53 protein-coding genes and 4 tRNA genes (1 of these 57 running past the window's edge) are annotated in these 56,550 nt (G+C 57.8%); 24 read left to right on the top strand and 33 right to left on the bottom strand.

Features of this window, described 5'->3' with window-relative positions; genetic code table 11:
• A protein-coding gene (gyrA, locus tag ACR0IM_RS01690) for a DNA gyrase subunit A (RefSeq protein WP_480680634.1) crosses the window boundary here: on the bottom strand, positions 1–832 show its 5' end (the start). 1,892 nt of this gene lie to the left of the window's left edge; only the first 832 of its 2,724 coding nucleotides appear in the window; the start codon lies at positions 830–832; its stop codon lies beyond the left edge, outside the window.
• A gap of 194 nt (positions 833–1,026) precedes the next feature.
• Between gyrA and ACR0IM_RS01695 the strand changes: the two genes are divergently transcribed.
• Entirely contained in the window at positions 1,027–1,296 is a 270-nt protein-coding gene (locus ACR0IM_RS01695; protein ID WP_424833538.1) for an usg protein, read from the top strand.
• A gap of 104 nt (positions 1,297–1,400) precedes the next feature.
• Entirely contained in the window at positions 1,401–2,096 is a 696-nt protein-coding gene (locus tag ACR0IM_RS01700; RefSeq protein WP_480640291.1) for a lipid-binding SYLF domain-containing protein, read from the top strand.
• Here ACR0IM_RS01700 and ACR0IM_RS01705 read toward each other — a convergent pair whose 3' ends face one another.
• Complete coding sequence (locus tag ACR0IM_RS01705; protein WP_480680635.1) at positions 2,097–3,050, bottom strand: radical SAM protein; 954 nt, start codon at positions 3,048–3,050, stop codon at positions 2,097–2,099.
• 163 nt (positions 3,051–3,213) lie between these two features.
• On the opposite strand from ACR0IM_RS01705, the gene zwf reads away from it, so the two are divergent.
• The 4 genes from zwf (at position 3,214) to ACR0IM_RS01725 (ending at position 8,747) form a co-directional block, all read left to right on the top strand.
• Positions 3,214–4,662: a glucose-6-phosphate dehydrogenase gene (gene zwf / locus ACR0IM_RS01710; RefSeq protein WP_480680636.1), complete on the top strand. Its 1,449-nt coding sequence runs from the start codon at positions 3,214–3,216 to the stop codon at positions 4,660–4,662.
• On the top strand, positions 4,659–5,330 hold the full coding sequence (gene pgl / locus ACR0IM_RS01715; protein ID WP_480589255.1) for a 6-phosphogluconolactonase: 672 nt from the start codon (positions 4,659–4,661) through the stop codon (positions 5,328–5,330). Before zwf ends, pgl begins: the two co-directional genes overlap by 4 nt.
• A gap of 5 nt (positions 5,331–5,335) precedes the next feature.
• Positions 5,336–6,946: a glucose-6-phosphate isomerase gene (gene pgi / locus ACR0IM_RS01720; protein WP_480680637.1), complete on the top strand. Its 1,611-nt coding sequence runs from the start codon at positions 5,336–5,338 to the stop codon at positions 6,944–6,946.
• A 181-nt stretch (positions 6,947–7,127) separates the two neighbouring features.
• Positions 7,128–8,747: a long-chain-fatty-acid--CoA ligase gene (locus tag ACR0IM_RS01725; RefSeq protein ID WP_480680638.1), complete on the top strand. Its 1,620-nt coding sequence runs from the start codon at positions 7,128–7,130 to the stop codon at positions 8,745–8,747.
• Between the two features lie 19 nt (positions 8,748–8,766).
• Here ACR0IM_RS01725 and ACR0IM_RS01730 read toward each other — a convergent pair.
• Positions 8,767–8,841: transfer RNA gene (locus ACR0IM_RS01730), tRNA-Asn, on the bottom strand.
• A gap of 351 nt (positions 8,842–9,192) precedes the next feature.
• Between ACR0IM_RS01730 and ACR0IM_RS01735 the strand changes: the two genes are divergently transcribed.
• Entirely contained in the window at positions 9,193–9,792 is a 600-nt protein-coding gene (locus tag ACR0IM_RS01735) for a hypothetical protein (protein WP_480640295.1), read from the top strand.
• Positions 9,793–10,006: 214 nt separating this feature from the next.
• Here the strand turns inward: ACR0IM_RS01735 and ACR0IM_RS01740 are convergent.
• Positions 10,007–10,081, bottom strand: a tRNA-Asn gene (locus ACR0IM_RS01740).
• Positions 10,082–10,158: 77 nt separating this feature from the next.
• A complete protein-coding gene (locus ACR0IM_RS01745; RefSeq protein WP_480680639.1) occupies positions 10,159–11,073 on the bottom strand; it encodes an MBL fold metallo-hydrolase in 915 nt (304 codons plus the stop codon).
• Between the two features lie 44 nt (positions 11,074–11,117).
• Here ACR0IM_RS01745 and ACR0IM_RS01750 point away from each other — a divergent pair, with 44 nt between their 5' ends.
• The gene (locus ACR0IM_RS01750; protein ID WP_480640297.1) at positions 11,118–12,437 is read left to right on the top strand and encodes an ATP-binding protein; all 1,320 of its coding nucleotides are present in this window, start codon (positions 11,118–11,120) and stop codon (positions 12,435–12,437) included.
• 11 nt (positions 12,438–12,448) lie between these two features.
• Here the strand turns inward: ACR0IM_RS01750 and ACR0IM_RS01755 are convergent, their stop codons facing one another.
• From ACR0IM_RS01755 to ACR0IM_RS01785, 7 genes are all read right to left on the bottom strand, one after another.
• Positions 12,449–13,375 (bottom strand): 3-hydroxyacyl-CoA dehydrogenase NAD-binding domain-containing protein, encoded by a 927-nt coding sequence (locus ACR0IM_RS01755; RefSeq protein WP_480640298.1) that lies wholly within the window; start codon positions 13,373–13,375, stop codon positions 12,449–12,451.
• Positions 13,375–14,088 carry an SDR family NAD(P)-dependent oxidoreductase gene (locus ACR0IM_RS01760; protein WP_480680640.1) on the bottom strand — a complete coding sequence of 238 codons (714 nt, stop codon included), beginning with the start codon at positions 14,086–14,088 and terminating at the stop codon, positions 13,375–13,377. Before ACR0IM_RS01760 ends, ACR0IM_RS01755 begins: the two co-directional genes overlap by 1 nt.
• Positions 14,089–14,114: 26 nt before the next feature.
• The gene (locus ACR0IM_RS01765) at positions 14,115–15,533 is read right to left on the bottom strand and encodes a gamma-aminobutyraldehyde dehydrogenase (protein WP_480680641.1); all 1,419 of its coding nucleotides are present in this window, start codon (positions 15,531–15,533) and stop codon (positions 14,115–14,117) included.
• A gap of 25 nt (positions 15,534–15,558) precedes the next feature.
• A complete protein-coding gene (locus ACR0IM_RS01770; protein ID WP_480680642.1) occupies positions 15,559–16,350 on the bottom strand; it encodes an SDR family NAD(P)-dependent oxidoreductase in 792 nt (263 codons plus the stop codon).
• The gene (gene betC, locus ACR0IM_RS01775; RefSeq protein WP_480680643.1) at positions 16,347–17,882 is read right to left on the bottom strand and encodes a choline-sulfatase; all 1,536 of its coding nucleotides are present in this window, start codon (positions 17,880–17,882) and stop codon (positions 16,347–16,349) included. Before betC ends, ACR0IM_RS01770 begins: the two co-directional genes overlap by 4 nt.
• Positions 17,879–19,018 carry an aromatic ring-hydroxylating oxygenase subunit alpha gene (locus tag ACR0IM_RS01780; protein WP_480680644.1) on the bottom strand — a complete coding sequence of 380 codons (1,140 nt, stop codon included), beginning with the start codon at positions 19,016–19,018 and terminating at the stop codon, positions 17,879–17,881. Before ACR0IM_RS01780 ends, betC begins: the two co-directional genes overlap by 4 nt.
• A 131-nt stretch (positions 19,019–19,149) precedes the next feature.
• Positions 19,150–20,166 carry a GlxA family transcriptional regulator gene (locus tag ACR0IM_RS01785; RefSeq protein ID WP_480680645.1) on the bottom strand — a complete coding sequence of 339 codons (1,017 nt, stop codon included), beginning with the start codon at positions 20,164–20,166 and terminating at the stop codon, positions 19,150–19,152.
• 330 nt (positions 20,167–20,496) lie between these two features.
• Between ACR0IM_RS01785 and ACR0IM_RS01790 the strand changes: the two genes are divergently transcribed.
• Complete coding sequence (locus ACR0IM_RS01790) at positions 20,497–20,682, top strand: hypothetical protein (protein ID WP_480640303.1); 186 nt, start codon at positions 20,497–20,499, stop codon at positions 20,680–20,682.
• A 1,041-nt stretch (positions 20,683–21,723) separates the two neighbouring features.
• Here the strand turns inward: ACR0IM_RS01790 and ACR0IM_RS01795 are convergent.
• Together ACR0IM_RS01795 and ACR0IM_RS01800 are read right to left on the bottom strand one after the other, a co-directional pair.
• Positions 21,724–22,188 (bottom strand): hypothetical protein, encoded by a 465-nt coding sequence (locus tag ACR0IM_RS01795; RefSeq protein WP_480680646.1) that lies wholly within the window; start codon positions 22,186–22,188, stop codon positions 21,724–21,726.
• A gap of 364 nt (positions 22,189–22,552) precedes the next feature.
• Complete coding sequence (locus ACR0IM_RS01800; RefSeq protein WP_480589222.1) at positions 22,553–24,232, bottom strand: BCCT family transporter; 1,680 nt, start codon at positions 24,230–24,232, stop codon at positions 22,553–22,555.
• A gap of 335 nt (positions 24,233–24,567) precedes the next feature.
• On the opposite strand from ACR0IM_RS01800, the gene ACR0IM_RS01805 reads away from it, so the two are divergent.
• Positions 24,568–25,500, top strand: coding sequence for a LysR family transcriptional regulator (locus tag ACR0IM_RS01805; protein ID WP_480589220.1), 933 nt, complete (start codon positions 24,568–24,570; stop codon positions 25,498–25,500).
• Positions 25,501–25,788: 288 nt separating this feature from the next.
• On the opposite strand, the gene ACR0IM_RS01810 is transcribed toward ACR0IM_RS01805, so the two are convergent.
• On the bottom strand, positions 25,789–26,400 hold the full coding sequence (locus ACR0IM_RS01810; protein ID WP_480680647.1) for a DUF1194 domain-containing protein: 612 nt from the start codon (positions 26,398–26,400) through the stop codon (positions 25,789–25,791).
• Between the two features lie 463 nt (positions 26,401–26,863).
• Here ACR0IM_RS01810 and ACR0IM_RS01815 point away from each other — a divergent pair, with 463 nt between their 5' ends.
• The 3 genes from ACR0IM_RS01815 to ACR0IM_RS01825 all read left to right on the top strand — a co-directional run bounded on the left by ACR0IM_RS01815 (position 26,864) and on the right by ACR0IM_RS01825 (position 28,941).
• The gene (locus ACR0IM_RS01815) at positions 26,864–27,313 is read left to right on the top strand and encodes a hypothetical protein (RefSeq protein ID WP_480680648.1); all 450 of its coding nucleotides are present in this window, start codon (positions 26,864–26,866) and stop codon (positions 27,311–27,313) included.
• A gap of 665 nt (positions 27,314–27,978) precedes the next feature.
• Entirely contained in the window at positions 27,979–28,344 is a 366-nt protein-coding gene (locus ACR0IM_RS01820) for a hypothetical protein (RefSeq protein ID WP_480680649.1), read from the top strand.
• Between the two features lie 183 nt (positions 28,345–28,527).
• Positions 28,528–28,941, top strand: coding sequence for a hypothetical protein (locus tag ACR0IM_RS01825; RefSeq protein ID WP_480680650.1), 414 nt, complete (start codon positions 28,528–28,530; stop codon positions 28,939–28,941).
• Positions 28,942–29,253: 312 nt separating this feature from the next.
• On the opposite strand, the gene ACR0IM_RS01830 is transcribed toward ACR0IM_RS01825, so the two are convergent.
• Positions 29,254–29,330, bottom strand: a tRNA-Ile gene (locus ACR0IM_RS01830).
• A 107-nt stretch (positions 29,331–29,437) separates the two neighbouring features.
• On the opposite strand from ACR0IM_RS01830, the gene purM reads away from it, so the two are divergent.
• From purM to rnd, 3 genes are all read left to right on the top strand, one after another.
• Positions 29,438–30,484: a phosphoribosylformylglycinamidine cyclo-ligase gene (gene purM, locus ACR0IM_RS01835; protein ID WP_480680651.1), complete on the top strand. Its 1,047-nt coding sequence runs from the start codon at positions 29,438–29,440 to the stop codon at positions 30,482–30,484.
• Positions 30,481–31,077, top strand: coding sequence for a phosphoribosylglycinamide formyltransferase (purN, locus tag ACR0IM_RS01840; protein ID WP_480680652.1), 597 nt, complete (start codon positions 30,481–30,483; stop codon positions 31,075–31,077). Before purM ends, purN begins: the two co-directional genes overlap by 4 nt.
• 111 nt (positions 31,078–31,188) lie before the next feature.
• The gene (rnd, locus tag ACR0IM_RS01845) at positions 31,189–32,346 is read left to right on the top strand and encodes a ribonuclease D (RefSeq protein ID WP_480640311.1); all 1,158 of its coding nucleotides are present in this window, start codon (positions 31,189–31,191) and stop codon (positions 32,344–32,346) included.
• Between the two features lie 6 nt (positions 32,347–32,352).
• Here the strand turns inward: rnd and ACR0IM_RS01850 are convergent, their stop codons facing one another.
• A complete protein-coding gene (locus ACR0IM_RS01850) occupies positions 32,353–32,871 on the bottom strand; it encodes a hypothetical protein (RefSeq protein ID WP_480680653.1) in 519 nt (172 codons plus the stop codon).
• A 139-nt stretch (positions 32,872–33,010) separates the two neighbouring features.
• Between ACR0IM_RS01850 and ACR0IM_RS01855 the strand changes: the two genes are divergently transcribed.
• Positions 33,011–33,421 (top strand): SufE family protein, encoded by a 411-nt coding sequence (locus ACR0IM_RS01855; protein WP_480589202.1) that lies wholly within the window; start codon positions 33,011–33,013, stop codon positions 33,419–33,421.
• 6 nt (positions 33,422–33,427) lie between these two features.
• On the opposite strand, the gene ACR0IM_RS01860 is transcribed toward ACR0IM_RS01855, so the two are convergent.
• Together ACR0IM_RS01860 and ACR0IM_RS01865 are read right to left on the bottom strand one after the other, a co-directional pair.
• On the bottom strand, positions 33,428–34,093 hold the full coding sequence (locus ACR0IM_RS01860) for a DUF1638 domain-containing protein (RefSeq protein ID WP_480680654.1): 666 nt from the start codon (positions 34,091–34,093) through the stop codon (positions 33,428–33,430).
• 101 nt (positions 34,094–34,194) lie between these two features.
• On the bottom strand, positions 34,195–34,893 hold the full coding sequence (locus tag ACR0IM_RS01865; RefSeq protein ID WP_480680655.1) for a corrinoid protein: 699 nt from the start codon (positions 34,891–34,893) through the stop codon (positions 34,195–34,197).
• Positions 34,894–35,193: 300 nt separating this feature from the next.
• On the opposite strand from ACR0IM_RS01865, the gene ACR0IM_RS01870 reads away from it, so the two are divergent.
• Positions 35,194–36,258 (top strand): PA0069 family radical SAM protein, encoded by a 1,065-nt coding sequence (locus ACR0IM_RS01870; RefSeq protein ID WP_480680656.1) that lies wholly within the window; start codon positions 35,194–35,196, stop codon positions 36,256–36,258.
• 49 nt (positions 36,259–36,307) lie between these two features.
• Here the strand turns inward: ACR0IM_RS01870 and gltA are convergent, their stop codons facing one another.
• A complete protein-coding gene (gltA, locus tag ACR0IM_RS01875) occupies positions 36,308–37,600 on the bottom strand; it encodes a citrate synthase (protein WP_480680657.1) in 1,293 nt (430 codons plus the stop codon).
• 121 nt (positions 37,601–37,721) lie between these two features.
• Positions 37,722–39,122, bottom strand: a complete 1,401-nt coding sequence (gene gltX, locus ACR0IM_RS01880) for a glutamate--tRNA ligase (RefSeq protein WP_480680658.1) — start codon at positions 39,120–39,122, stop codon at positions 37,722–37,724.
• Positions 39,123–39,200: 78 nt separating this feature from the next.
• On the opposite strand from gltX, the gene ACR0IM_RS01885 reads away from it, so the two are divergent.
• A complete protein-coding gene (locus ACR0IM_RS01885; RefSeq protein ID WP_480680659.1) occupies positions 39,201–41,252 on the top strand; it encodes a ComEC/Rec2 family competence protein in 2,052 nt (683 codons plus the stop codon).
• Here ACR0IM_RS01885 and lexA read toward each other — a convergent pair.
• The 6 genes from lexA to ACR0IM_RS01915 form a co-directional block, all read right to left on the bottom strand.
• The gene (gene lexA, locus ACR0IM_RS01890) at positions 41,246–41,944 is read right to left on the bottom strand and encodes a transcriptional repressor LexA (RefSeq protein ID WP_480589188.1); all 699 of its coding nucleotides are present in this window, start codon (positions 41,942–41,944) and stop codon (positions 41,246–41,248) included. The two genes, ACR0IM_RS01885 and lexA, sit on opposite strands and share 7 nt — an antisense overlap.
• Before the next feature lie 78 nt (positions 41,945–42,022).
• Entirely contained in the window at positions 42,023–43,195 is a 1,173-nt protein-coding gene (locus tag ACR0IM_RS01895; RefSeq protein ID WP_480680660.1) for a molybdopterin molybdotransferase MoeA, read from the bottom strand.
• Positions 43,192–43,665, bottom strand: a complete 474-nt coding sequence (gene moaC, locus ACR0IM_RS01900) for a cyclic pyranopterin monophosphate synthase MoaC (RefSeq protein ID WP_480589184.1) — start codon at positions 43,663–43,665, stop codon at positions 43,192–43,194. The genes ACR0IM_RS01895 and moaC overlap by 4 nt, the downstream gene beginning before the upstream one ends.
• Positions 43,665–44,477, bottom strand: coding sequence for an indole-3-glycerol phosphate synthase TrpC (trpC, locus tag ACR0IM_RS01905; RefSeq protein WP_480680661.1), 813 nt, complete (start codon positions 44,475–44,477; stop codon positions 43,665–43,667). Before trpC ends, moaC begins: the two co-directional genes overlap by 1 nt.
• Positions 44,474–45,493 (bottom strand): anthranilate phosphoribosyltransferase, encoded by a 1,020-nt coding sequence (gene trpD, locus ACR0IM_RS01910; RefSeq protein ID WP_480589180.1) that lies wholly within the window; start codon positions 45,491–45,493, stop codon positions 44,474–44,476. The genes trpC and trpD overlap by 4 nt, the downstream gene beginning before the upstream one ends.
• Complete coding sequence (locus ACR0IM_RS01915) at positions 45,490–46,071, bottom strand: anthranilate synthase component II (protein WP_480589178.1); 582 nt, start codon at positions 46,069–46,071, stop codon at positions 45,490–45,492. The genes trpD and ACR0IM_RS01915 overlap by 4 nt, the downstream gene beginning before the upstream one ends.
• A 195-nt stretch (positions 46,072–46,266) precedes the next feature.
• Here ACR0IM_RS01915 and ACR0IM_RS01920 point away from each other — a divergent pair, with 195 nt between their 5' ends.
• Positions 46,267–47,760, top strand: a complete 1,494-nt coding sequence (locus tag ACR0IM_RS01920; protein ID WP_480680662.1) for a divergent polysaccharide deacetylase family protein — start codon at positions 46,267–46,269, stop codon at positions 47,758–47,760.
• Positions 47,761–47,804: 44 nt separating this feature from the next.
• Here the strand turns inward: ACR0IM_RS01920 and trpE are convergent, their stop codons facing one another.
• The 5 genes from trpE to fabI form a co-directional block, all read right to left on the bottom strand.
• Positions 47,805–49,316 (bottom strand): anthranilate synthase component I, encoded by a 1,512-nt coding sequence (trpE, locus tag ACR0IM_RS01925; protein WP_480589174.1) that lies wholly within the window; start codon positions 49,314–49,316, stop codon positions 47,805–47,807.
• 12 nt (positions 49,317–49,328) lie between these two features.
• The gene (locus tag ACR0IM_RS01930) at positions 49,329–51,170 is read right to left on the bottom strand and encodes a SurA N-terminal domain-containing protein (protein WP_480680663.1); all 1,842 of its coding nucleotides are present in this window, start codon (positions 51,168–51,170) and stop codon (positions 49,329–49,331) included.
• 79 nt (positions 51,171–51,249) lie between these two features.
• Positions 51,250–52,425: an aminotransferase gene (locus ACR0IM_RS01935; RefSeq protein ID WP_480640322.1), complete on the bottom strand. Its 1,176-nt coding sequence runs from the start codon at positions 52,423–52,425 to the stop codon at positions 51,250–51,252.
• Between the two features lie 27 nt (positions 52,426–52,452).
• The gene (gene gpt / locus ACR0IM_RS01940) at positions 52,453–52,962 is read right to left on the bottom strand and encodes a xanthine phosphoribosyltransferase (RefSeq protein WP_480589168.1); all 510 of its coding nucleotides are present in this window, start codon (positions 52,960–52,962) and stop codon (positions 52,453–52,455) included.
• 5 nt (positions 52,963–52,967) lie between these two features.
• Positions 52,968–53,774 carry an enoyl-ACP reductase FabI gene (gene fabI, locus ACR0IM_RS01945; RefSeq protein ID WP_170325040.1) on the bottom strand — a complete coding sequence of 269 codons (807 nt, stop codon included), beginning with the start codon at positions 53,772–53,774 and terminating at the stop codon, positions 52,968–52,970.
• A 135-nt stretch (positions 53,775–53,909) separates the two neighbouring features.
• Here fabI and pdxH point away from each other — a divergent pair, with 135 nt between their 5' ends.
• From pdxH to ACR0IM_RS01965, 4 genes are all read left to right on the top strand, one after another.
• A complete protein-coding gene (pdxH, locus tag ACR0IM_RS01950) occupies positions 53,910–54,515 on the top strand; it encodes a pyridoxamine 5'-phosphate oxidase (RefSeq protein ID WP_480640323.1) in 606 nt (201 codons plus the stop codon).
• Positions 54,516–54,657: 142 nt separating this feature from the next.
• Positions 54,658–55,164, top strand: a complete 507-nt coding sequence (locus ACR0IM_RS01955) for a cold-shock protein (protein ID WP_174822655.1) — start codon at positions 54,658–54,660, stop codon at positions 55,162–55,164.
• Positions 55,165–55,170: 6 nt separating this feature from the next.
• Positions 55,171–55,638 carry a DUF192 domain-containing protein gene (locus ACR0IM_RS01960; RefSeq protein ID WP_480680664.1) on the top strand — a complete coding sequence of 156 codons (468 nt, stop codon included), beginning with the start codon at positions 55,171–55,173 and terminating at the stop codon, positions 55,636–55,638.
• Between the two features lie 43 nt (positions 55,639–55,681).
• Positions 55,682–55,758, top strand: a tRNA-Pro gene (locus tag ACR0IM_RS01965).
• 10 nt (positions 55,759–55,768) lie between these two features.
• On the opposite strand, the gene ACR0IM_RS01970 is transcribed toward ACR0IM_RS01965, so the two are convergent.
• The gene (locus ACR0IM_RS01970; protein ID WP_480640325.1) at positions 55,769–56,203 is read right to left on the bottom strand and encodes a hypothetical protein; all 435 of its coding nucleotides are present in this window, start codon (positions 56,201–56,203) and stop codon (positions 55,769–55,771) included.
• Between the last annotated feature and the right edge of the window lie 347 nt (positions 56,204–56,550).

Consider the following 56,550-nt stretch of genomic DNA (forward strand, 5'->3'; position numbering starts at 1 on the left):
TCTCATCCACGACAATTGCGTAACGGTCCCTGCGGATTTCTTCCACGCGGGTCTTGGCGCGGATGATAACGCTGCCACGACCTTCAAGATATGCCTTGCGCGCACCGGATCGGCCCAGCATCACACCGCCGGTCGGAAAGTCCGGGCCGGGGACATATTCGATCAGCTGTTCCGAGGTCAGGTCCGGATCGTCGATCAGCGCCAAAGTGGCGTCGACCACTTCGCCCAAGTTATGCGGCGGGATATTCGTCGCCATCCCCACGGCGATACCACCGGCACCATTGACCAGCATGTTTGGGAAACGGGCAGGGAGGACGGTCGGTTCCCGATCCTTGCCGTCATAGTTGTCCTGAAAATCGACCGTCTCTTTTTCGATATCGGCCAACAGAGACGCGGCAGGTTTGTCCATCCGCACTTCGGTATAGCGCATGGCCGCCGGGTTATCGCCGTCCATCGAACCAAAGTTGCCCTGACCATCCAGCAACGGAAGCGACATGGAGAAATCCTGCGCCATCCGCACCAGCGCGTCGTAAATCGCGCTGTCACCATGCGGGTGGTACTTACCCATGACGTCGCCGACAGGGCGGGCCGACTTGCGGTACGCTTTATCATGGGTGTTCCCGGTCTCGTGCATCGCATAGAGGATGCGCCGGTGCACCGGTTTCAAGCCATCGCGCAGATCGGGGATCGCGCGCGAGACAATGACCGACATCGCATAGTCCAGATAAGACGTGCGCATCTCGGATTCGATGGACACCGTCGGGCCGTCGTAAACGGGGCGCTCGGGCGGGGTTTCATCCATGTTTTCAGGAATATCTGGCGTATCGCTCACGTAAACTGCCCGTGTATTGTTCTGGGTCTATATCTTGTGGATGTACCTTATCAGACCCGGCACATAAGGTGCAAGCAAGCAACCCTTTTAAGCACGAAAAACACCGGTAACACCAAAGTAACATATTGTTAACTAAGGATTAGGAGGTTTTTGTGCTACTATGAAGAGACCTTGCAACAAAATTGGAGGTCTGCATGGAGCAAAGCGAAACCGAATTGATGCTCAAGGGGTACGGGCTGACGACCGCAGAATTCTTCTACCACATGCCTGACTATATCCACGTTCTGAACACGTTCATCTGGCAGGATTACGATCTGGCACCGGACCATCCGAAGCTCTTCGAATTTGTCGAGTTCTGGCAGCGCGAGATTGAAGGCCCGCTGCACTCGGTCCGGTTCACGCACCGCAAGATGATCGCGCCCGGAGAATGGCGCAATATGGTGGGTGAATTCAGGGTAAATTGAGTATCAGGCCATGTTTTTTGGCCAGTAACGATTGAGACGCGTTTTTTTTTAAGTGCTTGGGTTATGGTGTCGACCAAATTGTTGGTCACATACGGATTCGCTTTATGTCCCGAGTATTGTTTTTTGCTGCCGCTTTGTTGATCGGTGGACCTGCCGCCTCCGAGGGCGTTCTGGACAAAATCAAAAAAGGTGCGGAAAACGCGGCCGATGCCATCGGGCACGGGGCCGAAGCGGTGGGTGACACCGTGGAAAAAGGCGCTGAAGTCGTCAGCGAGACTGTCAACTCGACCGCCGATCTGGTGACGAACGAGGCCACGCCGGAAGAGACCCGCGCCAAGTTGGACCTGATGGCCAGCGAGGTTCTGACCCAGCTACTGGCGGAAAACCCCGAGGCGGACGAGTTGTTCGGCATCAGCGCAGGCTATGCGGTGTTCGACTCGCGCAAGGTTACAGTGTTCCCGGTCTCGGCCGGGTATGGACGTGGGGTGGCGGTATCAAAAGACACAGGCCAACACACCTATATGAACATGGGGACGGGCGGCGTTGGCGCGGCTGTGGGCATCGGCGGGTTCGAGACCAAATTCGTGATCCTGTTCGAAACCCCGGCTGATCTGGAAAAATTCATTGAACACGGCTACGACGCGACCGCGGAAACCGGGGCTATGTACGGCGAAGACCGCAGCGGAGAGACCGTGCGGTTCACCGATGGCCGCTCGTTCTTTGTGTTGGGCAAGAAAGGCTGGCGGGTCTCGGCCGGAGCGTCCGGCACGAAATTCTGGAAATCCCCCGAACTGAATTGATCAACCCGAGCAGCTGGCTCCGCCCAGAACGCAGAATTTGGCGCAATGCGGGTGGTTCAGGTGCACGTCTGCTTCGGCCTCGGCCAGAGTATGACCCATCTCGAACTCAGGCGCGTAAGGCAGCAGGGTGCAAGCCAGAACCGCCGGACGGTTTGCGCCTCTGCGTTTCACGACCATTCGGGCGCTGGCGCACATCACGGCATCGGGTGACTTGTTCAAAATTCCCCAGCAGGCGGTGGTGATTTCAGGAACCTCGACGGCCTCATCCATCTCGGGGAACAGAACGGTTTGACCGGGGTTTTGCGCGTCGATGTCCAAGCTGTGTTCCTTGAAGAACGCCTCATACCCGGCACGGCTTTCGGCATCGGTGTCGCCCCAGACGGTGCGCCCGGCGACGGTCATGTTGAAGCCATTGTCACGCAGCCATTCCATTCCAACCAGGGTTTTGGCGAAGCTGCCTTTGCCGCGTTCTTCGTCATGCAATTCGGGACGGTAATGATCGACCGAAATCCGCAGCGTCAGCTTGTCGCCAAAGTCACGTTTCAGGTTGAGCAGACCCTCGCGCATCTTGCGGCGCATCATCGGCTGCATTGCGTTTGTCAGGATCAACACTTCGTAGCCCCGATCCAGCGCGGCTTGGGTCATGACAATCATTTCGGGATTCATGAAAGGCTCACCCCCGGTGAACCCGATCTCGCGAACCGGCCAGTTGCGGGCTTCGATCTGGTCCAGGTAATCCCGCACCTCATCGGCGGTGATGTAGACCAGCGCATCATTGGTAGGGCTGCTTTCGATATAGCAGTTGAGGCATTCGATGTTGCACAGGGTACCGGTGTTGAACCAAAGCGTTTCCGGATTGCTGAGCGCAACGGAGGCCCGCGTTTGCCCGTCAGCTGTCACCAATTTGTCCTGAAACTTGCCGCTATTGGCGCTCTGAGGGGCGTTGTCTTTCATTCCGGTATCCGGTTCTGTGCTGTCTAAGAAGTGACTTAGCCTTTCAGTACCGGTTAGTTAAGGGCATCGCGCCGCACCTGACAGAGTTTTGATGAGCAAAAAAATACCAAAAATGATTGCGCTAACATTAGACATGTCCGCAGGGGTAAGGTAGGGAAAACACATGGTTTCTCGTGTCATACCCGTTGACCCGTTCGATCTGGTCATTTTCGGCAGTACCGGCGATCTTGCACAGCGCAAGATCCTTCCGGCTCTGTTCCGGAGGTTTTGTGCGGGGCAATGGCCGGATAACGTGCAGATCATCGGTGCCGCTCGTGCCGTCTATGACCGGGATGCGTTCAGGGACATCGTCGCCGAATCGTTGCGCAGTCATGCGCCCCGGCAATGTCAGGATGTCGATGCGCTGAATTCTTTTCTGCAACGTGTCGACTATGTGCCGCTGGATGCACTGTCGGATGAGGGGTGGGACCTGCTGGCGGCAAAACTGACCGTCGAACGGGTGCGAGCCTTTTATTTCTCGGTCGGGCCGCGCTTATTTGGTCCTTTGGCGGAAAGCATCAAATCACACAAGCTGGCGACGGAGCAGACGCGGATTGTTGTGGAAAAACCGTTCGGTCACGATCTGGAGAGTGCCCGAACCTTGAATGCGACGTTGGCCAGACACTTTTCCGAAGGACAGATTTACCGGATCGATCACTATCTGGGCAAGGAAACTGTTCAGAACCTGATGGCCGTGCGGTTTGGCAATATGCTGTTTGAGCCGCTTTGGAACAGCCAGTATGTCGATCACATCCAGATCACGGTGGCCGAATCCGTTGGCATCGACGGGCGCGAGGAATACTATGATCGCGCGGGTGCCATGCGCGACATGATGCAGAACCACCTGATGCAGCTGCTCTGTCTGATCGCGATGGAGCCTCCGGCTAAGTTTGACCCGAATGCGGTGCGGGACGAAAAGCTGAAAGTGATTCGCGCGCTGGACCCGGTAGAGCCGCATCACATCGTGCGCGGCCAGTTCGAAGGCGACGGCCCGAGCTATCGTGAGGTTGTGGGCAATCCGCGCTCGACTACGGAAAGCTATGTAGCGCTGAAGGCGCATGTCAGCAATTGGCGGTGGGCGGGGACTCCGTTCTACTTGCGGACGGGCAAGCGACTGGTGGCGCGGTCCTCGGTTATCAATGTGATGTTCAAGGACGCGCCGCATTCGATCTTTGGTGCGGATGCCGGGCGGCACGCTAACGTGTTGTCGATCCGGCTGCAGCCGAACGAAGGCATCACGCTGAAGGTGACCATCAAAGAGCCGGGTCCGGGGGGGATGCGTCTGGTCGACGTGCCGCTGGACATGAGTTTTGCCGAGGCGCTGGGACCGGAAAACCAGGACCCGCCGGATGCTTATGAGCGGCTGGTGATGGACGTGATCCGCGGCAACCAGACCCTGTTCATGCGCGGCGACGAGGTCGAGGCTGCCTGGGCTTGGACCGACCCGATCATCGCGGGCTGGCAGGCGCGTGGAGATGTCCCCAAACCCTATGAAAGTGGCAGCACTGGCCCGGGCGACGCCGAGCTGCTGATGAAACGAGACGGTCGCCGCTGGCAAGGGATAAACCCATGAAACTACAGGAATACGCCGACAGGGATATGCTGGCCATCGACGTTGCAAATGTGTTGGCGGGCGAACTGGAATCTGCCTTGCTGCATCATGACGTGGTCTCGATGGCGGTTCCGGGGGGCACCACGCCCGGCCCGGTTTTCGACGTTTTGTGCGCTGCAGACTTAGAGTGGGACCGGGTGCGAGTTCTGCCCACTGATGAACGCTGTGTACCCGGCGACCATGAGCGTTCGAACGAACGCCTGATCCGCGAGCGGCTGCTGACCAACCGCGCCTCGTCGGCGCAATACATCCCCCTTTACGTGCCCGGCGAAGAGCCCGAGGACGTGCTGCCGGAACTCGAAAGCCTGATAGCGCCGATCCGTCCCTTGTCAGTGTTGGTTCTGGGCATGGGACAGGACATGCATACTGCGTCTCTGTTCCCAGGCATGGATGGGCTTGAGGCTGCGCTTGACAGCCACGCGCCCCCGCTGGCGGTTGCGCGAACCGATGTGCAGCCTGAGCCCCGGATCACGCTGACTGCTCCGGTTCTGGACGGCGCCTTGTCCAAACACTTGATTATCTTTGGCGCGGCCAAGCGAGACGCGCTGGAACAGGCCATGTCCCTGCCGCCGGAAGAGGCGCCCATTGCGGCGGTCCTGGGCGGCATGACAGTTCATTGGGCGGAGTAAACGCGATGCAACTGGATAGACTCACCGCCTTGGCCAACGAACGGAAAGACCAGACCATCCTCGATCAGTTCGGCAAGGATGCAAACCGGGCCGGGGTGTTTTCGGCCTCGACCGGTGATCTGTTGTTCGACTACTCGAAAACCCAAATCGATGCAGAGATCCGGGATGCGCTGATCCAGTTATGCGACGCGGCCGGGCTGGCCGAGCGGCGCGAGGCGATGTTCTCGGGGGCAAAGATCAACGAAACCGAAGGGCGCGCGGTGTTGCACACGGCATTGCGTAACCTGGACGGTGGTCCGGTCGAGGTTGACGGTCTGGATGTGATGCCAGACGTGCTGGACACGCTACAGCGGATGCGGGTCTTTGCCGAACAGGTGCGCGGTGGTGCAATCACCGGGGCAGGGGGCAGTTTCACCGATGTGGTGAATATCGGCATTGGCGGTTCCGATCTGGGTCCGGTGATGGCGACACATGCGCTGTCACCGTATCACGACGGTCCAAGGTTGCACTATGTGTCCAATGTGGATGGTGCCCACATCGCCGATACGCTGCGACAGCTTGATCCGACGCGGACGCTGGTGATCGTGGCGTCCAAAACCTTTACCACTATCGAGACCATGACCAACGCCCGCACCGCGCGGGCTTGGATGGTGGACGGTGGGGGCGATCCGTCCAAGCAGTTTGCCGCTGTGTCCAGCGCCGTGGATAAGACCGAAGCCTTCGGCATCCCCGTAGATCGCGTGTTCGGCTTTGCCGATTGGGTCGGCGGGCGTTACTCGGTCTGGGGTCCGGTGGGCCTGCCAGTGATGATCGCTGTTGGCTCTAACGCCTTTGACGCTTTCCTGCGCGGAGGGCAAGCGATGGACGCGCATTTCCGGGCCGCGAACTGGGTGGAGAACATGCCGGTGATGCTGGCGCTTGTCGGCATCTGGCACCGGCAGGTTCTGGGCCACACCAGTCGAGCGGTTTTGCCTTATGATCAGCGCTTGCTGCGCCTGCCGGCCTACTTCCAGCAGCTCGAGATGGAATCAAACGGCAAGTCCGTTGCCATGGATGGCAGCTCGCTTACCTTGCCCTCTGGCCCGGTAGTCTGGGGCGAGCCCGGCACCAACGGCCAGCACGCGTTTTATCAACTGATCCATCAGGGAACCGACGTAATCCCCTGCGAGTTCATGGTCGCCGCCGAGGGGCATGAGCCCGAACTGGCCCACCACCACCGGTTGCTTTTGGCCAATTGCCTGGCCCAGTCCGAAGCGCTGATGCGCGGCCGGTCGCTGGATGAGGCGCGGCAGCGCATGGCCGACAAGGGATTGCAAGGCGACGAGTTGGAGCGTCAGGCCCGTCACCGCGTGTTCCCGGGCAATCGGCCGTCCACGACCCTGATCTATCCGAAGCTGACGCCTTTTGTGCTGGGCCAGATCATTGCACTTTACGAACACCGCGTCTTTGTCGAAGGGGTGCTGCTGGGGATCAACTCGTTTGACCAGTGGGGGGTGGAGTTGGGTAAGGAGCTGGCGACCTCGCTTGGGCCGATTGTGGATGGTGAGGCAAGCGCGGACGGCAAGGACGGTTCGACCGCCGCGCTGGTCGCCTATGCGATGCGCCACAGGGATTAAGTAAGCGTAACCTCGCAGGCTGTTGCTGCGGCGGGCTGCATTCTTTTGTTGTCAGAAAAATAAATAGTCGGCAGGATTCCCTCCCAAGCAAGAGCCATAACGCCCGGGCATTCGTAAGCTCCGGCGCAGGCAATAAATGGTTCCGCCACACAGAAGCGGGGCCACCAAAGGGAGGACGCCCATGCTGGGACAGATGATGACGCAGCCTTTGCTGATCTCGTCGCTGATCAATCACGCCGACAAATATCACGGGCAGACCGAGATCATCTCGGTCGAAACCGACGGTACGGTGACCGAGACAAACTGGACAGAAGTTGCGAACAACGCGCGAAAACTGGCATCGGCGCTGACCGCATTGGGGTTAGAGCCACAGGCCCGGATCGGAACCCTGGCCTGGAACAACCGACGGCACCTGGAGATCTATTTTGCCACATCGGGCGCAGGTTTCGTTTGCCATACGGTCAATCCGCGCCTGTTTCCCGAGCAACTGACCTATATCATCAACCACGCGCAGGATCGGGTGCTGTTTTTTGACGCGACCTTCATTCCGCTTGTTGCTGCATTGCACGAGCATCTGACCGAAGTTCAACACTACGTCCTGATGGGGCCGCGGAATGACGAAGCGGTCGCCCAGATCCCCGGCGTCCAATTCTATGACGACCTGATCGAAACTGGCGATGCGGGCTTTGAATGGCCCAGCTTCGATGAAAACACCGCGTCCAGCCTGTGTTACACATCCGGCACGACAGGGAACCCCAAGGGAGTGCTGTATTCGCATCGTTCGACCGTGCTGCACAGCTTTGGGTCGAACACCCGCGACGTGATCGGGTTCTCGGCGATGGACGTGGTGATGCCCGTGGTCCCAATGTTCCATGTGAATGCCTGGGGGTCGCCCTATGCCTGCGCGATGTCGGGTTCGCGCATGGTGCTGCCGGGGCCGGATTTGCATGGTGAGGCTTTGGTGAAGCTGATCGACAAATATGGTGTCACCCTGGCCTTGGGAGTGCCGACAATCTGGCAGGGATTGCTGGCCTACGCCGCGCAATCCGGTACTACGCTTGCCAGTCTTGAGCGCACGGTTATCGGCGGGGCCGCATGCCCGCCGTCGATGATTGAAACCTTCCGCGAAACCTATGGCGTAGACACCGTCCACGCTTGGGGCATGAGCGAGATGAGCCCGCTGGGTACCGCAAACCACCCCTTGGCCAAACATCGAAACCTGCCGCTGGATGAGCAACACAGGCTCAGAGAAAGCCAGGGGCGGCCATGTTACGGCGTCGAGTTGAAGATCGTGGATGACGGTGGCAATGACCTGCCGCATGACGGCGAAACTCAGGGCGATCTTCTGGTGCGCGGGTATTGGGTGCTGGACAGCTATTTCCAGATGCAGGATCAGGAGCTGTTGCAGGACGGTTGGTTCGCCACCGGAGATGTGGCCACGCTGGACCCCGACGGGTACATGACCATCCGCGACCGCTCGAAAGACATCATCAAATCCGGGGGTGAGTGGATCAGTTCGGTTGAGTTGGAAAACATCGCCGTCGCACATCCCAAACTGGCGACGGCCGCCGTGGTAGGTGTACCGCATCCGAAATGGGACGAACGCCCCCTGTTGGTCGCGGTCAAAGCAGAAGGGGAAGAGCCGACCGAAGAAGAGATTCTGGCGTTCTACGACGGCAAGATCGCCAATTGGCAGGTGCCGGACAAGGTGGTGTTTGTCGATGCGTTGCCCTTGAACGCCACGGGGAAAGTCCTGAAACGAAATCTACGTGCGGATTTCGAGGGCGCCTTGACGGGCTGATCTTAAAAACATGGGGATTTGGCTCCGGCGGTAGGGATCGAACCTACGACCAATTGATTAACAGTCAACTGCTCTACCGCTGAGCTACGCCGGAACGGTTCGCGCCGTATAGCAACCTGTTTATGCGGCGTCCAGAGAGGTCCTCAAGATTTTTTTGGAAAAATCACCTAGTCGAAAATCTGCGACCTTGCAGCCACGTTCGAGATCATATTCGAAGAAAACGTTGATTAGAGTATTGGAATAACTCAACACCCCAGGAGGCTTTGACCGCTTCCTGTCAGGCCAGCAACCGCCTTGGCGCCAAGACACTCTGCATAGGCCTGAAAAACACTCCAGTTGCGTTCATTGTGGTGGGAGGACTTGCAATATAAATACACTAAAGGCTTGCCATTCGCTTAGCATTCCGGCGTCAGGTGTGAATTGCCAAGAAATACTGGAGAACGACTTGAAAACAGCCGAACTTGAAAAACCTGTTTTGACCATGCCTGAAGAGGCCCAACAAGCCCTTCGCGAACATTACGAGGGGGCTTCTGTCATCCTCGAATACGGGTCGGGCGGCTCAACCGTGGTGGCCGGAGAGATGGAGGCAAAAACTGTTTTTAGTGTCGAAAGCGACCGGAGATGGGCCCGCAAAATGCGACGTTGGTTCCAGGAAAACCCACCTAACTCAGGAACTGAGGTCAGTATTTCGTGGGTAAATATCGGCCAAACCAAAAAATGGGGTTTTCCCGCAAACCGTGATAGGGCGGATCTGTATCCAAGGTACCCTTTGTCAATTTGGCAAAGCGAAGGGTTCAAGCACCCTGATGTAGTTCTGGTCGATGGTCGTTTCCGAGTCGGTTGCGCCTTGGCTACAGCATTCAATATTAAACGCCCCGTAACGCTTTTGTTTGACGACTACGGAGATCGTCCGCGAATGCAAGTTGCTGAGGAATTCCTGAATAAACCCGAACTTGTAGGTCGTATGGCGATATTCACAGTAGAACCTCTTCAGGTTCCGGCTGAAAAGTTGATCCATATTATTCGCTTATTATCAATGCCTTAGGTTTTTCAACTCAGGCTTTTTTTCTGAATTTGAATAGGTATTTCCAGTAAACAGGCTATCGTGAAACGCACATGAGTGTCGCCAGTTGATTAGAGTGAACTCATACTCAAAATGCGTAAATCAGAGAAGGTCGGTTTACGGGTTGTTTCTCCAACAAACCCTGCGCAACACATTAGTGTTCTGAGCAAAAAACCGAGTCACCAATTGAGGATATTGGCTCCGGCGGTAGGGATCGAACCTACGACCAATTGATTAACAGTCAACTGCTCTACCGCTGAGCTACGCCGGAACTGACGCGCGTATAACAACCCGGTTTTTCGCCGTCCAGAGGGGAATGTGACGTTTTCCCAAAAAAGTTCCGCGCCCTCAGGATTGTCTGTGAAAACGGGTCGTGGCGGATAACGCTCCATTTGTGGCGACCATTGATTTTCCAAGCAGATCAATCAGATGCGCGAAAACGTTTCTTTCAGCAGCTGGCAACAGCGCGGCCGGAGTTTCCACATAGATGCGCTTGGCCAGATCACGTGCGGTGCCGGGTTGGTCATCAAGTGCCGACAGAATCTGTGTCTCGCGCGTCAGGCGGTGATTGATCAGCCAGTCCAGCCGAGTGGCGGGGTCGGGAATCGGGGCGCCGTGACCGGAGTGAAACACCGACCATTCGCGCGCGCGCAGGCGATGGCAGGCGGCCATGAAATCCGTCAGGTCTCCGTCCGGGGGTGAGACCAGTGAGCTGGCCCAACCCATGACGTGATCGCCGGTGAAACAGACGTTGCCCCAGCCCAAAGCGATGTGGTTGCCCAGGTGCCCGGGGGTGTGAATCACCTCAAGCTGCCAGCCATCGCCGGTGATCTGCGCGCCGTCGGGCAGCTCGACATTCGGGCGGAAAGCGGTGTCGATACCTTCGCCGCCGCCCGCCAACCCGCCTTGGGCCAATTTGGTCATTACCGCGCTGCGACCGGCCTCGGGGCCTCCAAAGGCCAGAACAGGCGCACCGGTGCGCTCTGCCAGTGGGCGCGCCAGCGGAGAGTGGTCCAGATGGCTGTGGGTGACGATGATATGACTGATGCGCTGGCCGGGCTGCAAGGCATCCAGAATCGCCTCCAGATGCGCATTATTGAGCGGCCCGGGGTCTATCACCGCCAGATCGCCGGTTCCCAATAGATAGGTATTGGTCCCGCGATAGGTCATAGGAGACGGATTCGGGGCCAGAATGCGGCGCAAACCCGGTTGCAGTTCAACGGCTGGGCCGGCGGGTGGGTCGAAATCGTCTGGGGCCTGCATTCTGTGCTCTTTCTCTTGTCGTAACAGCCCGTTAGGTTTAGCGCATGTCCGCGCAATGGCTCAAACCCTATATGCCGCGCAGCCTGTATGCCCGTGCTGCGCTGATACTGGTTCTGCCAGTGGTCGTCCTGCTTTTGGTGGTAGGTGTCGCGTTCCTGCAAAAGCATCTTGAAGATGTCACTGCGCAAATGACCCGGGCGGCCTCGCGCGAGGTGATGCTGGTGGTTGATGAGGTGAATGCAACCGAAACGCAGCAACAAGCGTTGGCGGCTGTCCGACCCGATCTGCAGGCGCTGGATATGAAGGCGCGCTTTCTGGACATCAACGAAGAGCCGACAGTTGGGCGACGCCGCTGGTACGATTTCATCGCACCGCAGGTCGAAGCGGATCTGCGCGCCTTGTTGCCGGACCTTGCTGCGGTTGCTTTGCCCAGCGGGCAAGAGGCGCGCGTCTATATGCAAACCGATCTTGGCCAGTTGCAGTTGACCTTTGATCGCCGCCGCCTTTCCCCGGTGGCACCACATCAGCTGATCGTGACGATGCTGTTTTTTGCGATCATCATGACCTCAATTTCGTTCCTCTACATGCGCAATCAATTGCGTCCGATCACCCGTCTGGCCGAGGCCGCGCAGGCCTTTGGCCGGGGTCGGGTGGTGCCTTATTCACCGGGCGGCGCCATCGAAGTGCGCGCAGCGGGCAGTGCCTTTCTGGATATGCGCGCCCGTATCGAACGCCAGATGGAGCAACGCACCATGATGCTGTCAGGGGTGAGTCACGATCTCAGAACCCCGCTGACCCGTCTGAAACTGGGCCTGTCGATGCTGCCCGAGGATGAGGCCGCGCCCTTGCAACAGGATGTCGATGAGATGCAGCTGCTGCTGGACGCTTTCCTCGAGTTTTCGCGTGGAGCGGCAGAAGGATCGCCCGAATCCGTTGATCCCGAAGCCCTGTTGCGACAGATCGTCAAAGATGCGGGGCGGGCGGGGTATGCAGCTGATCTGATCTCGGTCGACGGGGAAGGAACGGCCATGTTGCGCCCTACCGCCATTCGGCGCGCGGTTGAGAACCTTATCGGGAACGCTGTGCGATACGGCAAGCGTGCCGATGTCAGCCTATCGATTTCTCCGAAATCCATACGTATTCGGGTCGAGGATGATGGGCCGGGCATTCCTCCAAGCCAGCGATCCGAGGCGGTGAAACCCTTTTCGCGCCTTGATCCGGCGCGCAATCAGAATCAGGGTACCGGTGTCGGGCTGGGCCTTGCCATCGTGTCGGATATCGCGCGCGCCCATGGCGGCGTGCTGCGCCTGAGCAAAAGCGAACGGCTGGGTGGCCTCTGTGCGGATATCATCATCGGACGTTGACGGCATGGCGGTCACCGCAATCCGGCAACCGATTTTTGCATGGCAACGATCAGGGCGTCCCTTGTCCTGGACAGTTCGGACGGGGACTTGCCCGCCGCTTCGGCCTCGACACCCTGTGTCAGAATGCGGGTGACCTCATCGGTCAGATAGATTTGGCCCAAATCATCCCACCAGCCGTTGAAGGTATCCGTGAAATGGTCGCAGAAGGCCTGTAACCCACCTTCTCCCGCCCCGAGGTTGAACAGCATGGTCGGTCCCATGGCCGCCCATCGCAGACCCGGTCCGGCCCAGACGGCCTTGTCCACGTCCTCGACCGAGGCGACGCCAGACACCACGAGGCTGATCGCCTCGCGCCAGATCGCGGCCTGAAGACGGTTGGCGACATGGCCGGGCACCTCTTTGTGCAGACGGATCGTGGTTTTGCCGACCGCCTGATAGAAGCGCTCAGCCGCATCAACTACACCATCGGCGGTATGCTCGTTGCCCAAAACCTCGACCAGAGGGATTAGATGCGGTGGGTTGAACGGGTGGCCCAGAACGAATCGCGCAGGGTCCTTCCACCCCGGCTGCATCTGGCTGAGTGTCAGCCCCGAGGCAGAGCTGGCGACAATGGCATCGGGGGCCAGAGCAGGTTCAATGTCGGCAAAGGTGGCGTGTTTGATCGGTAGGCGTTCGGGGACGTTTTCCTGCACGAAGGCCGCACCTTCGACCGCTTGGGCCGCGCTGGTGTGAAACGTGATGGCGTCGGGCGTGCCTTGGGTAGCCAACCCAAGCTGAGTCATTGTGGGCCAGGCGGTTTCGATATAGGTCCGCACTTTCCGTTCGACGTCCGGGTCCGTGTCATACATCGCTACTGAGCGCCCCGAGGCAAGAAACAGCGATGCCCAACTGGCACCGATGGTGCCGCCACCCAAACAAGCCGTGTGTGAGAACTCCATCAGAACAGTCCCGGGTTGAGGGGAGAGGCGGCCGTCAGGCCCCCGTCCACTGTGAACAATTGGCCGGTGGCAAATCCGGCTTCGTCCGAGGCCAGCCAGACCGCCATGCTGGCGATGTCCTCGGGCTTGCCGAAGCGGCGCGTGGCGTGGCGGGCCAAAGCATCCTGTCGCGCGGCCTCGGGATGGGTCGCCTGATCAAAACCAGCATCCAGCATTCCCGTTTCGATCCATCCGGGGCAGATCGCGTTGCAGCGTATCCTGGGGCCGTGGTCCACGGCAATCGAACGGGTCAGCCCATGCACAAACGCCTTGGACGCGTTGTACAGCGCCATCGACGGGTCGGCGACCTGGCCTGAAATTGAGCCGATATTTATGATCGACGCACCTTCGGGCATTCGGGGGATGTAGGCGCGGCACATGTTGAACACGCCCCGGCAATTGGTGCCGATCACCACATCCCAATCGGCGTCCGTGCTGTCGGTGACGGACTTTTCAATCTGAACGCCTGCGTTGTTGACTAGGATATCTGTACCGTCTGTCGTGTTGGCCAGTTCTTCGACAGCGGCTGCGTCGGTGACGTCCAACGGATACCAGATCACGCTGTCCGCCAACCCCTCGGGCCTTGGGCCACGTCCGCAGGTCGTGACGGCCGCACCTTCGCGCAGGAAGGCTTCGACAATCCCGCGCCCAATGCCCTGGCGGCCACCGGTCACCAGTGCTCTTTTCCCAGCCAGCCGCATCAGTGCGCCACCATCACATGCCGCACGGATGTATAGGCATCCAGCGCATAAACCGACATGTCGCATCCGGTTCCCGAGCCCTTCATCGCGGCCCAAGGCATTTCCGCTGCTGGCATCCCGTGCGTGTTCACCCAGGTCATGCCATAGCGCAGCTGGGCGGTCATTTTCATCGCTGTCGACACATTCTTGGTCCAGACCGAAGAGGCCAGACCATAGCGCCCGGCATTGGCGATCCGCAGGGCGTCCTCTGCTTCGGAGAAGCGCGACAGAGTGACGACGGGGCCAAAGACTTCGCTGCACGCGATCTCGGCGTCATTGTCGACATTGGCGACAACGGTCGGCTGGTAGAAAAATCCGGGGCCGTCTGCGGCCTGTCCACCGACCGCTATCTCGCAATTGCAGCGGGCGCGGTCAACGAACGCCGCAACGCGGTCCCTTTGGGCGGCCGATACGATGGGGCCCATTTCGGTGCCGTCGGCCTTGGGGGCGCCGATCCTGATCTGGCTGACCTGATCCGAGACGGCGGCGACAAGCTTGTCGTAAACCCTGTCCTGCACCATCACACGGCAGGGTTGGGCACAGTCCTGACCCGCATTGAAGAACGAGCCATAACGGATCGTTTCCGCCACCGCGTCGATATCGGCATCGTCGAACACGATGACCGGGGCTTTGCCTCCAAGCTCCAGATGCACATGGCGGATCTGGTTCGAGGCCGCCCGCATCGCCGCCATTCCGGTGGCGGGCGAGCCGGTGATCGAAATGCCCTCGATCTGCGGATCGTTGATCAGCTTGTCCCCGACCGACGACCCCCGGCCATGCACAACATTCAGCACACCTTTGGGCAGCACATCGGCCAGCAGTTCGGCCAGCCGAAACGTTGCCAGAGGGGTAATCTCGGAGGGCTTCATGACGATGGTGCAGCCCGCGGCCAGTGGGGCCGCGATTTTCCACGCGGCCATCATCAGCGGATAGTTCCACGGCGCGATTGAGGCGACAGGACCAATCGGATCCTTGCGGATCATTGAGGTATGGACCGCCGCATATTCCCCGGCCACCGATCCGGTCATGGTGCGCGCGGCACCGGCCATGAACCGAAACGTGTCGATGGTCAGCGGCATTTCCTCGTCCCGGGCCATCGGCCAGGGCTTGCCGACATCCAGCGTTTCCAGCTCGGCCAGTTCCTCGATGTTCTCTTCAATCACATCAGCAATCGCGTTGAGATACCCGGCCCGTTCAGAGGGAGTGCTTAGGCGATAGGTTTCAAATGCCTCGTGCGCCGCACGTGTTGCAGCCTCAACCTGTTCCGGCGTGGCTTCGGGCACCTGCGCGACGGTTTCTCCGGTCGTCGGATCCAAAACCGGGAAGGGGTCGCGATTGCCGGTGACCATCTCTCCGTTGATCAGCATTTTTGTCCGCATGTCTTCCCCCATCGGCCCAGATTTCTCATAGCTTCATCTGCTGAACCTGCGCGCTCAGCCCGCCGTCCAAAACCCATAGCTGGCCGCTGGCGTAACGGGCTTCGTCAGAGGCCAACCAGTTGACTAAGTTCGCTATGTCTTCCGGCGTTCCATACGTGCGCATTGGATGCACATCGCGCACGGCTTGCTGCAATTGATCGATGGTATTGCCACCGCCACCCGAACCGTCGCCGGTAAAAAAGCTCTGCAACATGGGGGTATCGACATAGCCGGGGCAGATGGCGTTCACGCGAATACCTTCGGGGCCGTGATCGCAGGCCATCGCTTTGGTCAGCGCATGAACAGCCCCCTTGGTCGCGCAATAGGCGGCAAGGCCGGGGTCCGCGATAAAGCCGTCATAGCTGCCGAAATTGATGATCGATGCCGTGCCGCCCTTAGCAGCCTTCCGCATCAACGGCAGCGCGTGTTTCGAAGTCAGGAACGTGCCGGTGACATTGACCGCAAAGGACAGGTTCCATTCTTCTAGTGTTGTTTCCTCAATCGTCTTCTCAATCTCGATCCCTGCTGCGTTGACCAGAATGTCCAATTGGCCCGCGTCCTGTGCGACCTGCTCCATAGCCGCAATAGCATCCGCTTCCAGTGTCACATCAAGTTTGACAAAGATGCTGCCGTCGTCGTCATGCGCGGCCAGAGACCCTTCAGGCGTCAGGTCAGCGGCATAGACCCGTGCCCCTTCGCGCAGAAACCGGGCGACGATAGCGCGGCCGATTCCACCGCGCCCGCCGGTGACCAGAGCGGTTTTGCCTTTCAGCATCATTCCTTGGCCTCCTTCAAAGGCGGGTAGCGATAGCGTGTCGCCGCAACCGTCCAGTCCATGTGGTTGCGTACGTAATCTTGCGAGGCGTCGCGTGGCGGGTTGTAGTCCCAGCTCTCAACCGGGTTGGCTTCCATAGCCGCATGCAGGGCGCGGCGGGATTTTTGTGTGGCAATCACATCCGCCCGCAGCTTCTCGCTATCCCAACGCTGTGAGACGCGCGCCGCGAATTGCGCCACTTGGTCGGCGTAATCCGGGTCTCGCGCCCGGTTCACTTTTTCCAGCGGATCAATGGCCAGATCATAGAGTTGCGGAGGGTCAGGGTCGCAATGGATATATTTCAATGGCCCGCTGCGGATCATGAATACCGGGTAGGGGGTCATCTCGGCGCAGTACTCGCCAATGGCTTCATCGATTGAGTCAGCCTCTCCGCGCGCCAACGGCATCAGGGAGCGACCGTCCACGGGCTCGCCGAGCGCAGCGTCGCTGCCTCCGGCGATTTCCACGAAGGTCGGCAGCATGTCGATCAGAGAACAGGCGTTCGATGCGGTGCCCTGCGCGACACCCGGACCGGCCATGATCAGCGGCACGCGGGCAGAGTGTTCGAAAAAGTTCATCTTGTACCACAGCCCACGCTCGCCCAGCATGTCGCCGTGGTCGGCAGTGACGATGACGATGGTGTTGTCCAGCTCTCCGATATCGCTCAGCGTCTTCACCATCGCGCCCAGCTTGCTGTCGAAATAGCTGACATTGGCCAGATAGGCGCGACGGGCGCGGCGGATTTCCTCTTCGGTCAGAGGGACATAACTTGCTTCGATCCCGTCCATTACCCGGCGCGAAAACGGGTCCTGTTCTTCGGGCGTCAGGGTGAATTCCGGCAACGGTACGTCGTCGTCTGAATAGAAGTTCCACCATTCCGGTTTGGCCACGTATGGATCATGCGGGTGGATGAAACTGGCGACCAGACAGAATGGCGATTCATCTCCGACGGCCCGGTCGCGCCCGCGATCGATCAACCAGCGGCGGGCGGCAAATTCGACCTCATCATCGTAATCGGTCTGGAAGGTGGCGATGGCCTCACCGCTTTCCTTGACCGTTTGCATGTTGTGATACCACTTGTCGATACGCTCGTCCGGGGCTTCCCAATCCGGAGTCCAGGCAAAATCCGAGGGATAGATGTCGGTGGTCACCCGGTCCTGAAACCCGTGTTTCTGATCCGGGCCGATGAAATGCATCTTGCCTGACAAGCAGGTGCGATAGCCCAGGGCCTGAAGGTAATGCGCGAAGGTGGGGACCGAGGCGCGGAACTCGCAGGCATTGTCATAGGCCGCGATCCGGCTGATCAATTGTCCCGACATGAAGGCAAAGCGCGACGGTGCACAGAGCGGAGAATTGCAATAGGCGGCGTCGAACCGCATCCCGCGCGCGGCCAGTGCATCCATGTGGGGCGTTTTCACCGTCGGATGACCGTAAGTACCGCAGAAATGCGGTGCCAGTTGGTCGGCCATGACCACAACGATATTCGGTTGTGTCACGGTGCAGCCTGCGCGTAGGCGTCCAGTACCAGCCCGTGAAAGTGATGCACCGCGTGCTCTGATTTTCCCGATCCGTTCGGGTCATGCACAATGCGGCCTTGTGTAAATGCAGGTGTGCTCATGCCGCGCTGTACGCTTTCGACGATGTCGATATCCTCGCGTTGCAGAACCTCGTCGAGGTAGCGGATAGCCTCCAACTCCATCTCATCGGGTTCCGGGGTTTCAAGAAAAAAGTCGTAGGTTTCCAGTGTACGATCAGGTCCAATCGGGATGATGTTCAGCACGATCATCGACGACCGTCCCGGATAGCGCATCAGGCATGTTGTGGGCCACAACCACCAGACTGCATGGGTACGCACGGTCGCGTTCGAAACGTCATAGGCTGTGTTTGCGCCTTTGCCTGCCTCGGCCATATGGCTGGAGTAGATGCCGTAGGTGGTCACCTTGTAGGTGTCCATGTCGACCAGATCGCAGAAGTCCTTATGCGCGGTCGGACAGTGATAGCATTCAAGGAAGTTATCGACGACGTTCTTCCAGTTCGACTTGATGTCATAGGTCAGTCGGTGGCCGAAGGTCAGGTTCTCGATATCCGGGGCCCAGTGCCGGATTTCGGTTTCCAAATTGCCCGAGACCTCGCGCAACGGCCGCGCGGTGGGGTCGAGGTTGACATAGATGAAGCCCGCAAACTCCTCGACCTGCACCTGATCCAGGCAGATGTCCTTGGTATTGAAGTTGGTCAGGCTCTCGGTTTCGGGCGCGCGCACCAACTGACCGTCCAGCTTGTAAACCCACGCGTGGTAGGGGCACATTATGCGGGTTGTTTCACCCTCACCAGACAACAGATGATGGGCGCGGTGTTTGCAGACGTTGTAGAAGGCGCGCAGCGTGCCTTCGCGGTCGCGCACCACGGCAACGGGGCGGTTTGCGATTTCAGCCGTCACATAGGACCCGGGCGCACGGAGCTTTTCGACATGGCAAACCCATTGCCATGTCTTGGCCAGGATTTCGTTCAGGTCCACCTGATGCCAGGCTGGGTCTACATAGGCCTCGGCATTCAGGGATTGGGTGTTGAACGGGTCGGGGCTGAACCCGTCGGATATCCGGTCGAATTGCTCTTTGGACGGCAGCGCGCTCATTTTTGGGCTCCACGTAACGCGTCCGGGTTTGGCCCGGAGGGTTGGCTTGCTAAAGCTATGTTCCTCTAAACCGCGCAGGTAAGCTTAACTTTTTACGCCATCTAGTTAACTATTTACGCCACACGGTTGGTTCAGGTTTTGGGCTTCCGGTGCATTGGCCAAGCGCGGTATTCGAACGGAATACGACCTTCGGTCCGGTCCTGACTGGGCGATAGACCGAAGCGATCCTTGTAAGAGCGGCTGAAATGGACCTGGCTGGCAAAGCCTGACGCCATAGCGACCTGAGCAATCGGCAACTCGGTCTGCGTCACCAACCCACGCGCCCGGTCCAGCCGGATGTCGCGGTAATACAGGGCCGGTGTCTTCTTGATATAGGTGGCGAACAGCCGGTCGAGTTGGCGATGCGAGACAGCGGATTTTTCGCAAATTTCGGGTATCGGCAGGGGGTCTTCCAGATGCGACTCCATCACCTGAATGGCGGTCTTCAGGGTGGCTGGAACCTGCGCCCCCAGCGGCTCGCTGCCTTCGGGCTGCTGCATGGCGGCTGGGCCTCGGAGGCGGTCATGGAAGATATACCGCGCGGCGGCATTGGCCTGCGCGCTGCCATGGATTCCCTGAACAATCTGCAGCGCGAAATCTACCGAAGCTCTACCACCACAGCAGGTAATCCGGTTGCCATCCAGCGCATAGAGGTTTTCGACCACTTCAATGTCTGGGTAAAGCTCCTGAAAGGCGTCGATATGTTCGTAATGGACCGTCGCGCGTCGCCCGTTCAGTAACCCAGCCTGCGCCAGAACAAAGGCCCCCGTGTCTAACGCGCCCAACGTGGTGCCAGACCGCGCCCATTGGCGCAAAACGCTACCGAGTTTGTCAGTCAGATGCTTTTCAGGGTTCCAACTGGTCGAGATAATGGCAATGTCGGGTGCGGCAGGGTCGAGATCGCGCAGCGCTTGCGTATCAATCCCAGCCCCATTGCTGGAAACACAAATCCCTCCGGTTTCCGATACGAATTCCCATCTGAAATAAGAGCGACCGTCCAGGTAATTGGCGGCGCGGAACGGATCAATAAATCCCATTGTGGCCGACATATTGAAGCTGGGGGCGACGAAGACAACAAGACGGGTCGCGGGCTGGTTTTTTCCTACCATGTCGATGTGACCTCACACTCAGCCTCGGGGATGCAGAAGAAAACGAATCCGGAAACGAAGCAAGGTGAGAAGTAGGTGTTTGGATGGACTGGCCGAAAGCAACGGATCGACATTGTTCGGAACAAGTCGGCTGGTGAGATGACTATCAGACCAAGTGGCTAAGCTCTTGTAGGTGACGGGCCGGGGCTGAAGCGCCAGAAAATGCAGGCAACGTGTGAACCTTGTAATAACGTAAGGCCAAGTAGGTGCCGGGAAGAAAAAACATATTTTTAACATATTGCTAGCTATCAAAGGATCAACGTGAGATTTATTGCGGTAGGGGGGAGTAAGATGAGTGTTGCTTTTGCGGTTTTGTTGAAAATAGTCGCGCTTGGTTTAATCGGCGCATCGACGTTCCTCTCCTTCATCGCTGGCGTTCTTCATGAGCAGAAGCGGTCCGATTCAAGTCCAACGACGGCAGGACTGCTGGCATTGCTCGCAGCTTTATCTGCGTACCTCATCCTGATTTTGGTTTGACGTTCCCTAGGCGGCAGCGCGTGCCGCTTGGCTTTCTTCTATCCAGAAGCGTGAGGCCGCAACCTGAGGAAAGGTCAGATTCCGTAGCCAAAACTAAAAAGGGGGCTGTTTGCGCGGAATGGTCTGAGCACCAAGAACTGCCGGTGCCATTTCCACCGCCGGGGCAGCTTGAACCGGAATCGGGTAAAAACAATCGGATTCTCGGAGCATTTATCTTCAACTCCATTGGAAATCACAGCGGGGTTCTGAGAAGATTGTGCGCATTTTTAATTTAGATCATTGCGGTTTTGGTACGCCCGTAGGGACTGCGAGCAGGTCAAAAAGAAATATAAAAACAAGGGGTTTTGGCGAGCATTAGGTAACTAGAACTTTCGGCGTGGGGTAATTGTTTTCACCATTTGAGCCTCGACATGCACTTGCCAAGGCTTGATGCGATGGCTCTCCGCTCCGCTTCCTCTATGTAGAGCTTGGTTTTGTCGTTGCCCAACTCTTGGCCCTGCAACGCGTCGATTTCATAGCTGGGTGCACCCAAGTGAGGCAGGATGGACGATGGGCCCGTTCTGACGCCGCGGAGCTAACCTTGCACCTTTGCCTCATTGAACCATCAGCCTGCCTCTCAGGCGTGGCGTCGATGTCGTTGTTGTTGACGATTGCCGCGCCGATCAGGTCGATCAGAACCGCGCGAGAATGATCGGGACCAATACTAGCGGGATCCCCGGCGAGAAGCTCAACGAGATCGCGCCATGCTTCCTTGGTAAGGTGCTGGCTCGTGCATTCGTTCTGGCACCAACGAGCCGCCTTAGTGATTGTTCGAACCGCCGCATTCTGAGCAAATTTTGTCGTGTCATTGACTGTCAGCACGATTGGCTCCTTTGCTAACGAACCTTCACGCGTGGCTGCTGTTACAACTTCGGCTGCCTTATCAGCGGTTTCGAATACTCCGAGATGGACCTGCTTTTGACGTCCTTTGTTGTACTGATAGACATACGCGCGGCACTGTTCGCTCGGAGTCTCGGATACACCAGTCAGTACGTCTTTGCCTCAAATTGCAGTTGCGTCTAACAGCCGGTCATCTGAGTTTTCTTTTGTGGTCGCCCAACGCAGGTGTTTCGGGTTCACGCGCAACCTGTTGTGAAAAACTACTGGCTCGTGTGCTGTGATGTGATCGGGCGATAGTGAGTTTCCTGATGTCATGATCAGAACCACTCTGTGAGCCGTGGTTCCCTCACCTGTGTTTTTGATGTGTCCGTAGCCATTGAGAAAGGTTGCGAACGGCCACTCGACACAATGGTCGACGTCCTGCCGAGCTGCCCATTCACAGAACTCAATCCTGCTGATGGGCAGTAGCTGTCCGAGGCTGTTATCGGGAGGTTTCATTCGTTCGTCTCCTTCAGTGTCACAGGGGGAAAGACTCATGGAAGAAACACCCATTGCAAGACAAAATATAAAAAGTTTTTCATTGAAGAGATGTTGAGAAGAAAAGAAATAGACAACTTTCGATGTCATTGGGACACCGAGGTTGGCAGTATTTCCGATGCATCCTCGGAAAAGTCGGCCAAATTTGCCAGAGAATAACTTGCAAGAATGAGTGACGCGGTCGGGAAGGTTGCCAGAGTCGCTCCCCTTGAAAAGGGTGCATTTAGCGACTGGCCGTCACGCCGCCATTCGCTGCGTTTGCAGCATCTACCATCATCGATTGCAGCTTTGCACAAAGCAGGCTTTGCAAACTTCGGTCCGCGGAACGTTTTCGACTATAATTTGCCGTCAGTATGCCGCGCTTGAACTCGTATTTTCGGTAAATTTCTGCGAATGTCTTTGTCCTATTCGTGACCCCAGTTTTGACCTGGGGTCACAGTTGGATACACGAAAACTATTCGGCTGGCATCGTCGATGTTTCTGGATCAATAGTTGATGCGACGCCGGCGGCTTCGCGGCGCCCATCGTTCCAGATCGCTTTGATCAACGCGATGCACATTAGCGCCATGACAATTGAGAATGGCAGCGCCCCGATGACCATCGCGGTTTGGATTGCTCCTGTTCCGCCTGAGATCAGCAAGCCACCAACCACCAATGCCAGAGCAGCACCCCAGAACATGATATGCGGACGAGCCTTGGGACCTTCGTCACCAGCCGCATTGATCGTATTCACGATTAGCACAGCCGAGTCAGCCGAGGTGACAAGGAACGTCATCAACAGGATCACGATCACTACCGCCATTGCCCATGCAAGGAACTCCGCTATCGGCGCGAGCATGTACGTTGTCATGGCAAAGATCTTGTCACCATTGGCCGCATCAAGGATCACACCATTCGCGTTTCCGTTCAGCTCAAGGTCGATGGCGGTGCCTCCAGCCCATGCGAACCAGACAAAGCACATCAGCGAGGGCACGATCATTGCGCCCAGAACAAACTCACGGATGGAACGACCGCGCGAGATACGCGCCAGGAACAGCCCCACGAAGGGAGCAAACGCAATCCACCACGCCCAGTAGAACACTGGCCACCAGCCCTGCCATTGTGCCAGCAGGAAAGATTCGGACCCTTCGACGCCATCTGATGCATAGACGTTGAAGCTGAGCCAGGGCAAAGCAATCAGGTAATCCCAGATGCCGACAAAAAAGGCCTTGGCACCAAAGAATGTCGCCCCGAACAGGATGAAGAAACTCAAAAGGAAGATCGACAATGCCATGTTGATGTTCGAAAGCCACTTGATGCCCTTACCCACACCGGACAAAGCCGACATCGTCGAAGCCCCCATAATGACCAGTAGGGCGACTACGATGCCTAGCGTTGTGGCTGAACCGTCCGTATTTGCCAGACCGCCAATGCCGATACGTGTCAGACCCGCCACAAATTGCTCGACACCGAAGCCAAGTGTCTGCGCCACACCGAGGATCGTGGCAACAACGGCAACGATATCGATCAGGTGCCCAAGATTTCCCGAAAGTGCCTTGCCAAAAAGCGGTGTCAGGGATGAGCGGATCGTCAGCGGTAGCCCACGGCGATAGCTGAAGAACGCCAGTGCCAGACCTGCAATCGCGTAGCACGCCCAGGCGCCCAAGCCCCAATGCAAGTAGGACCAGACGTAAGCGGTACGCACGTTGTCTGCATCTAAGGCTGTGGTGACTCCCTGAATAACCGATGGGTTGTTCTTGAAATGCGCGACAGGTTCCGCAACGGCCCAGGTCAACATTCCAACACCGATACCTGCACCGAACATCATCGAAAACCATGAGAAATTCGAGAATTCCGGCTTTTCACCGTCAACACCCAGGTTCAAACGTCCTGCGGCTGGCCAAATGGCCAAACCAATACAGACGATAACAAACCCGGTTACGACCCAGATGTACCATGCAGCAAACTGAGCCAGAATGGCTGCGTTCCAGTCGCCGAGGATCCTGCCTGCCTGGGTTGGCCACACGATGCACCAGACTACCAGCAAACTGATGATGATCTTACTGATCACCGTGACGTTGACGCTGAACCCCCGATAAAAACCGTTATCAGCGGTCTTAATCGGAAGCTCTGAAAGAGGTGGCTTTATCGCCATAATCAACTTCTCCCTGTTTTTATTGTTTTCAGGCCGAGCAGTCTGTCTGTTTTGACCCGACCGCCCATATTCCCGGGAAACCAATGAGACCAACGATGCAAACAAGTTGCTTCGCCAATCTCATTGGGTCCGGGAGTTAAGATTTGCCGAAATTCTCAGCTTCTTAGAGCCAACGTATGCACGTGAATCTCGTTAATCGGATGTCTGTCCGCGCTTATGGCCGCGGCTTTGTTTGGTTATCATTGGCTCCCGTGTTTCTCTCACAGGGCTGCGTTCGCGCCCATTAGCACAGTTTTTGGTATATATTTTCTCTCTTTTGCAGTAGCTGAGTAGTTATGGATGACATTAGCAGAGTTAATACCAACCTAAGCCGCAACCTTGTGGCGCTTTATGCGTTCGAAATGGTTGCGAAACACGGGAACTTTACAAGTGCCGGAGACGCTCTCGGGCTGACCCAATCCTCGATCTCGCAACGGATAAAAGGTTTGGAGGTTGATCTGGGTGTTGTCCTCTTCAAGAGAGAACACCGTGGCGTTTCACTGACATACGAGGGGTTGCGGCTTTTGAATGTTGTCAGACCCGCAATGACGCAGATGAACTATGCGGTAAATTCTTTGCTTGAACGAAAAACCAAACCCAGGGTTCGAATCTCAGCCGATTTTGCGTTCTCAACTTTCTGGTTGCTACCGCGTCTTGGTTACCTCCGAGAGGAAATTGGGGATGAAATCGAAATTCAGATTTTGGCCTCAACTGTGCCGCCCGGTTTGGATGATACCGATTGCGACATTCATATCCATGTTGCGCCGAAAGACCGGATCAAACCTGATGAAATACTACTCTTGGAAGAAGTCGTCGCCGCTGTTTGCAGCCCTCAGCTATTAGAGAAGATTGGACCAATCCAATATCCCGCGGACTTGCTGGATGTTCAACTTCTGAGCCTTTCAAAACCTGCAACCGCAGCCTGGCAAACCTGGCAAGGGTGGTTTGATAGCTTTGGCATAACTGGCGAAAGGAAGAAAAATTACATCAGTTTCAACAATTACGACATGGTCACTCAGGCTGCTTTGTCAGGCGATGGCGTCGCTTTGGGTTGGATTGGATTGATTGATGATTTGCTCAGCAAAGGCTCTCTGGTGACCGTTACGGACGATTTGGTCACTAGCGACGCTGGTTATGTAATGTCACGGAGCCATACCAGTTCGGGCCGGGGTCCCAGGCTTGTGTTCGATTGGATCGCGGATCAAGTTCTAGCAACATCTATGAAATAGCGCGTTGTCGGGCTGTTCGGTCGTCTCAACCGCTAAGTCAGGTCAATTCGAAGAACGACTGCAATATAGCAACGCCTTGAAGGGACATTGAAAGCTCGCCTTTTTAGCGCTTTTGGGAATTGCAATATCTGGTCGCGAATGTCCACCAGGAACTGGAGCGCGGGCCAATGTGAATGCGGCAAACCAGCCTCTCCGAAATGACCTGTTGGGGTTCAGAGCGGATATTCGAGAGTTCCAACAAAGTGGCTTCCGGACGTCCGTCAGATCGGTTTCTACCAATGACTTTCGTTACGAAATTGGCTCACCACTAATTTCATGCAACAGCTTCAGGCGAATTGCCCAAGCGAAATCCGCATATGTGTCGACAACGATAACGAAACTGCCATGCCCACCAATCACAGCGTCTCTGAAATAGGCTTCCAGTTCAAAACTGTCATCGAGGATCGCCAGACCGTTGATCGTGATGCCCTGTTCCACAATAGCGTCGCGCACGTTCCGGGGATGCGGACCCTGGTTAGAGTGTTCATCCGACGTAATGTCGATCACCTTCCGTTTGCTTCGGAACGCGTTACGACCAAATAGCTTTTCGCCGTAGGCAAGGGCACTGCCCGTAGCTGTGCCAAAGCTGACAACCTGACGCGCTTGGTGTTCAATCGCCTCGGCAAAAGCTTCTGCACTTTCCGCGTCATGAACTCTTCGCCAGAGTACAATATCGAATTGCTGGAATGTTGCGCTCCACTGGACAAACGTAATGGCAATGCCATTGCCGCCAAGATCCTCTATCGCCCGCACCACCTGCGGATCGCGGAAGGCCCGTGCATATCCTCCGATCTGTAGATCGAATTCATCTCCACGAATGCTCGATGATGCGTCGGCCAGCAACACCAGTTCCAGTTCCACATCCGTCTCAGCATTGGCAGACACGACTGTCGCGACAGTCGCGAGAAGGAGAAAAAGCAGCCGTCTCAAAACCATACCTCCGGGGATTCAGGCGGAAATAGCAGCATTTCTGGTGATCGAACGTTATCAGATGCGGCTGCCGTTGGCGAAGGTTCTTCGTCCTCTCGCCAACAACGCGCTCAAGCCGTCATCAATACCTGGCTCAGGCAAAACATTAAGATCAGGCCACATCACGCGTTGGGCTTGCGCCCACCTGTCCCTGAAGCTCCGTCGGTAACTGGAACGTGAATTGGAGGCTGGACGCCTTCCCCTAAGGCAGATGACAGATATGTTGCAGTTCCAGCTTTCCGTCTCATCTTCACTCCTTAATGGTTCGGATGAGCCAGAAACCTTCCGTTACTCAAATTCTCTGACCAGTCCCGCAAGTGCTGATCTGAGGCATTCCGGGCGGTTGGAAACTACCATGTTGGTAAAGTTGAATTCGCTCGAATGGGCTACGGCAACACTTTCGCACAGGAAACCGTCGACGGTGGCAAGCACGGGTCAGGGGGGCGGCGTTAATCCGGCGATGATTGAGGCCCGCCATATCGCGGACGTCGGGCAACGCTGTATGAAGGACCTTCCCATCATCCGCCATCACGCCAGCAGTAAGAAATTCAAGGTGGGTGTGCGCAACGATACTCTTGTCCGCGATCTGGTCAACACGAACCGTGTCTACGGGTACGAGAATACCGTAGTTGCCATACGGCTCGGTTGGTGGTCGCAGCGCAGCGACACCGGAACAAGGTTCATACCCATACAGAAATCCCGGAAGCTGAAAGCAACCTTGGTCGACGCGTTGTCAACTATAGTCGAAGCCTTTCGGGAGGCCAGAATAGACGCCCAACGGATCAGCGTCGTGAGAGTGAGATAGGCGGCTAGAACGGTTAAACCAGAAGCGACATCCTCCCGGGAAAGCTCTGCGTCGAAACGAGCATGGAAATTCGGTGGAAGCGATCGATACCCAGCCAGGTTATCGCGCCGACAGCGCCCGCGGCAGGACCGGAAGCCAGATCCAAAAATCTTAGAGGATGATCACTCCATATCGGCGTTCGATGAAGCCCTTAACACTGCTGCTGATGCCGTGAGCAGGGAATATCACCGCAGGACATCGGCGAGAGCATCAACGGCAATCACGGTCCCAATACATGGGGCGCGGCGATCCATAAACTGGAGCGGTACATCATAAAAATGCGGAAGATAGGAAAATGAGATCGAGAACGTCGGAACCGTATTTCCGCCAGAGTAGCTAAAGTTTTTCTCTTCTGGTACATTGTTGGGCAATTTTTGATTTGGTGAATTGTTATGGCGAGTTGTCCGACATGTAGCGGATCCGGTTCGGTTTTAGACGGAAACAAATCTTGTATTAGGTGTGGTGGAAACGGGTACGTTGCATCCAATACTTCGGCCAGATGTTCGGCTTGTGGGGGTAGTGGTCAATCGACGCACGAAAACTGGGTTACGTGTTGGAACTGCGCGGGAAGAGGCTTACTCCCTGAAAGTCCGAAGCCAGCACCCCCTCCCAAAAAGAAAACTCCTGTGACGGCAAAGCCAGACGCACGCAATCAGGTAAATAGGAGTGAGTACACTCCCGCAAGTATCGTTTTTGGAGCCGGCGTCGGGTTGTTGTCCTTCGCCGTGCTAACTGAAAACTATGATTTTTCTGAGACTTGGTATCCCATAGCGATAGCTGCCGCTATTGGTCTCGTTGCAAATGCTCTATGGCCTTACATGGGGCGAGTACTAGTAGGTGCTGCCGCCGCAGGAATTGGCTTTGTGTTTCTTCCGTCATTCTTCGACTACAGTAGCGATCCGGGAGAGTTGGTGTTTCAATCTGCATTAATAGGAGTTGTTGCCAGCATTTTTTTTGGCGGGTTATTCTTACATTGGCATTCATTGCGCTAATGGTCCTTTTGTTTTTGTATTTTTCGAACCCTGAGGTTCTCGGCCTATAAGCGCTATAAGTCGTTTCGAAGAGGCGGTTGGCTTCCACTGTCTCAGGTGGAGGTTTACTGAGAGATCGGCCATATACCGGCCTTCTCGGACTGGATGGCAGATCATCTGTAGACGTCAAAATAAAGGATCTTCTTGGTAAAGGATCTGCTTGAGGCGCGTCTATCGGACGCGACCGCGCTGGTTGATACCTCTGAAACTCCTGCGGCCAATGACATTGCCCGATTTACCGATGTCGACACGGTCGAAGGCCATTCTGAAGTTGAGGTTCGCTCAGATCTGAATGTTGCTGATGGAGCCAAGGCAAACACAATCGACAGCGATCCTACAGGCATAGCCGGCGCAGATCAGACGGCCAACGCCATGAGCCTGACACTGGCAGAATATGCTGCCATCGGAACGAAGAACGCCTCGACCACCTACACGGCTACGAACGCCAATGGCAACAAATGGACCCGAGCCGACATTGATCTGGACAACAGCATTGGTGGCGATGAGGGCGATAAAAAACTTGAAGCCCGCCCGATCGGTGACTGGCAGTCCGCATAGCGCGTCTGGGAAAAATGGCACGGAGTGAAGCTCAAGATCCAGTGGTGGCGATAGCTTGAGAATGCCGTGACCGATCTGCATTCCGGCAGGTGCACCACCAAGACGCAGGATCACTGGGCAGCGATCACGGAATGGAAGGAACGCCACGACGTGCCGGCGCCGGAAAAGCTATGGGGGCGGCCAGAGGTGGATTCGGTGAGGTTTTGAATTTCGTGGGTAGTCGACAACCTAAGTGCTTGATTTCATTTAGGGTGGAAATCTAACCCCGTGGAGTAATTAAGTTTAATAAAAACAATAAGTTGGCGGATTTTCTGGTAGGCCCGGAGGGACTCGAACCCCCAACCAAAGCGTTATGAGCGCTCTGCTCTAACCAATTGAGCTACAGGCCCGCCTGAGCGCTTTGCCTATCACGGTGAACGCCCGCGTCAAGCCTGACCGTTGCAACAGGACGCACAATCGAATAACCCGCGCGGGAACCATTCATGAGGGGCTGGCCATGACGACGGGCAAGAACGGAATCACCTATGCCGATGCAGGCGTTGATATTGATGCAGGGAACGCTCTGGTCGACCGGATCAAGCCCGCGGCCAAGCGGACCAACCGCTCGGGCGTGATGAGCGGGCTGGGCGGGTTTGGTGCCTTGTTCGATCTGAAGGACGCCGGGTATCAGGATCCGATTCTGGTGGGTGCGACCGACGGCGTTGGCACCAAGCTGCGGATCGCCATTGATACTGGTGTAGTCGATGGCGTGGGCATCGATCTGGTGGCAATGTGCGTCAACGACCTGATCTGCCAAGGTGCCGAGCCGCTGTTCTTCCTCGACTATTTCGCTACCGGAAAGCTGGATACCGACACCGCCGTGCGGATCATCGAAGGCATTGCCGAGGGCTGTGTGCAGTCTGGTTGCGCGCTGATCGGTGGTGAGACGGCTGAGATGCCCGGCATGTACCCCGACGGTGATTTCGATCTGGCCGGGTTCTCGGTCGGTGCGATGGAGCGTGGAGCGCATCTGCCCGCAGACGTTCAGCAGGGTGATGTTCTGCTGGGTCTGGCCTCGAACGGGGTGCACTCGAACGGCTATTCGCTGGTGCGCAAGCTGGTTGAAATGTCGGGTCTGGGCTGGGATGCCGCGTCGCCCTTTGGGGACGGCTCGCTGGGCGAGGTACTGCTGACGCCCACGCGGCTGTATGTGAAACCAGCGCTGCAGGCGATCCGGTCAGGGGGCGTGCACGCGCTGGCCCATATCACCGGCGGCGGTCTGACCGAGAACCTGCCGCGCGTTCTGCCCGAGGGGCTGGGCGCCGAGATCGACCTGAACGCCTGGGACCTGCCGCCCGTCTTCCGCTGGATGGCCGAAACTGGCGGTATCGCCGAGACCGAGATGCTGAAGACCTTCAACTGCGGCGTCGGTATGATCGTAGTCTGCGCCGAAGATCGCGCCGACGGGCTGACTGCGCTTCTGGCCAAGGCGGGTGAGACGGTTTCACGTCTTGGCACCGTCACCGGCACCCCCGGCATGAACTATTCGGGCAAGCTGCTGTGAGTGAAAAACGCGTCGCCATCCTGATTTCCGGGGGTGGTTCCAACATGGTGTCGCTGATCGACAGCATGGTCGGAGATCACCCGGCGCGGCCCTGTCTGGTTCTGTCGAATGACGCCGAGGCAGGCGGGCTGAAAAAAGCGGCCGCGCGCGGCATCCCGACGGCGTCGGTAGACCATCGCCCCTTCAAGGGCGACCGGGCCGCGTTTGAGGCCGAATTGTTGAAACCATTGGAACAGGCGCAACCCGATATTGTTTGCCTTGCCGGGTTCATGCGGGTACTGACCGGCGATTTCGTTTCACGCTTTCAGGGGCGGATGCTGAACATCCACCCTTCGCTGCTGCCGAAATACAAAGGGCTCAATACCCATGCCCGCGCAATTGAGGCCGGGGATGCCGAACATGGATGTTCGGTCCACGAGGTGACGGCGGCGCTGGATGATGGCCCGATCCTAGGGCAGGCACGGGTGAACATCGAACCTGGCGACACACCTGAAGACCTCGCCGCCCGCGTGCTGGTGTGCGAGCACAGGCTTTATCCCGCAGTGTTGCGCCGTTACGCCAGTGGAGATCGGACTCCGGTGTTGCTGCCCTGAACGTCTCGGGGTGATTTACACATGTGTCATAATCAGCCTATGGTCTGCACTACGGCTGGGTACGGACAAGATGATCAGCCGAAGAAAACAAGAGCAAGAATAGCATCGCGCATGAAAACCCTGACAACGACGCAAGAGCTGGCCGATTTCTGCAAGGCCGCGGCGGAATATGACTATGTCACCGTAGATACCGAGTTTCTGCGCGAGCGGACCTACTATTCGAAACTCTGCCTGATTCAGCTGGCAGTTCCGTCCGAGGGCGAAGACAGCGCGGTTCTAGTCGATCCGCTGGCGGACGGGTTGTCGCTGGACCCGCTGTATGAACTGTTTGGAAACGAGAACGTGGTCAAGGTCTTCCACGCTGCTCGTCAGGACCTTGAGATTTTCTGGGTAGAGGCGGGTGTCTTTCCCACGCCCTTGTTCGACACCCAGGTTGCCGCGATGGTCTGTGGCTTTGGCGAGCAGGTGGGCTATGAAACCCTGGTACGCAAGATCTGCAAGCAGGGGGTGGACAAGACGTCGCGCTTTACCGACTGGTCCCGGCGGCCATTGTCCGAGGCGCAAAAGACCTATGCGTTGGCCGACGTGACCCATCTGCGTCAGATCTACGAACACCTTGCAACCCAGCTGGAAAAATCGAAGCGCAGTCATTGGGTGGCCGAGGAGTTGCGAACACTGACCTTGCCCACGACTTATGATGTTCGCCCCGAAGATGCGTGGAAACGGGTAAAGACACGGACGAACTCGGCCAAGTTTCTAGCCGTGGTGCGCGCGCTGGCACAGTTCCGCGAGGCTTATGCGCAGGAAAACAACGTCCCGCGCAGCCGGGTGTTCAAGGATGATGCATTGATCGAGCTGGCCTCGACCAAACCCAAGTCTCCGTCCGATCTGGGCGGCTCGCGCCTGCTGCTGCGCGAGGCGCGAAAAGGTGCAATTGCCGAGGGTATATTAACGGCCGTCAAAGAAGGGGTGAACTGTCCCTCGGACCGATTGCCGCGCGTCGACAACAGCCGTGACAAATTGAAGGTGAACCCGGCGTTGGCGGATTTGCTGCGGGTGCTGTTGAAGTCTAAAACCGAAAGTTCGGGCGTGGCTGCCAAGCTGATCGCCACCAGTTCGGAACTGGACCAGATTGCAGCGGGCGAGCGGGAATTGCCCTCCATGTCTGGCTGGCGATTCGAGGTGTTCGGCGAAGACGCCCTGAAACTCTGCGAAGGCAAGATCGCGCTGGCTGCAAAGGGCCAGAACGTCGAGGTTGTATCGCTGTAACGCCGGTTACCGGCGACGGGATTCCAATGCGTTCTGCTGTCCTACGACCCGTACCAAACGTGTGCTCTCCAGGTCTTTACTGCTGATGTTGATGGCGTCCGACACCATGCGTGACCGCTCGGTACCCTGATTGGTCGCCTTGGTTGGGTAATTCACGCGGAACGTGAATTCCAGAATGCCGTTCTTCTGGTTCTCGTCACTCACCGTGCGAACAAGCTGAGCGTTGTATGCTCCCTGGCGGGCTGCGGTTCCAGCTACATAGACAATTGCGCCGCCTGCGGTTGGGTCGATCCGCAATTCGTCAATTCTGGCAATCGGAACGCTGGTGTCCTCGACCTCGGGGCGAGAGAACAGCCCGCCGCCTTCCTTTTGTTCCGGAACCAGAACGTTGGCGTCATCTTCTGCCGGTTCAACCGGTGTGCCTGACCCGAACCAGTTGGACGGGTTGGCTCGCGAGTCCCTCCAGCTGCTGCAGCCAGAGACGGTCAGGGCGGCGACCAGAAGAACAGTAAACGTTTTTTGCATGGTGCAGGCGTCCAGAGCAGTAATTCCAGCAATGGGTTATCGCAAATTCCACGGTTTGAAAAGCCACGCTTGGGGGTGGACAGGCGCAGGTCGGCGGCATAGGTCACAATTGTGATCGCAACAAAAGGACCGCCGCAAAATGGCCACGCCTGCCTTTGAGGAAATTGTCGAGGACTTCGAATTTCTGGAGGACTGGGAAGACCGGTACCGCCATGTCATTGATCAGGGCAAAGCGATGGAGCCGCTCGACGACGCGCTCAAGGTGCCAGCCACAAAAGTTAACGGCTGCGCAAGTCAAGTTTGGCTGCACCCCATTATCGAAGGTGGTGTCTTTCGCTTTGACGGTGACAGTGACGCGCTGATTGTTCGGGGGCTGATCGCGGTATTGCGGTCGCTGTATAACGGGCTGCCGGTCAACGAGGTGCCCAAGGTGGACGCAGGCGGTGAACTGGCGCGTCTGGGTCTGAACGATCACCTGTCGGCGCAGCGTTCAAACGGGCTGCGTGCGATGATCGAACGCATCCGTGACGTCGCGCAGGAAAACGCCTGACGCGGATCAATCAGCCGGTTTGCGGTTTGCCCAATCCGTCAGCGTGGATTCGAGATCGCCATAGCCGGTAAAGCGACGTTCGAACTCCAAACCCATCCGCGCGGCGCATTCACGGGCGCGGGCGGTCAGGTCAGGATCTTCGATCTGCGCCTGATAAACCAGCTTGGTGTAATTGCCGAAATACATGTCGCGCAGTTCCGGGTGCCGGTCGAGGCCGAGAGGTTTCCAGACAAAGGCATCGAACTGGCGCGCCAGAAAGTCGGTTAGGTAAAAGGCGGTGGTTTCATCCTCGCCCCGGGTCTCAAATGCTTGATTTCCTTCGAAGAAAGAATAGCAGTGGGGGCCTTTTACCATCTCAACGCCCAATTCCTTGCACGCTTTCTCCAGCAAGCCGCCAGTGCCGCAGTCAGCATAGACAACAAAGATCTGATCATAGTGATCGCGATGCTTTGCCACCGCCTCCTGAACCGCCTGAGTGATCTTTTCCGGGTGGATATGCAGAATCGCGGGCAGACAGGTCAGCGCCATGTGGTCCCAGCCGTTTCGGCGTTTTAAATCCAGAATCTCGCGCGCAAGTGCGCCGCAGGCCAACAGCAGAATTTGCCCCTGCGTGTCAGCGGCGTAGCCCTTGGTTGTCAGGCTGGCATCGTCCGGCAATTTGTCCTGTTGCATCGGGCACCCCTCGGAAATCTATGCGACAGATAGTGCAGCTTGCGGAAACAAAAAAGGGCCGCCCGAAAACCGGACGACCCTTGAACACATAAATTGTCCGATCAGCCGGCCAGTTGGTTGTGCTTGCGCGAGACGAAATCCTTGGCCATTTCCACGGCCACAGCCGCGTCACGGCAGTAACCGTCTGCACCGATCGCTTTGCCGAACTCTTCGTTCAGCGGTGCGCCTCCAACCAGAACAATATATTCTTCGCGTAGGCCTTGTTCGACCAGCGTGTCGATCACAACCTTCATATAAGGCATGGTCGTGGTCAGCAGGGCCGACATGCCCAGAATGTCGGGCTGTTCGCTTTCCAGCGCTTCCAGATAGTTTTCGACCGGATTGTTGATGCCGATATCGACAACCTCGAAACCTGCACCTTCCATCATCATCGAAACCAGGTTCTTGCCGATGTCGTGGATGTCGCCCTTCACGGTGCCGATGACCATCTTGCCGACGCGCGGTGCGCCGGTTTCGGCCAGCAGCGGCTTGAGGATGGCCATGCCGCCTTTCATAGCGTTGGCAGCCAGCAGAACTTCGGGGACGAACAGGATGCCGTCGCGGAAGTCGTGGCCAACAACGGTCATACCACCGACCAGAGCCTTGGTCAGAATGTCATAAGGAGTCCATCCGCGTTCCAGCAGGATGTTTACACCTTCTTCGATTTCTTCTTTCAGACCGTCGTAAAGATCGTCGAACATCTGTTCGACAAGTTCTTCGTCGTTGAGTTCGGACAGGACGATGTCTTCTTCGTCGGACATGGGGCGCTTCCCTGAGCTGTGCGGACCATCGGCCCGTGGTGGCATTTTTGCCGTTTTGGCCAAAACGCCGCAGTTTGACTGTGACGATTGCGACCTCAGTAGTTTCGAGACCGACCTATACGTCAGATTCTTGCTCGGCTCGACAGAATTTTCTGCAAGATGATCCTGCATTCTGTTCAATTTCCTGCTTGCTGGTCTCGTCGGGATCAAGTGGCTGAAAAATCCTCGAAACTGTGCAGCCTGCTTGTCGGGTTCCATGAAAACCTGTATACCCAAGATGGGAACATAACGGGAACAAAGATGGCTGCACCGCATATCCGAGGCCGGGGAGCCGCCTCAAACACAGCTGGTCGGTTCGAGCAGTTCGACACCGTGCCCTGTGACGACGGCTGGGAGATTGAAGAGGATATCCCGCCTTTACGGACAGTTGTCAGAGATGAGGTCGCGCGCAGCCTGATTACGTATAACCGCTCGCCAGACCTGCCTTTTGACCGCTCGATCAACCCTTACCGCGGGTGCGAACATGGCTGCGTTTATTGCTTTGCACGCCCGACTCACGCCTATCTGGGAATGTCTCCGGGTCTGGATTTTGAAACCCGCCTGATTGCCCGCCCGAATTCGGCGGATACCCTACGCAAAGAGCTATCTGCCAAGAGCTACAAAGTGGCGACCATCGCTTTGGGAACAAATACGGACCCGTATCAGCCGATAGAGAAAAACCGCAAAATAACGAGAGATTGCCTCTCGGTTCTTCAGGAGTTCAACCATCCTGTCGGCATTGTCACCAAAGGGGCATTGATCGAGCGGGATTTGGATATTCTGGCACAGATGGCGACGAAGGGGTTGGTCCGGGTCGGGATTTCGCTGACCACACTGGATGCAGATTTGTCCCGCCGGATGGAGCCGCGCGCACCGTCACCACGGCGGCGGCTGGCCGTCATTCGCCGACTGACCGAGGCGGGTGTACCGGTGCGGGTCATGACGTCTCCAGTGATTCCGGTGCTAACGGATCACGAACTGGAATACTTGCTTGAGGCGGGCAGGGATGCGGGCGCGGATGCCGCCAGCTGGATAATGTTGCGCCTGCCGCGCGAAGTTTCGGAACTTTGGCAGGGTTGGCTGAAGGATCACGAGCCAGCACGCGCTGAAAAGATCATGTCAAAGCTGCGTGAAATGCATGGGGGCAGGGACTATGACCCACGCTGGGGTCACCGGATGCGCGGTGAAGGGGAATACGCAGGGCTGATTGCCAAGCGGTTCGCACTGGCGGTCAAACGTCTGGGGTTGGCGACGCGCACACCACCTTTGCGATACGATTTGTTTGCCCGCCCGGCTCAGATTGGTGATCAATTGACCCTGCTATAGAAAAAAGCCCCGGATGCAGGTCCGGGGCTTTGGCATTCAATCGCGGCGATCAGCGGTTCTCGATGTCCACGTAATCGCGTTTGGTTTCGCCCAGATACAACTGGCGCGGACGACCGATCTTGTTCTGCGGATCGGCAATCATCTCTTTCCATTGGCTGACCCAGCCAACGGTGCGCGACAGCGCAAAGATCGGAGTGAACATCGAGGTCGGGAAGCCCATCGCCTCGAGGATGATGCCCGAATAGAAATCCACGTTCGGGAACAGTTTCTTCTCGGAGAAATACGGATCTTCCAGCGCCTGTTTTTCAAGCGCCTTTGCAACCTGCAATTTCGGGTTGTTTTCGATGCCCAGCAGATCCAGCACTTCGTCTGCAGACTGCTTCATCACCTTGGCGCGCGGGTCGAAGTTCTTGTAGACGCGGTGGCCAAATCCCATCAGGCGGAACGGATCGTTCTTGTCCTTGGCGCGGGCGATATATTCGGGGATTCGATCGACCGAGCCGATTTCTTCCAGCATCTCCAGACAGGCCTGGTTTGCGCCGCCATGGGCAGGGCCCCAAAGGCAGGCAACGCCGGCAGCGATACAGGCGAACGGGTTCGCGCCCGAAGACGAGGCCAGACGCACGGTCGATGTCGATGCGTTCTGTTCGTGATCCGCGTGCAGAGTCAGAATCCGGTCCATCGCGCGGCTTAGGATCGGGTTGACCTCATAATCTTCGGCCGGAACGGCAAAGCACATGCTCAGGAAGTTCGACGCATAGTCCAGATCGTTGCGCGGATACACGAAGGGCTGACCGATGTGGTATTTAAACGCCCAGGCCGCAATGGTCGGCATCTTGGCGATCAGACGATGTGAGGCGACCTCGCGCTGATGCGGGTCCGAAATGTCGGTCGAGTCGTGGTAGAAGGCCGACATTGCGCCAACTACGCCAACCATGATCGCCATCGGATGCGCGTCACGGCGGAAACCGCGGTAGAAATACTGCATCTGCTCGTGCAGCATGGTGTGACGGGTGATGGTGGTTTCGAACTTTTCCAGATCCTTGGCGGCTGGCAACTCTCCGTACAGCAGCAGGTAGCAAACCTCGAGGAAGTGGGATTTCTCAGCCAGTTGGTCGATCGGGTAACCGCGGTGCAGAAGCTCGCCCTTTTCACCGTCGATATAGGTGATGGTGCTGTCGCAGCTGGCCGTCGACGTAAAGCCAGGATCATAGGTGAATACGCCAGCCTGGCCATAGAGCTTACGGATATCGATTACGTCAGGTCCCGCGGTTGGCGAATGAACCGGCAACTCGTAAGTTTCACCATGGACTTTTAGAGTGGCTGTTTTGTTGTCGGTCATTTTTGTCCCTTCCTCGTTCATGCGCGTGCCGAAAGAGTGATCGGCTGTGCGGTCGGCGGTCACGCACGGATGCGCTGACCGGGTCGTAGCGGAGCAGCGTTACCTGAATATGAACCCAGGATTAGTTTGCTGCGTCGGAAAGCCGCGCCAGAGTCTCATCGCGCCCCAGCACAAGCATCATGTCAAAAACCGAAGGTGTTACAGCGCGACCCGCCAGTATCGCCCTAAGAGGGCCGGCCAGTTTGCCAAACTTGATCCCCTGTGCCTCTGCAAAGGCGTTGAGGGCCTCCTCCAGTTCGTTTCGCGACCAGCTAGCATTTTGCAGGTGCGGCGTCAATTCTTTCAGTATACCGTCGGATACAGATTGCAGTGCCTTGGCTGCTTTTTCATCCGGGTTAATGGGGCGGGAAATCAGTGCAAAGTGAGCTTTTTCAAGCAGTTCCGGGAATGTACGCGCACGATCCTTAAGACAATACATCGCACGTTCAAGATCGCTTGATTGCTTCGCACTCAGACGGGGAAGTTCCGCTGCGTCCAGATAGGCTTCGATTTCTTGCCGCAGTGCAGCGTTATCCGAAACAGCAATATGTCGCCCGCAGAGATTTTCGAGCTTTTTCAAGTCGAAGCGGGCCGGACTTTTACCAATTCCCTCAAGATCGAACCACTCCTTCGCCTGTTCGTCGGTGAAAAACTCGTCGTCGCCGTGGCTCCAGCCGAGACGGGCCAGATAGTTGCGCATACCTGCCGCAGGGTAGCCCATCGCCTGGTATTCCTGGGCGCCCAAGGCGCCGTGACGTTTCGACAGTTTCTTGCCGTCCGGTCCGTGAATCAGCGGGATATGTGCCCAGACTGGAACATCCCAGCCCATCGCCTCATAGATCATCATTTGGCGCGCGGCATTGTTCAGGTGATCGTCACCGCGGATCACATGGGTCACGCCCATATCGTGATCATCGACCACAACAGCCAGCATATAGACCGGTGTCCCGTCTGAGCGCAGCAAGATCATGTCGTCCAGTTGATCGTTGCGGATGGTCACGTCGCCCTGCACCTGATCGCGGATCACGGTTGTGCCGTCTTGAGGAGCCTTGATGCGGATCACGAAAGGCGCGTCCGGGTGGGTCGCCGGGTCGGCATCACGCCAAGGGCTGTGGAACAGTGTTGATTTGCCGTCGACCCGGGCCTGTTCGCGGAATTCGGCGATTTCGTCCTGAGTCGAAAAGCACTTGTATGCCTTGCCCTCGTCCAGCAGCTGATGGGCCACTTCGGCGTGACGCGCTGCCCCCTCGAACTGGCTGATGACGTCGCCATCATGGTCCAGTCCCAGCCATTCCATTCCCTGCAAGATCGCCGCAGTCGCCTCGGGGGTCGAGCGTTCACGGTCGGTGTCTTCGATCCGCAGCAGGAACTTGCCGCCGCGCCCACGGGCATAAAGCCAATTGAACAGCGCGGTACGGGCTCCGCCAATATGCAGAAAACCGGTGGGTGAAGGGGCAAAACGGGTGACGACCTGATCGGACATTGTTTGGATTAACCTTTTGGTAACCGTGTCTGGCATAGTTTGGCGTCTGTCTAACGAGCCCGAAGGACGGGGGCAACCATGCGTGTTCTGGCACGGGTCGAGGCCGCATTGCTGAACCAGACCGGGTATTTGTTTCAGTGGTCTCCGGTATGTCTGGCCTTCGGCATTGGTCTGTACTTCAGTCTCCGGTTCGAACCGGGTTGGCAGGTTTATTCGTGCCTGTTGGCGCTGATGTTGGGCCTGGTCTGGGCCGGTCGCAGGATGCGAACCGGTTGGGCTGCGTTGGTAACGGGGAGCGCGCTGATCGCGGCTGGCTTTGTACTGGCCGGCGCGCGGGCCCACTCGGTCGCAGAGCCGGTTCTGTCTTGGCGTTATTACGGTCCGATCGAGGGGCGGGTCGTGGCCATGGATCGCTCTGCCTCGGACGCGTTGCGGGTGACGCTGGACCAGGTGCGCATAGGGGACGTGCCCGAGGACCGCCGCCCGCAGCGCGTCCGGCTTTCATTACATGGCGAACCGGCATCGCTGGCACCGGGCCAAAGGATTATGACCACGGGCCACCTTTCACCACCGCAAGGCCCGGTCGAGCCCGGAGGGTTCGATTTCCGCCGCCATGCCTGGTTTCAGCGTCTCGGCGCGGTTGGATACACCCGCGTTCCAGTGATGACAATTGCGCCGCCCGGAGGGGCGACCGAAGGGGTGCGCGTCACGGCGATGAGGATGGCCATCTCTGATCGGGTCCGTTCGATCCTGCCCGGTGAGATCGGTGGGTTCGCTGCTGCGGTTACCACAGGTGACCGCAGTGGGATGGGGCAGGAGACGCTGAAATCTTTGCGCGCATCAAACCTTGCGCATTTGCTGGCGATATCCGGCCTGCACATGGGGCTGCTGACGGGGTTCGTGTTTCTGGTCTGCCGACTGGCCCTGTCCGCTATTCCCGCCGTGGCCTTGCGTCTGCCTGTGCGTAAGCTGGCGGCACTCTGCGCGCTTGTCGCAGCTGTCATCTATCTGATGCTGTCCGGTGGCAACGTCGCCACCGAGCGGGCCTTTGTCATGGCAAGCGTCATGCTTGTGGCAATACTGATCGACCGTCGCGCGATCTCTCTTCGGGTCGTTGCAGTGGCCGCTTTGATTGTCTTGGTGTTGCGCCCCGAATCTCTGCTGAGCCCAGGTTTTCAGATGTCTTTTGCAGCGACGACCGCGCTTGTGGCAGTGTTCGGGCAATTGCGGGATAATGGTCCATTGCCGGGGCCGAAATGGACGAAACCTGTTGCGGGGCTGGTACTGTCGTCAGCCATTGCCGGTCTGGCGACAGCTCCAATCGGGGCGGCGCATTTCAACACGATGTCTCATTACGGGCTGTTGGCTAATTTGCTCTCGGTGCCGGTGATGGGGACGGTTGTGGTGCCAGCGGCCTTTGTTGCGGCGCTGTTGGCCCCGTTCGGGTTGGAGGCACTGGCGCTACACGTCATGGGGTTGGGGTTACAGTGGATTCTGATTGTCTCGGACAGGGTCTCCGGCCTGGAGGGCGCTCAAGGGTTTGTCGTTAGCCCGCCGCATTATGTTTTGCCGATGTTTGCCCTCGGCGCTTTGTGGCTGGCGCTGTGGCGCGGGCGGGCGAAGTGGATCGGAGTAGCGCCGGTAGTAGTGGCGTTTTTGCTTTGGGGGCAAGGGCAACGGCCCGAAGTTCTGATAGCGGATTCCGGCGGATTGGTGGGCGTCATGACCGAAAAGGGCCGGGCACTCAGCAAGGAAAAGGGCAGTGGGTTTATTGCGACCGTTTGGCTTGAAAACGACGGCGATGGTGCGAACCAGACCAACGCCGCCCGCCGCTGGCCCGATACGCCCGGCGCGATCCAACGTTATGTCTGGCAGGGCAAGGAACTGGTCCACGTTACAGGAAAGCGCGCCGCTCAGGGCTTCGGGGAATGCCGGGAAAATCAGATTGTTGTTTCTGCTGTTCCCTTGGATATCGCTGGGGATTGCGGCCTCTTCGACCCGGACCGTCTGAAAGAGACCGGAAGTCTGGCTTTTTCCAACGGTCGCATAACAACTAGTCGAGCGGTCATCGGCCATCGTTTGTGGTCCCCGGAGTTGACCGGGGACCGTTACTCAAAAAAGGCTCAGTAGCTGCGGATCAGCCCGACCAGCCGTCCCTGTACCTTAACCTTGTCCTCAGGCAGAACACGGGTTTCATAGGCGGGGTTCGCGGCCTCAAGGGCAATAGCGTTGCCGCGGCGGAAAAACCGTTTCAGCGTAGCTTCCTGATCTTCGACCAAAGCAACCACGATGTCGCCGTTATCTGCCACTCTGGTTTCGCGGATGACCACAACGTCACCATCATTGATGCCCGCGTCGATCATCGAATCCCCGCGGACTTCCAACGCATAATGATCACCTTTGCCCGAAACCATGCTGCCCGGAACCGCAACGCGGTGCGACACGTGACTGATCGCTTCAATCGGAACACCTGCAGCGATGCGACCCATAACCGGCAGTTCCATGGCGTCCACGGTGACCGGTTCGAAATTCGCCGGGCGTGGCCCCTCGGGCTTGTCGCCTTCAATGACTCGCGGTTTGAAGGCGACAGTAGGTTCACCGCCCAGGCTTTCCGGCAACTTGACAATCTCAATCGCCCGGGCGCGGTGGGCGAGGCGGCGGATGAAGCCGCGTTCTTCCAGTGCCGTAATCAGGCGATGGATGCCGGATTTCGACCTCAGATCCAATGCAGCCTTCATTTCGTCGAAACTGGGCGGAACGCCGTCCGCCTGAACGCGTTTGTGGATGAATTCCAACAAATCCAACTGTTTCTTGGTCAGCATTGCTCACACCTCGTCGGTCATGCGTTTTCTTTTGTTCTACGCATGTTCACGTTTTGTGTCAACGGATTTGCACGCCTCCTAAATTGGCAGGTACAGCACCTCATCCCCGGCTGCGCGCGCGGGATCATGCGGTTCGCGTACCAACAAGGCGTTGGCCTGCGCCAGAACGCTTAGCAGAGAACTGTCCTGATCGGTGCAGGCGCGAATGCCAGTGTCGTCCAATATCGCGCGCATATAGTGTTCACGCGGGCCGTTTTCGGTGATCGGTTCGGCAAGACGGGCACGCCGAAATGGCGTTAGAATCTGTTCAATACCCAACATGCGACGCACCATCGGGACCAGGAAGAGATAGCCGCAAACCATTGCGCTCACAGGATTTCCCGGCAGGCCGACCATCGCGGCATTGCCCAGCCGACCAGCCATCAGAGGTTTACCCGGCCGCATTCGGATTTTGTAGAAGGACCGTTCCATCCCCAGCGATTGCGAAACATCGGCGACAAGATCGTATTCACCGACCGACGCGCCGCCGATAGTAACGACCAGATCGGCACCCTCTGCCAGCCCAAAGGCGGTTTCAAGCGAGGCGACGGTGTCGCGAGCAATCGGCAGGATACGCACCTGCGCGCCTGCGTTTTCCAGCAGGGCTTTCAGGCCAAAGGTATTCGAGGCGATGATCTGATCGGGCCCAGGGGTTTCGCCCGGCATAACCAGTTCGTCCCCGGTCGAGATCAACGCAACGACGGGTTTGCGCGTGACTGGCACCGCCGGAATGTTCATGGCGGCCATCAACGCAATGTCCTCGGGACGCAGAACGCGCGGCGTCGAGATCTGCGTGCCGCTTTGAAAATCGATACCGGCCGGGCGGATGTTGGACTTGATGCCGGGCTCGTCCGTGATCGTCAGCAGGTCGCCGCGACGGTCGGTATCTTCTTGAATAACAACAAAATCTGCGCCATTTGGTATCGGAGCGCCTGTGAAGATGCGCACGGTCTGGCCTGGCCCGACGGTGCCTTCGAAACGACGACCGGCGGCGGACTCACCGATGACTTTGAACATCGCGTGCAGTTCGACCTCGGTCGCCTTCAGTGCATAGCCATCCATTGAAGATGCGGAAAATGGCGGCTGATCGCGGGTGGCACTGACGTCTTGCGCCAGAACGCGTCCGGAGGCGTCGGCGAGAGAAACCGTTTCGGCATTAAGCGGGGAAACAAGATCAAACAGCAGCGCCCGGGCGTCTTCAACCGTAATCATCTTGCCTCGTAACGTCCTGATTTCCCACCGTCTTTCAGCAGAACCCGAATGCCGCCGATTTCCATCGCCTTATCGACAGCCTTGGTCATGTCATAGACGGTCAGCGCGGCGGTTGTGGCCGCGGTCAGGGCCTCCATCTCGACCCCGGTCTGGCCCGAGGTTTTGACGGTTGCCTCGATCTGAACACCGGGCAAATCAGGGTCCAGCGTCAGTTCAACGGCCACTTTGGTGACCGGCAGAGGGTGGCACAGCGGGATCAGTTCGGGCGTTTTTTTTGCACCCATGATGCCGGCCAACCGTGCAACACCGAGAACGTCACCTTTCCTGGCGCGGCCCTCGGAAATCAGATCAAAGGTTTCCTTCGCCATTTTGATGTGGCCGGCTGCAACTGCCACCCTGTCAGTTACTGCCTTGTCGGATACATCGACCATGTGCGCCTGGCCCTGGGCATCAAAGTGGGTCAGTGGCATCACATCACTCCGGGGATCAGCGGGTTTGCCAGCAATTGACGCGTTGCAGCGGTGACATCGTTTTGACGCATCAGGCTTTCACCGATCAGAAAACAGCGCGCGCCATAGCGGGCGATGTCGGCCAGGTCTTCGGGCGTGCTCAGGCCGCTTTCGCATACGATGGTCCGGTCGCCCGGCACCAGTTTCGACAACCGGCGCGTGGTATCAAGCGAGGTCTCGAAGGTCTTGAGGTTGCGGTTGTTTATCCCGATCAGAGGGCTTTTCAACTGTGTCGCGCGTCCCAGTTCGGCCTCGTCATGGACCTCGATCAGGACGTCCATGCCCCAATCGAACGCTGTCTGTTCCAGTTCAGCCGCCTGACTGTCCTCGACCGAGGCCATGATGATCAGAATGCAGTCCGCACCTAATGCACGCGCCTCGATAATCTGGTAGGGGTCGTACATGAAGTCCTTACGCAAGGCAGGCAGCGACGTGGCCGCGCGGGCTTGGGTCAGATACTCTTTGGCGCCCTGAAAGCTGGGTGTGTCGGTCAGCACTGACAAGCAGGCCGCACCGCCTTCTTCATAGGCTTTGGCCAGCACGGGCGGGTCAAAATCCGGGCGAATCAACCCTTTGGAAGGGCTGGCTTTTTTGACCTCGGCGATCAGACCATAGCCTTTGCGCGTGGCCGTCCGCAGGGCAGCAGCAAAGCCACGAACCTCAGGGGCGAACCTTGCTTCACTTTCCAGAACGTCCAGAGGTTTCTCAGCCTTGTCCGCGGCAACCTCCTCCAGTTTGTAGGCTTTGATCTTGTCCAGTACCGTCTCTGTCATGCGGCCTCCTGAGTCATGCGGGCCAGTGCGGCGATTTTTTCTTTGGCTTTTCCGCTGTCGATACTTTCGACGGCTTTGGCTACTCCGTCCTTCAGGTCGGCAGCAGCGTCCGCGACGACCAATGCGGCGGCTGAGTTCAGCAGCACCGCATCACGATAGGCCGAGGGCTGCCCATCCAGCAGGGCACGGAAGGCAACGGCGTTTTCTTCTGGCGTGCCGCCGAGGATATCCTCAAATGGGTGCACTGGAAGGCCTGCGTCCTCGGGGTGAAGCTCGACCTCTTTGACAACGCCGTCCTCAAGTGAGGCGACCCAGCTGATGCCGGTGATGGTCAGTTCATCGGTGCCATCGGACCCATGTACCAGCCAGGCATGGTCTGAACCCAAAAGGCCAAGTGTTTCTGCCATCGGGCGGATCAGATCGCGGCTGAAGGCTCCGGTCAGTTGGCGTTTAACACCGGCCGGGTTGGTGAGCGGGCCGAGGATGTTGAAAATCGTGCGGGTGCCGAGCTCTTGCCGAGAGGGCATGACATGGGCAATGGCCGGATGGTGCATCGGCGCCATCATGAAGCCGATGCCGACTTCTTCCAAAGCCTTTTCAACAGTTTCCGGGCCAACCATCACGTTGATTCCCAACTGCCCCAAGGCGTCCGCAGCGCCGGATTTCGAGCTGAGATTGCGATTGCCGTGCTTTGCCACGGTGACACCGGCGCCTGCCACTACAAAGGCCGTAGCGGTCGAGATGTTCAGTGTTCCCTTGCCGTCCCCCCCGGTGCCGACAATATCCATCGCACCGGTGGGCGCGCTGACCGCGTTGCACTTCGCGCGCATCACAGCGGCGGCAGCGGCGTATTCCTCGACCGTTTCACCTCGGGTGCGCATTGCCATCAACAGTCCGCCAATCTGGCTGGGGGTGGCTTCACCTTCAAACAGAATTGCGAAGGCTTGTTCGGCCTCGTCGCGGGTCAGAGACCGGTCGGCGGCGGCTCCGATCAGCGGTTTCAGAGCGTCGCTCATGCGGGAACTTTCATCTCGGACAGGAAATTCTTGAGCAGGGCGTGGCCGTGCTCGGAGGCGATAGATTCCGGGTGGAATTGAACGCCGTGGATGGGCAGCTCTTTGTGCTGCAGGCCCATGATGGTGCCGTCTTCCAGCTCGGCCGTGACGTCAAGGCAGTCGGGCAGCGTATTAGGATCAACCACCAAAGAATGATAGCGGGTCGCCTCAAAGGGCGAGGGCAGCCCGGCGAAGACACCTTTGCCGGTATGGTGCATCGTACCCATTTTGCCGTGTACGATTTCGTGGCAGCGGATCACGTCTCCCCCAAAAGCCTGCCCGATGGTCTGATGCCCGAGACAAACGCCCATAAGCGGCGTTTTCGTTTCAGCCGCTGCCTCGGTCAGGGCCAGGCATATGCCAGCCTGATCCGGGTCACACGGACCGGGGCTCAGCAGGATGCCCGCCGGGTTCATGGCCATGGCTTCCTGAACATCCAAAGCATCATTCCGCCGAATAACCATTTCGGCGCCAAGTTCGCCTAAATAGTGTACGAGGTTGTAAGTAAACGAGTCGTAGTTGTCGATCAGCAGCAGCATTTGGGCACTTGTCTCGGCTTGGGCATTTCGGGCTGGCGATACAGCCCCGGGCCACGGTATAATGTCGGGACATACATGCTCAGGCTTGCGCGGCAGCGTCAAGGGGACATCCGGTTCCTGGCGCCTCGGCAAGCAAATGCCGCAGCAGACGGCGAACATGCGATCGAAGCAGGACCAGGACGAGAGGCAATTGTGATGGGCGGATTTGTCGGTGGAATGATCGTGGGAACGGTCGTTGTTCTTGTATTGGGGGCAGTGTTGTCTCTGAACACGCCTCTGACGAAAAAACCAGAAGTGGCGGTGTCCGCTCCGGAACCCGCTGCGGCAGAGGTTCCCGAAACCACCGCTGAGGCGACCGACACCGTTGGCGATTCAGATGTGTTGGACCTGCCGCCAACCGAACCCGAATCCATCTTTGACCAAACCGACACACTGGCTGAATTGACGGATGTCGAGATCGAGCCTGAGGCCCAGCCCCAGGTGAATGAACACGCTGCGCAGGCCGATGAGCCCGTCGCGGCCCGTTCAACACCAGTTTCCGTGTCGACGGAGGCACCTGTTGCGCCGCAGGCACCGCCTTTGGTGCAGGGATCGCCCGACGCCGAGGCTTTGCCCGAGGTGTCGCTGGACGCGCCCGAAGCCCAATCTGAACCAGTCGTCGAAGTTGAACCCCGGCCAGAACCCGAAACTGCTAACGTTGAACCTCAACCCGTACCCGAAGTTGCGCCGGAAACCGAATCCGCCGTTACCGATATTGCGCCGGATGCCGAACCCGAGGTGGCCGACACCACTGCTCCAGAAGCAGAAACAAACCCCTTCGAGAATAGCCCGATTGCGGTCGAAGGAGACGAAGATGCATCACCGAGCGATTTGCCCCGGATAGCATCCGTTCCCCAGATCGGAGGTGAAGGTGAAGTCGCCGCAGCTCCCAGCGTTGGCAGACGTGTTTTGCCCCTGACCGAACGTGATGATGTAGAACAGGTTGCCGATACGGGCACTGATGTGGTTGTTCCGGGCAAGCCGATTGAGGCCTACGCTGCCGATTTTGAGAACCCCGAAGCCAAGCCTTTGATGTCAATCATCCTGATCGACGACGAGGGTGCTTTCGGCGCTGAAGCGTTGCAGGACTTCCCGTACCCGCTGACCTTTGCCGTCAGCCCCTCTGATCCCGAAGCCGCCGAAAAGATGAACAAGCATCGCGATGCCGGTTTCGAAGTTCTGGCGCTGGCCGATCTACCCGAAGCCGCCAGCGCGCAAGACGCCGAGGTCTCTCTGGCCGTTTGGCTCGATACGCTGCCAGAGACGGTGGGTATCCTCGAGGGTGTGGACTCTGGCATTCAGGGCAATCGAAAACTGGCCGATCAGGTGGCTGCGATTGCCGCCGGTACTGGGCGGGGTTTGATCACGCAGGATAACGGGCTGAACACCGTGCAAAAGCTGGCGGCGCGGAATGGCGTGCCGTCGGGCGTGATCTTCCGCGATATAGACGGCGCACGTCAGGATCCCAAGATCATGCGCCGTTTCCTGGATCAGGCCGCGTTCCGAGCCGGGCAGGAGGGGACTGTTGTCATGCTCGGCCGCCTGCGCCCGGACACTATCTCAGCCCTCTTGCTATGGGGACTCGAAGACCGGGGCAACCGCGTCGCAATGGCCCCGATTTCCGCGGTGATGATGAAAGAGGTTCAGTAGTCGCCAACCGCTAATTCGGCTGAGCGCTTCGGCCAGCCGTTCTTTTAGCTGTTGCCGGAACCGGTAAACCGAGCGGCATCGGCTGCCGCGCGGCGAATGGCGTTCGATTTGTGAACGGTCTCCATATATTCGTATTCGGGGTCGCTGTCATAAACGACACCGCCACCGGCCTGAATATACAATTTGTGATCCTTCACGATGGCTGTCCGCAGGGCGATACACATGTCCATGTCGCCACCGGCACTGAAATACCCCACACCGCCGCCATAGACGCCGCGCTTTTCGGGCTCTAACTCGTCGATGATCTCCATTGCGCGAACTTTCGGCGCGCCTGAGACGGTACCCGCTGGCATTCCTGCAAAAAACGCATCCAGCGCGTCCTTGTCTTCGGCCAGTTCTCCAACCACGTTCGAGACGATGTGCATCACATGGCTGTAGCGTTCGATGATGAACTCTTCGGTCGGGCGCACGGTACCAATTTTGGCCACGCGGCCCGTGTCATTGCGGCCCAGATCCAGCAACATCAGATGCTCGGCCAGCTCTTTCTTGTCGGCCAGCAGGTCGGCCTCGTTGGCCTTGTCTTCTTCGGGCGTCGCGCCACGAGGGCGGGTGCCGGCGATCGGGCGGATCGTTACCTCATCGCCAAAGACTCGCACCAGAATCTCGGGGCTGGCACCGACGACCTGAAAGCCGCCGAAGTTGAAATAGAACATGAAAGGCGACGGGTTGGTGCGCCGAAGAGACCGATAAAGCGCAAAAGGCGGCAGCGGGAAGTCCTGCGTCCAGCGCTGCGCCGGGACAACCTGAAAGATGTCACCTGCGCGGATGTATTCCTTGGCCTTTTCAACCGCTTCCATATAGCCGGACTTGGTAAAGTTCGACACCGGCGGCGCAATCTCGGACGCATCCCCCAGATCGCGGGTTTCAGCGGGCATGGCGCGTTCCAGATCGCGCACCGCGTCCATCACACGTTCGGCGGCCTGCGCATAGGCGGCCTTGGCCGTTTGCCCTTCGGCCACCCAGGCGGGGGAGACGACCGTGACCTCGCCTTTGACACCGTCCAGAACGGCAATAACCGATGGACGCAGCATGATTGCATCGGGCAGGCCCAGCGGGTCGGGGTTCACGTCCGGCAGGTATTCGACCAACCGCACCATGTCATAGCCCAGATAGCCAAACAGACCCGCCGCAGCCTGTGGCAGGTCGTCGGGCAATGCGATGCGGCTTTCGGCCAGCAACGCACGCAGGTTGTCCATCGGGTTGCCGTCTTGCGGGTCGAACGCCTCGGCATCGAAGCGGGCCGAGCGGTTCAGTTCCGACGTTTCCCCGCGACACCGCCAGATCAGGTCCGGCTTCATGCCAATGATCGAATACCGCCCGCGGATCTCTCCACCGGTCACGGATTCCAGCATGAACGCGTCTTTTTGCGCACCGGTCAGCTTGAGCATCAGCGACACGGGCGTGTCCAGATCAGCCGCCAGGCGGGTATAAACGACCTGGTTTTCGCCAGCCTCATAGGCGCGGGCGAAGCTGTCAAACTCGGGGGTCAGGGCCATATTCGGTCTCTTCTAATAGCTCGACTGCACGGCGTTCAGCGCGCGCTGATCGATCACCGGGCGGGCGCGGGCCTGCGCGTCGCGCACATAGGCGTCAAAGATGTTCTGGGCCAGCGCCTGGTTCAGCTGAGCCTCAAGCGCGGCCTGGGCTTGACGCAACTCGTCGGTTTCGGCCGGCGGCAGCAACTCTTCCAGACGGACGATGAACGCCGAACCATCGCCGGCAACGGTCCGCAACTCGCCAGGTTCCATTTCGAACACCTGCACCATGAAATCTGCTGACACATCATCCAGAAACGCGGTGCGGGTCAGGGCGTTTTCTACGCGGAACGGCAAACCGATGGTGGTGAAGTCGCCATCCTCTTCCAATTGCTTCAGGACCGCATTGGCCTGTTCCTCCAGTGCCTTGTTTGTCTCAGCCTGCGTCCATGCAGCCACCACGCGGTCACGGGCGCTGTCCAGCGGTTCGGGGCGTTGGGGTAGAACCTCGTTCAGGCGCAGGGCAAAGATCGAACCGTCTTCAAGGAACGCGACTTCGGGGAAGTCGCCTTCGTTCACCGCTTCGGCGGCAATGCGGAATCCGTCATAGGCAGCAACGCCATCGTCGCTTTGACGGGTCCAGTCGATCTGGCCCAGTTCCATCTCGGTCTCTGAGGTTAACTCTTCCAGAGTGGCGCCGCCGGCCAGCATGTCGTTGATTCCTTCGGCCTGTGCTTCGATCTGGCGGCGGGCGCGATCGGCGGCCAGTTCCTCGCGCAGGGCGGGGGCTGCGTCTTCGAACAAGGTTTTGCTTTCAGCGAGCGAACCATTGATGCGGAACAACGCGGGGCCAAAGGTCGAGGGCAGTGGGCCTACCACAGTGTTTACATCGGCGGCAAAGACGGTATCGGCCGCTTCGCCCAGATCCTCGCGGGTCACGTCGCCAAGGTCGATATCGCTGAGTTCCAACTGGCGATCGCGTACCAATTGTTCAAACGTAGTGCCGCCGACCTCAAGCTGAGCCATCGCGGTTTTCGCGGCCTCCTCGCTGGGATAGGTCAGGCGTTCAACCAGACGACGTTCAGGCTGGTGGAACTCAGACGCGCGCTGATCGTAAAGGCGGCGCACCGAATCCTCATCAACCTCGACACTGTCCAGCAGCATTTCGGGCGACAGGATGGCATAGGTTAGTTGCTTGGTGCGAGGCAGGGTGAACTGATCCGTGTTCTCATCATAGTAGGCCTGAACCTGCTCATCCGAGGGCGCGGCGACAGGTGTGGTCAGGGCGTCAGGTCCGACTGTGGCCACGGTAAAGCTGCGGCGGGCACCGACATAATCGGTCAGGACTTGCGTCAGGACCGACGGCATTTCAACGCCGCTGACCACCGCGTTCTGCACGATGGTACGCGAGGATTCCTTGCGCAGATCCGATTCGAACTCGGTATCCGTCATCCCGACCTGTTCCAACTGAAACTGATAGGCGTCACGGTCAAACGTACCATCGACACCCTGAAAGGCCGGAATGGCAACGATTTCCTTTTGCAGGTTCTCGTCTCCAATCGAAATGCCCAACTCGCCAACTTCGTTGTCCAACGCGGCCAGAGCGGTCAGGCGCGACAAGGCCAATTGGTCCAGCCCGAACTCATGCGCCTGCGACATTTGCAGCGGCTGGCCAGTCTGGCTCTCGACCGCGCGGATTTCACGCTGCAGCTCACGGACATACTGATTGATCGAAACCTCTTCGTTCCCCACCTGCGCAACAGTGCGCACGGTGCCGGTCAGGCTGGTTGCGCCAAAGCCCGCAAGGCCCAGCATCAAAAGGCCCATGAGAATCCAGACAAAGGTCTTCGATAGGTTTTTCATGCCTGCGGCCATGGTGCCCTCTTATTCTGTGGCAAGTTACTGCCCTGTCGGTTGCGGCCCTGAATACGATGCACGTCGCCGGGGGGCAAGCTCAGAAGGACAAGGCCTGCAGCCGGTCAAACAATTGAGCGATTCCGGAACGGTCGAGATTGGCAAAGGCGATTCGGACCTGACGTTTTCCCTCTGGGTTATTTGCGGGCATGAACATCGTACCGGGGAGCAGCAGGATACCGGCCTCGGGTACCAGACGACGCGCCAGTTCGTCTGAGGATATATCAAACGGGTGCTCGAAATAGGCGAAATAGGCCCCCAGCCCCAACAGGCGCCAACCCTTGCCGGCCAGACGGGGCAGCTCTTCCTGAATCGCGGCACGACGGTCGAGGATTTCTGCGCGTTCTCCGGCTACCCATTGCGACAGATTCTTCATCCCCCAGAGCGCTGCGAACTGGCCGATCTGGCTGGGGCAGATTGCTACCGTGTCCAGAAACTTCTCGATTTCCGCCAGAAGGTCCGCGCCGGTTGCAATCGCGCCAACGCGGTGACCGGTCAGGCGATAGGCTTTGGAAAACGAATAGAGATGGACCAGCGTCTCCTGCCAGCCCGGCTGGCTGAACAGATCATGCGGCGGACCGATGCGGCTGTCGAAGTCGCGATACGTTTCGTCTACCAACAGGCGAATACCGGTCTCGCGCGCCAGATCATAAAAGGCGCGCAACAAATCCGAGGGGTACTCCACGCCGCCGGGATTGTTCGGGGTGACCAATACAATGGCGCGCGTGTTGTCGGTGATCAAGGCGCGGGCCACATCGGGATCGGGCAGCAGATCATCACCGGTCTTCAGGTCGATAGCGTGCACGCCTGCCATATCCAACCACATTTTATGATTGAAATACCAAGGGGTTGGCAGGATGACCTCGTCCCCTTCATCGGTAATGGCCGAGATCGCCGCCGCAAAAGCCTGATTGCAGCCCGAAGTGATGGCAACCTGATCCGCCGCGACCTCTGCGTTGTAATGCTGGCTGATCTGTGTCGCGAGTTCGGCACGCAGTTCGGGATTTCCCAGAACCGGCCCATACAAATGCGCTCTGTCCTCGGTCACTGCAAACTCGGCCATGGCTTGACGCAGCGCCAAAGGCGGCGGATCGACCGGTGCGGCCTGGCTGACGTTGATCAGAGGCCGATTCTCGAGAAAGACCACGCCCTCCAGCCAACGTCGCGCCTCCATCACCGGAGGGGCGAAAGTGGCGGCGGTACGTGTCCGGTTCATGCGTGGTCCTGGATGTTCAGCAGAAGATCAATCGGTGCCGCGATAAGGCTCGACATATTGCAGGGCCATATCCCACGGGAAAAAGATCCAGGTGTCCTGGCTGACCTCAGTGATGAACGTGTCCACCATCGGGCGCCCTTTGGGTTTGGCATAGACCGTTGCGAAATGTGCCTTGGGGTACATCGCGCGGACCAGTTCCAGGGTTTTACCGCTGTCGACCAGATCGTCGATTATCAGAATACCCTCACCGTCGCCCATCAGGTCTGCGTCGGGGGCTTTCAGCACTTCGGCTTCACCCTGCGCCTGATGGTGGTAAGAGCGTACGCTAACTGTATCAACGGTGCGGATATCCAATTCACGGCTGACGATCATCGCGGGCGCCATGCCGCCGCGTGTGATGGCGACAACGGCACGCCATGCGCCGTCATCCGGGCCTTGACCGTCCAGCCGCCACGCCAAAGCGCGCGAGTCACGGTGAATCTGGTCCCAGCTGATGTGAAAGCCTTTTTCGTGGGGCAGGCGGTCTTTGGCGCTCATTTTTCTTAACCTTTTTCAACGTCCGGGGCGTCCACGGCCTTCATGCCGACGATGTGATAGCCCGAGTCTACGTGCAGATTCTCACCGGTAACGCCGCTGCTGAGATCGGACAGCAGATACAATGCCGACTTGCCTACATCGTCGATGGTCACGTTGCGGCGCAGGGGCGAGTTATATTCGTTCCACTTCATGATATAGCGGAAGTCGCCAATGCCGCTGGCGGCCAGTGTCTTGATCGGACCGGCCGAGATCGAGTTGACGCGGATGCCATCCTTGCCCAGGTCCTCGGCCAAGTATTTGACGGACGCTTCCAGCGCCGCCTTGGCCACACCCATCACGTTATAATGGGGCATTACCTGTTCGGCACCGTAGTAGGTCAGGGTAACGGCGCTGCTGCCTTCGGACATCATCTTCTCAGCCCGCTGCATTACAGCCGTGAAGGAATAAACTGATACATCCATGGTCAGCTTGAAATTCGCCCGGCTGGTATCGACGTAACGGCCGCGCAACTCGTTCTTGTCTGAAAAGCCAATCGCGTGAACGATGAAGTCCAGCTTGCCCCATTTTTCTTCCAGTGACGAGAACAGCGCATCAATTGAAGCCTCATCGCTCACATCGCAGGGCAGGACGATCTCGCTGCCCAGTTGCGCCGCCAGCGGATCGACTCGTTTTTTTAGCGCATCTCCCTGATAGGAAAAGGCAAGTTCGGCTCCGGCTTCGGATAAAGCGCGGGCAATTCCCCATGCGATCGATTTATCATTGGCCAGTCCCATGATGAGGCCGCGTTTTCCGGCCATCAACTGATTTGACATGTTCGGTTCTCCGCCTGTCTTCGCGTCATGTTGAGTTGGTTTATGCCATTGGATGCGCTGCTTCAAGGCCACGAACTCTTGCCCACAGCGGGTTCTCGCCCTAGGGTGGTTAATAAAAGTTTCCGGGGGATGGAAATGACCGAGCGTGGTGGCATTTTTGCCGGCGCTGATCCGTTTCAAATTTCGGATCGGTGGCTGTCAGAGGCCAAAGAAAGCGAATTGAATGATCCCAACGCCATAGCGTTGGCAACCGTGGACCCGGATGGCATGCCCAACGTGCGCATGGTGCTATTAAAAGAGATCGAATCCGATGCCTTCGTGTTTTACACCAATTACGAAAGCGCCAAAGCCACCGAGCTTGAATCAGCAGGCAAAGCGGCATTTGTTATGCATTGGAAATCATTGCGGCGGCAAATCCGGGTTCGTGGTACAGTCACAAGGGAAAACGGGCCGCAAGCTGATGAGTATTATGCGTCCCGCTCGCTGAAGAGTCGACTTGGGGCATGGGCCTCAAAGCAGTCCCAGCCCCTAAGCAGCCGATCTGCCCTAATGGCAGAGGTTGCCAAGGTGACCGCGAAACTGGGGCCGAACCCTCCGCGGCCACCGTTCTGGGGTGGATACAGGCTGGTACCGACCGAGATCGAATTTTGGGCCGATGGTGCCTTCCGGCTGCATGACAGGTTCCAGTGGCGTCGGGATCAAGTGGGCTCGGTGTGGGAAGTACAGAGGTTGAATCCATGACGTTCGCGTATCGTGAAATGCAACGAGCAGGAAACAAAGGGTTTTTTCAGCTTGAATTTGCGCGTCATTCCCATACACATCGGACCCTTAACGAACTGTTAAAATTCGCGATGGGAAAACCGTGCCAGAAGATCTGAACAACATGTACCGCGTCCGTGGACACGTAAAATGGTTCGACCCTGCCAAGGGGTACGGGTTCGTTGTGTCCGACGAAGGCGGTCCGGATATTCTGTTGCATGTAAATGTGTTACGTAATTTCGGGCAAAGTTCTGTCGCCGATGGCGCCGGGATCGAGATCATGACCCACCGCACCGACCGCGGTGTTCAGGCGGTCGAGGTTATCAGTGTCGATCCACCCGCACGGACCGACTCGATGATGCTGGCGGATTTTGCCGAGCTTGATCCCGTTGTGATCGCCGAAGCGCCGCTCGAGGCTGCACGGGTGAAATGGTTCGATAAGGGCAAGGGGTTCGGTTTCGCCAATGTTTTTGGCCGGAATGAAGATGTATTCCTGCATATCGAAGTGTTGCGCCGGTCCGGTCTTGCCGACCTGCAACCGGGCGAGGCGCTGGCGATGCGCGTCATCGATGGCAAACGCGGACGTATGGCGGCTCAGGTCCTGGCCTGGGAAGCCGCGTTGGACGACTGATTGTTCATGACCAGACTAATCGCGGTTCTTGCAAGTATAACAATGCTGTGGACCGGAGAGGGGCTGGCGGCGTGCCGGGACGACCGTGTCGGTCTGCGCAACGATAAGACACAAATTACCTTCAATGTTGAACTGGCGATAAGCCCGCAAGACAGGGCGCGCGGACTGATGTTTCGCGAGTCGCTGCCGCAGCGGTCCGGGATGTTGTTCGTGTTCGACCCGCCGCAGAGGGTCGCGTTCTGGATGAAGAACACTCTGATTCCCCTGGACCTCATTTTTCTGGACCGCACCGGAACCGTGACCCGCGTACACGAAAATGCGATTCCCGGCGATGAGACTCAGATTGAAGGCGGCGATTCGGTCTTTGCAGTTCTGGAAATCAATGCCGGGCTGGCGGCCCGCTACCTGATTACGCCGGGAACCCAGATGCAGCACGAAATTTTTTTGCAGGGCCCTGCAATTTGGCCCTGTTAGGGCTTTTCAAATCAGAACGGCACGTTTAGGAAGGCGCACGGTCCGGGGCGTGGCGCAGTCTGGTAGCGCACCTGTTTTGGGTACAGGGGGTCGTAGGTTCGAATCCTGCCGCCCCGACCACTTCTTTCCTTTACGTGGGTGATCCACCCATCACCTGGAACAGCGCGCCAAGCGCCTGATCCAGTGTTTTGCTTTCCACCGGAACATTGACCGCAGGTCCAGTCTTCTGAGGCACATTAAAAAACAGCTCTGCATCTACGCGGTAACCCGAGGCGTTCTTGGTTGATGTCATACGCATGACGCTTTTGGGAAGGTTCTGCGGGTATCCATCATAGTTGAGAATCAGATATGCGGTTGTGTCGGGCGGCAGCAACTCGGTGCATTCGTAGACCCGATTCCCGATCTTCTGGAACCGCTCACCGGGTCCGGCACATTGCGTTTCGAACGTATCGAAAAGCCGTTTGGGATATGTGTCGAACTGCGCGCTGCGCGTTGGAGGTGGCACATCTTGTGGTGCGCAGGCCACGGTCAACGCCAATACGGGAAGCAAGCGATACACCAACATCGAACCTGACCTCCCTCGATCAACCGTTTTAAACTAAATGCACTTTGTCCACTCCACCGACGGGTGGCGTTCTGATTCTTGTTCAACCTAACTACCTTACTACCGGTTTATCAAATGCCGGTAACTGTGCCGAGAAAAACAGTTAATTCCGCTGTGTGAGTTTCAGGCTACACCGGGCGACCGGTGGATGAACCTGTGGAGGAATCGCAATCAGTCAGCAGACAGAGCCCCGAAACTATTGGGTCAATAAAAAAGATTTCGAAAATGACCGAAAAATGACATTGACGATCTATGGCCGAATACGCCAAGTTGTATGGGCCGAAACGGATGCCACTAAATCTGGTAGG

It is taken from the genome of Ruegeria sp. BF6 (genome assembly GCF_056538665.1).

Excerpts from the sequence above, each read along its gene's own strand:
- ACR0IM_RS01695 (WP_424833538.1), top strand. The coding sequence starts at position 1,027 with ATGGAGCAAAGCGAAACCGAATTGATGCTCAAGGGGTACGGGCTGACG.
- ACR0IM_RS01700 (WP_480640291.1), top strand. The coding sequence starts at position 1,401 with ATGTCCCGAGTATTGTTTTTTGCTGCCGCTTTGTTGATCGGTGGACCT.
- ACR0IM_RS01705 (WP_480680635.1), bottom strand. The coding sequence starts at position 3,050 with ATGAAAGACAACGCCCCTCAGAGCGCCAATAGCGGCAAGTTTCAGGAC.
- zwf (WP_480680636.1), top strand. The coding sequence starts at position 3,214 with ATGGTTTCTCGTGTCATACCCGTTGACCCGTTCGATCTGGTCATTTTC.
- pgl (WP_480589255.1), top strand. The coding sequence starts at position 4,659 with ATGAAACTACAGGAATACGCCGACAGGGATATGCTGGCCATCGACGTT.
- pgi (WP_480680637.1), top strand. The coding sequence starts at position 5,336 with ATGCAACTGGATAGACTCACCGCCTTGGCCAACGAACGGAAAGACCAG.
- ACR0IM_RS01725 (WP_480680638.1), top strand. The coding sequence starts at position 7,128 with ATGCTGGGACAGATGATGACGCAGCCTTTGCTGATCTCGTCGCTGATC.
- ACR0IM_RS01745 (WP_480680639.1), bottom strand. The coding sequence starts at position 11,073 with ATGCAGGCCCCAGACGATTTCGACCCACCCGCCGGCCCAGCCGTTGAA.
- ACR0IM_RS01750 (WP_480640297.1), top strand. The coding sequence starts at position 11,118 with ATGTCCGCGCAATGGCTCAAACCCTATATGCCGCGCAGCCTGTATGCC.
- ACR0IM_RS01755 (WP_480640298.1), bottom strand. The coding sequence starts at position 13,375 with ATGGAGTTCTCACACACGGCTTGTTTGGGTGGCGGCACCATCGGTGCC.
- ACR0IM_RS01765 (WP_480680641.1), bottom strand. The coding sequence starts at position 15,533 with ATGCGGACAAAAATGCTGATCAACGGAGAGATGGTCACCGGCAATCGC.
- ACR0IM_RS01770 (WP_480680642.1), bottom strand. The coding sequence starts at position 16,350 with ATGATGCTGAAAGGCAAAACCGCTCTGGTCACCGGCGGGCGCGGTGGA.
- ACR0IM_RS01780 (WP_480680644.1), bottom strand. The coding sequence starts at position 19,018 with ATGAGCGCGCTGCCGTCCAAAGAGCAATTCGACCGGATATCCGACGGG.
- ACR0IM_RS01785 (WP_480680645.1), bottom strand. The coding sequence starts at position 20,166 with ATGGTAGGAAAAAACCAGCCCGCGACCCGTCTTGTTGTCTTCGTCGCC.
- ACR0IM_RS01790 (WP_480640303.1), top strand. The coding sequence starts at position 20,497 with ATGAGTGTTGCTTTTGCGGTTTTGTTGAAAATAGTCGCGCTTGGTTTA.
- ACR0IM_RS01795 (WP_480680646.1), bottom strand. The coding sequence starts at position 22,188 with ATGACATCGAAAGTTGTCTATTTCTTTTCTTCTCAACATCTCTTCAAT.
- ACR0IM_RS01800 (WP_480589222.1), bottom strand. The coding sequence starts at position 24,232 with ATGGCGATAAAGCCACCTCTTTCAGAGCTTCCGATTAAGACCGCTGAT.
- ACR0IM_RS01805 (WP_480589220.1), top strand. The coding sequence starts at position 24,568 with ATGGATGACATTAGCAGAGTTAATACCAACCTAAGCCGCAACCTTGTG.
- ACR0IM_RS01815 (WP_480680648.1), top strand. The coding sequence starts at position 26,864 with ATGTTGGTAAAGTTGAATTCGCTCGAATGGGCTACGGCAACACTTTCG.
- purM (WP_480680651.1), top strand. The coding sequence starts at position 29,438 with ATGACGACGGGCAAGAACGGAATCACCTATGCCGATGCAGGCGTTGAT.
- rnd (WP_480640311.1), top strand. The coding sequence starts at position 31,189 with ATGAAAACCCTGACAACGACGCAAGAGCTGGCCGATTTCTGCAAGGCC.
- ACR0IM_RS01850 (WP_480680653.1), bottom strand. The coding sequence starts at position 32,871 with ATGCAAAAAACGTTTACTGTTCTTCTGGTCGCCGCCCTGACCGTCTCT.
- ACR0IM_RS01855 (WP_480589202.1), top strand. The coding sequence starts at position 33,011 with ATGGCCACGCCTGCCTTTGAGGAAATTGTCGAGGACTTCGAATTTCTG.
- ACR0IM_RS01860 (WP_480680654.1), bottom strand. The coding sequence starts at position 34,093 with ATGCAACAGGACAAATTGCCGGACGATGCCAGCCTGACAACCAAGGGC.
- ACR0IM_RS01865 (WP_480680655.1), bottom strand. The coding sequence starts at position 34,893 with ATGTCCGACGAAGAAGACATCGTCCTGTCCGAACTCAACGACGAAGAA.
- ACR0IM_RS01870 (WP_480680656.1), top strand. The coding sequence starts at position 35,194 with ATGGCTGCACCGCATATCCGAGGCCGGGGAGCCGCCTCAAACACAGCT.
- gltA (WP_480680657.1), bottom strand. The coding sequence starts at position 37,600 with ATGACCGACAACAAAACAGCCACTCTAAAAGTCCATGGTGAAACTTAC.
- gltX (WP_480680658.1), bottom strand. The coding sequence starts at position 39,122 with ATGTCCGATCAGGTCGTCACCCGTTTTGCCCCTTCACCCACCGGTTTT.
- ACR0IM_RS01885 (WP_480680659.1), top strand. The coding sequence starts at position 39,201 with ATGCGTGTTCTGGCACGGGTCGAGGCCGCATTGCTGAACCAGACCGGG.
- lexA (WP_480589188.1), bottom strand. The coding sequence starts at position 41,944 with ATGCTGACCAAGAAACAGTTGGATTTGTTGGAATTCATCCACAAACGC.
- ACR0IM_RS01895 (WP_480680660.1), bottom strand. The coding sequence starts at position 43,195 with ATGATTACGGTTGAAGACGCCCGGGCGCTGCTGTTTGATCTTGTTTCC.
- moaC (WP_480589184.1), bottom strand. The coding sequence starts at position 43,665 with ATGCCACTGACCCACTTTGATGCCCAGGGCCAGGCGCACATGGTCGAT.
- trpC (WP_480680661.1), bottom strand. The coding sequence starts at position 44,477 with ATGACAGAGACGGTACTGGACAAGATCAAAGCCTACAAACTGGAGGAG.
- trpD (WP_480589180.1), bottom strand. The coding sequence starts at position 45,493 with ATGAGCGACGCTCTGAAACCGCTGATCGGAGCCGCCGCCGACCGGTCT.
- ACR0IM_RS01915 (WP_480589178.1), bottom strand. The coding sequence starts at position 46,071 with ATGCTGCTGCTGATCGACAACTACGACTCGTTTACTTACAACCTCGTA.
- ACR0IM_RS01920 (WP_480680662.1), top strand. The coding sequence starts at position 46,267 with ATGGGCGGATTTGTCGGTGGAATGATCGTGGGAACGGTCGTTGTTCTT.
- trpE (WP_480589174.1), bottom strand. The coding sequence starts at position 49,316 with ATGGCCCTGACCCCCGAGTTTGACAGCTTCGCCCGCGCCTATGAGGCT.
- ACR0IM_RS01930 (WP_480680663.1), bottom strand. The coding sequence starts at position 51,170 with ATGGCCGCAGGCATGAAAAACCTATCGAAGACCTTTGTCTGGATTCTC.
- ACR0IM_RS01935 (WP_480640322.1), bottom strand. The coding sequence starts at position 52,425 with ATGAACCGGACACGTACCGCCGCCACTTTCGCCCCTCCGGTGATGGAG.
- gpt (WP_480589168.1), bottom strand. The coding sequence starts at position 52,962 with ATGAGCGCCAAAGACCGCCTGCCCCACGAAAAAGGCTTTCACATCAGC.
- fabI (WP_170325040.1), bottom strand. The coding sequence starts at position 53,774 with ATGTCAAATCAGTTGATGGCCGGAAAACGCGGCCTCATCATGGGACTG.
- pdxH (WP_480640323.1), top strand. The coding sequence starts at position 53,910 with ATGACCGAGCGTGGTGGCATTTTTGCCGGCGCTGATCCGTTTCAAATT.
- ACR0IM_RS01955 (WP_174822655.1), top strand. The coding sequence starts at position 54,658 with ATGTACCGCGTCCGTGGACACGTAAAATGGTTCGACCCTGCCAAGGGG.
- ACR0IM_RS01960 (WP_480680664.1), top strand. The coding sequence starts at position 55,171 with ATGACCAGACTAATCGCGGTTCTTGCAAGTATAACAATGCTGTGGACC.
- ACR0IM_RS01970 (WP_480640325.1), bottom strand. The coding sequence starts at position 56,203 with ATGTTGGTGTATCGCTTGCTTCCCGTATTGGCGTTGACCGTGGCCTGC.